The organism is Shewanella sp. M-Br, assembly GCF_036245925.1.
Classification (GTDB): Bacteria; Pseudomonadota; Gammaproteobacteria; order Enterobacterales; family Shewanellaceae; genus Shewanella; species Shewanella oncorhynchi.
The window spans coordinates 171,165-214,396 of sequence record NZ_BJBV01000007.1 but is presented as its reverse complement, the minus strand read 5'-3'; the positions used below and the strand labels follow the sequence as shown (position 1 = coordinate 214,396).

Below are 43,232 nucleotides of genomic sequence, written 5' to 3'. Positions count from 1 at the left end.
AGCAGCATCTGGCACATGAACTAAAAACCTACTGAATTCCGCTTTCATTTTAGTATTAGTTGCTTCGATAGTATTGCGATACTCTGATTCATCAAAAGGCATATTTAGTTCAGCACGTATACATGTAATCGCCTTTATCTCTAACTCAGACAAACTTATTGATGCCTCTATGCATTTAACAAAAAACTCCTTCATGGCTCTGTTCAATTCAGTATATTTTGAGTCACGATCCTGAATAAATAGATCGATTTGTTTCGAGTGATGGTCAAAGTTGTTTTGTAATACTTGCCATAACCTTGGGTCGCTGTCTCCTCTTATATTATATGCCGTCATTTCATTGAGCATTTGATTCTGCTTTTGAAAACTTCCGTCTAATTGAGTTGAGAGAATCTGAATGTCTGTTCTGAGGTTATCCAGGGGCAGCTTTTCAGGAAGTAGCGCAAGGAGTTTCTGTGCTATAGCTGCGGAAAGCTCTGTGACTGCTTGAACCGTTGCATTAGTTGCAACAACTGTCAATTTTGCAGTTGCAACTCCGTGAGCTGATGCTCGCTCCATTTCTTCTTGTGAGATATTAGGAAGTTTCATTAGCATCAACTTCGTAGTTACGAGTTGCTCAGCGGCTGCCATAAATATTTCCGACTTTAGCGCGTGTTCCCTATCTTCCTTTCTGGACTTGGATTGGTAGTAATTCGTTAACCATACACCAATAAGCGTGATGCAAGAGCCAATTACTGCGCCAACGACTGTATCTGTAATTAATTCCTGCACTTAATTCTCCTAGATGCTTAACATTTTATTAGTGCGCATGCGAGTTTACCTCATTAGACTAGTGAAAACGCGCACACTTAACTAACTGTATGCAAAGAATTTATCAGCTTTTTATCAAATACACCATCCGGAAAAACGCGCATGCGCGTTTTCCAAACCTATTAACTAATTTTGGAAAAGTATATACAAATGATTTTAAAGGGTTTTGTTAATTTTAGGCTGGATAAACGCGCAAACTCATGAGTGTAAAAACACTCAAAAGCATCTAAATTTAAATACGACTGTATACCCATACATTGTTAGTCGCTTTACGGTAGGGCCAAATATTAGGTAAATGGATGAGATTTTGTAGGGCAATTCATTCGTCAGTTTTCGATTCACTAAATAAATGCTAGCAAGCTTTGGGGCATAGGCTTTTTAGCTAAACGAACAGCGAAAGGGTCAGTGAGGATTGGCATTGTTGCAACAGTGACCGTTGGCGGCATGGATGCCGCCGTCGAGCCTATAGGGATACTTCTTATGAAATAAAAAGACGGCGAGTCACTGGGGAAACAATGACAATTCATGCTGCAAACTGACAACAAAGTTATCTTGCTTTGGGGCAGAAGTAAGTTAAACCAACCTATCGGATCTAATTGTATCCAGATGTGAATCTTGCAGGTTCAGTCCAGGCTAATTCACCTTTTGTCATCTGCATGTCATCTAAACTTCATCATTCGGTCAAAGCCCCCCACTAAGCTCATATTCGTTAACAGCCTAATGGGGTGAATACGAGATGACAGGATTTAATTTCAGGAAACTTGAGAGGTCTACGCGGGAAGAGATAAATGACCCCAGCCTTTCTCCTCCCATCTTTAATCGCTCAACACAAACGCCAACATTAGCACCAACATCCTCAAATCAATTCAATTGTGCCGCGATTACCCCATCCGCATTAACTTCAGCCCATACAGCAAGCATCACAGTTAACGCCCTCTGGTTGTCAGATATCCATTTAGGCTGTAAGGATTGCAAGGCTGACTACCTGCTCAGCTTGCTTGAAACCGTGCGTTGTCAGCACTTGTATCTGGTCGGTGACATAGTCGATTTATGGGCGTTGAAACGTAAGCTGCACTGGCCCGATAGCCACAATAAGGTGCTGCAAAAATTCATTGAACTGGCACAAAACGGCACCCAAGTGATTTATCTGCCGGGCAACCACGACGAATTGATTAAACCCTACGCCGAGCTAAGCCTGTGGAATATCAAAATTGCCCGCCAACATATTCACCACGGAATTGGCGGCCATAAACTCTTGATGCTCCACGGGGATCAGTTTGATGCCGATGTGTGTGTCGGCCGTTTCTACGCCATATTGGGCGACCATTTATATGACCTATTATTGTTCCTCAATCGCAATCTCCATAGCTTGCGGGAACGCTTAGGTTATCCCTATTGGTCACTGGCAAGTTATATCAAGTCCAAAGTGGGCAAGGCTCAAGCGGCTATTGGACATTACCGTCAAGCGGTACTCAACTATGCCCAGCACTTTGATGTTGACGGTGTGATCTGCGGTCATATCCATCAACCCGAACTCTCGACTCACTCCAGAGCCGCCCAATATTACTCACCACTCAGTCCCCCTGAAAAGAGGCAGATCATCTACGCCAACGACGGTGACTGGGTCGAAAACTGCAGTTTAATCACAGAAACCTTAAGTGGCGAATTACAACTTTGCCGCTGGAACGAGCAAACGCTCAAGCTCGATATTCTCAACAGTATAGCGCTGGTACAACAGCCGCCTAAGACGCACAAAGACAAGCAACAAAAAACGGCAGCGCAGCAAATGCCAAACACAAATACCGGCGAAACTCGCCCAAGGGATGTTGCCTAACACTATGAATCAATTACATAACGCTATGGAATACAATGAAAAAACGCTAAACAGCAACCTTAGCCATAACAAGCATACTGTGCCGTTTAAGGCGAATAACATGATTTTTACCGTTGATAATGTGGTTGAACAAAATCTACCAGCGATCAATGACAAACCTTGGCTCGCTAAACCTGCCAAGGCCATGCTGCGTTACCTGCTCAATGAAAAACAGTGCAACGATATCGCCAGTCAATATACCTATTTACAGGGCGTAGACTTTGTCGAACAAATGCTGGCGAGTTTTGACTTTAGTTTTACCGTGCCCGCCAACGAGATAGAAAACATTCCCTGTGAAGGCCGAGTGGTCATATTCGCGAACCATCCTATAGGTTCACTCGATGCATTAGCGCTCATCAAACTCATCAGTGAAGTTCGCCCTGATATTAAAGTCGTCGCGAATGAGCTCTTGATGGCGCTGGAACCGCTGCACTCAATCCTACTGCCAGTGCGCAATATGACCGGCGGCACACCGAAACAGCATTTAGAAAAAATCCACCAGCATCTGCGTAATGAAGGCGCAGTGCTGATTTTTCCGTCGGGCGAAGTCTCGCGTCTGCGCCCTAACGGCGTGCGTGATACCCAATGGCACTCAGGCTTTTTAAAGATGGCGATTTCCTGCAATGCGCCCCTACTGCCAATATTTTTAGATGCCAAAAACTCTGCCACTTTCTACGGCGCATCTATGATTTACAAGCCACTTGCGACACTGCTGCTAGTGAAGGAAATGTTCAAGCAGGCTAAACGTAATATGCCGATCCGCATTGGCGAGCTCATTCCTAATGAAGCCGTACGCTCAATGGACTTTCCACTCAAGACCAAGATAAAACTGCTTAAAAATCACTTGTATCGTATCGGCAAAGATAAAGATCCACTGTTTATCACCCAGAGCGCTATCGCCCACCCCGAATCGCGCCGTGAACTGCAAGCGGCACTGCAACAATGTGAACTTCTAGGGGAAACGCAAGATAACAAGTTGATTTATCTGTACCAACACAACGACAGTAATCCCATCATGCGGGAAATCGGCCGCCTGAGGGAAATCGCCTTTCGCGCCGTAGGCGAAGGTTCGGGCAAGCGCCGCGATATCGATAAATACGATTCCTACTACCAACACTTAGTGTTGTGGGATAAAGAGCAGTTTGAAATTATCGGCGCCTATCGTTTTGCCAGTGGTGAGCAAGTCTTAGCAAAATATGGCGACAACGCACTCTACAGCCAATCCCTATTCCAATACGCCGACAGCTTTATGCCCTTTGTGAAGCAAGGGTTAGAACTCGGTCGCAGCTTTGTGCAGCCTAAATATTGGGGTAAACGCAGTTTAGATTATCTGTGGTTTGGCATTGGGGCTTATCTCGCCAAGCATCCTGAATATCGTTATCTATTTGGCCCTGTGTCCATCAGTAATCAACTGCCTGGAAGTGCTAGGGAAATGCTAGTGCACTTTTATGCGCGGGAATTTGCACCTGCGCAGCAGATGGCAGTTTCCATGTCACCCTTTGGCTTATCTAAATCCCAAAAAGCTAAGTTAGATGACTTGTATTTCTCCGAGGATTATCAGAGTAACTTTAAGCAACTCAAACAAGTGCTCGCGAGTATGGGGGCGGCCGTACCTACGCTCTACAAACAATATGGTGAACTGTGTAAAGCGGATGGGGTTAAGTTTCTCGCCTTTGGTATCGACGCCGACTTTGGCGATTGTATCGATGGCTTAGTACTGGTGGACACCCACAAACTGAAAGGTAAAAAGTATCAACGCTACATAGGTGCACACTTGCCCGAATCGGAGCGGATGCCAATCACAGCGGATGATGAGCCAGAGGTCCAAGATCTTTGAGTTAAAACTTTGTAATGGGTGTTGGCTAAACTTGCACCACTCTGTTATAAGTAACTGTAATGCAGCGCATTAACAGAGCGCATCCTAGGATGCGCAAGCTTAACAGGGGATCATCATGCCGATCATTATCGCCGATATTATGAGTACCCGAGTCGTCACGGTTGAAATGGACGATCGATTAACTGTGGCGAAGGAAATCTTCGACCAAGCGAGCTTTCATCACTTGTTGGTCGTCGATGAGTATCAACTTGAAGGCGTGTTATCGGAGCGGGATCTGCTGCGCGCGATTAGCCCGAACTTAGGCAGTAGCGCGGAAACCGCAAGAGACTTAGAAACCCTACAAAAACGTGTGCATCAAGTGATGACGCGTAATCCGGTTACCGTCGCACCCCACATCAATTTAGACACGGCTACCCGCATGTTATTAGATAACGATATCGGCTGCTTACCCGTGTTAGAGGACGGTAAATTGGTTGGGATTGTTACTTGGAAAGACTTATTACGTGCCTATTGTGAGTACAGAGCACAAAATCAAAGCGAGTGCTAATCCTAAGACTGCACTCGCTTCTGTTCTCAATAACTCAGTTCAACTCACTCAGTTTGCCTAACTTAAATCGCCCAACCACCCATATAAAACACCACTAAACCTAAGGTGATGGCAAGCACGCCTAACTTCAGTTTACGCCATTCGCCACTGCAAATACGGCCTACCACCAGTGTCACAAAACCCAGCATAATACCGGTAACGATATTACAGCTTAAGATGATAAACACAGCGCAGGTTAAGCCCGACATGGCATCAACTTTATCGTCAAAGTCGAGTTTCGCCACATTACTCAGCATCAACAAACCCACATACATCAAAGCAGGTGCTGTCGCATAGGCTGGCACTAAATAGCTTAATGGCGCTAAAAACATCATCAATAAAAACAGTACGCCAACTATGGTAGCCGTTAAACCTGTCTTACCGCCCGCTGCAGTCCCCGCCGCCGACTCGATATACACAGCCGCTGGTGCACCGCCGACTAAACCTGCCACCATACTGCTTACTGAGTCTGAAGTTAAGGCTTTACCACCGCCGACAATATTGTCGTCTTTATCGAGTAAATTCGCTTGCCCAGCCACAGCACGAATAGTGCCGGTCGCATCAAAAATCGCCGTCATCACTAACGCTAATACGATAGGCAATACCACAGGATTAAAGGCACCCATAATATCGAGCTGACCAATCAGTGAATGCTCTGAGGTAAAATCAGGCAAGGCGAACAAACCTTGGTATTTAACGCTCGGATCGAACACTAAACCAAATACCGATAGCGCGATAATCACCAACAAAATACCGCCAGGTACACCGCGGCGCTCTAAACCAATTGTCGCCGCTAAACCTATAACGGTAGCGATAACAGGTAAGCTGTTAATGTCGCCTAACTTCACAGGTAAGCCTGCGCTATTGGCCACAATCAACTGCACACTGTTAGTCGCAATCAAAAGTAAAAACAAGCCGATACCTATGCCTGTACCGTGGGCTATGCCCTTTGGTAAATTCGCCAGCACCCACTGGCGAATACCTGTCACACTCACAAGCGTGAACGTCACGCCCATTAGGAAAATCGCGCCTAAGGTGACTGGAATCGACATTCCCTGACCTAGGACTAAGCTAAACGCAGTAAAGGCAGTGAGCGAAATCGCGCAGCCAATCGCCATAGGTAAGTTAGCCCATAAACCCATGAGCAAAGAACCAAATGATGCAATTAAACAGGTTGCAATAAACACAGCGCCGGGATCAAACCCCGCTTGGCCTAACATGTTTGGCACCACAATCACTGAGTAGACCATAGCGAGGAAAGTCGTTAATCCCGCAATCACTTCTTGGCGAACTGTGCTACCACGTTGTTGAATAGAAAAATAACGGTCCAGAAACGAACCAGAGGGTACGGCTGTTGAACTCAATTGCTCAGACATAATGTTGTTATACCTTGTGATCTCTTAAAATGGGGTCGGTACCAATTACCCTAAAACGCAATTGGCGACGCTGGCTGCGGCAGATTAGAGCCCCAAATCCATCAGACTTGGGTGAGAGATCCACATCATTTTCCTACTGTGGGAAAAATCCATGATCTGCAAGCAGTGATGCCTCGCGATGATTAACAAGCCATTAACCATGTAGACGCAGCCGTTGTTGGCCGCGGATGATACTGGAATCTCCCAAAGATAGCTAAGACATCGCCTACACTTCGATAAAAAATTAGCGGCAAAAACTGAAATCTGTTGTTTAAAAAAACGCCTAAACCTATGTAATAACTGCTACTTAATATCACATTAATCACGATAAGAGTCTGCCAGTGCCGCGTAAACGTACGCTAACTTCCCCCTCCTTCATCTCCCAATATTAGAATATGGCAAGTCAACCAAACCTTGATACTTAGTGTATTGATACTTGGTGTATTAATGTTACAGGGGTTGTTGTAAAAGGAGCCACACTTACGCTTTCTGTAACGAACACCTCGTCATTCACACCGCCTGCGTGAATATGCGATCTTGGTAGCTTTATTGAACAAAAAATTACTCTGCTTTTACAGTCACATCAATATGACTTATGCTTAGAGGCACTGATGGGACTACACTTAGCTGACTATGAAAGAAAAAGGATTGGGTATGGACGAAAGGCGTAAGTTTTCGCGGATTCTATTTGCCACGAGCGCACATCTACAACAAGGTGGTGCACAGTGGGAGACGACCATTCTCGATTTGAGTCTAAATGGTGCCTTGGTTGAAGAACCGCAAAATTTTATTAATTCGGGTGATGCTATTACCCTCAGTTTTGCCTTACCAGAATCTGACATTGAGATCCGTATGGAAACTGAGTTGGTCCATCAAAAAAATGCCCAATTAGGTTTGAAGTGTAACTTTATCGATGTTGATAGTATCAGCCACCTAAAACGTATGGTGGAACTGAACCTAGGTGATGCTTCTTTGCTAAATCGTGAACTCATGTTGTTTATCGAAAAACACAATATCACAGCTTAAAACACCAGCTCATAAACACAAACAGCGCCTCATGGCGCTGTTTGTGTTTATGAGCTGGTGTTAACTCACTCGCGAGCATTTGATGCTAAATCGCTTCTAGCGCTTCGGATAACTTAGAAACACCCACCACTTCCATCCCAGCTGGAGGCTTTTTCGGCACATTGGCCTTGGGCACGATTGCTCGCTTAAAACCATGCTTAGCGGCTTCGATTAATCGCTCTTGCCCATTAGGCACAGGACGAATTTCGCCGGACAGCCCGACCTCACCAAAGGCAACTAAATCGCTAGGCAAAATATCACCGCGAAAACTCGATACCATTGCCAAGAGTAACGTTAAGTCGGCACTGGTTTCCGTTACTTTCACGCCGCCCACCACGTTAACAAACACGTCCTGATCCGACATCTGCAAACCACCATGGCGGTGCATTACAGCAAGCAACATGGCCAAACGGTTTGCATCCATACCCACAGCCACGCGGCGCGGGTTAGACATGGCTGAGTTATCCACCAGCACTTGCAGCTCCACCAACAAGGGCCGGGTGCCTTCCCAAACCACCATGACAAGCGAGCCAGATGATTCTTCTTCACCACGAGAAAGGAAGATTGCCGAAGGATTGGCGACTTCCTTTAAGCCGCGCTCTGTCATGGCAAATACGCCTAATTCATTGATCGCGCCAAAACGATTTTTATGGGAGCGCAAAGTGCGGTAACGACTATCGCTATCCCCTTCAAACATCACAGAGCAGTCGATACAATGTTCCAATACCTTGGGCCCAGCCAAACTGCCATCTTTGGTCACATGGCCGACCATGATCACGGCAATGCCATTTTCTTTCGCAAAACGGGTTAAGTAAGAAGCGGATTCACGCACCTGCGACACACTGCCAGGGCTCGATGCCACATCACTCATGTGCATCACTTGAATCGAGTCAACAACGATGACTTTCGGCAATTCTTTAAGGGCAACTTCGCAAATTTGCTCGACGCTGGTTTCAGACAACATTCGCAATTTATTGGTTGGTAAACCAAGGCGATGGGCGCGCATCGCTACCTGCTGCAACGATTCTTCACCCGTGACATACAGTGCAGGCATTTGCTCGGCCAAATGACACAGAGTTTGCAATAAAAGCGTACTCTTACCTGCGCCTGGATGTCCGCCAATCAAAATGGCAGAACCTGGTACAATCCCACCACCGAGCACTCGATCTAATTCGCCAAAATGACTCAAGATCCGCGGTAAGGCATTAAGATCGATTTGATCTAATGTCTTCACTTCATTGCTGCTTGCTCCGGCATAACCGACAAACTTAGTGCTGCGCCCAGGCGACGCTGCACCGAGCCTCACCTCAGTGATCGTATTCCATTCCTGACAAGCGCTACACTGCCCTTGCCAACGGGGAAAGTCTTGTCCACACTCATTACATACGTACGCCGTTTTATTCTTTGCCATAACTCATTAAAATCTGTATAAAATCAATTTAAGTAACTGCGAATACTGCCGACATAAGACTAACAGCCCAATACAAAATAAGCATTAAAAAGAACCCTACATGAGTCTAGATAACCATAGTGCACTCATCGAACAGCTCAAGCCATTGCTCATGGAACCTAACTTCCATGAGATTTTCCAGCAGCTGACGATAGATGAAACCAATTCGACCCGTTTTCTAGTGAAAATGGAACTCAGTCGTTTGGCTTCACCATGCACGCGAATTATCGATCTCAGGGATAAATCTGAGCTTCCTTGTGTTGAAGTGATGTTAGGTCAACAGCGACATTTTTTAGATGAACCCGCCAAAAACAGTATGCATGAGGCCATGTCACTGTTTCGCAACCAATATACCTTGGGAGTATACGAGTATGTGCTCAATGCTCACCAACAACGTCGGTTAAAGTTGCGCCAAAATATCACGCAAGTGGAAGCCGCTGAGTCAGAGCCTTTTATGGTGCCCGGCGTGGTATTAGGCAGTTATTTCAACCGCACAGAAGAGCGAATGAATTACAGTATTCGCATCGCAGCATCGCAAACCGGCCGTGGTGAAGTACAAGGGATAACTGCAGATTTATCCGTAGGTGGTGCCCGTATTCGCCTTGCAGCTAACCATCCCTTCGATCTCGACCATCCTCTAAAAATAAAGTTACTGGAACTCAGTGAAGAGTTTTACTATCCCGATCTCCAGCTCGGTGTTGACTATGAGGTTGTCGATAGCCAAACCAATGGTGAATATATTTGGTTAAGACTCAAGCGTATTGGGGGCAGCGAAGCCTTAAGTGAAATGCTTGGCAATTTAATCCGCGGCTACAAACTGCGTTACAAAGTAGATGTGAATGATGTGATAGTCACAGCAACAGGGCTTGGATTTGAGCGTCATTATTTACCCCATTTGCCGCACTTACCTTTATATTTCAATACTCAAACGCAAGGTTTGAGCCACATGCTACTCAGCCGAGATAACCAGCATATAGTGCATTATTTTCAAGATGAAAATGATGTGAACCAGTTACCAGCTATGCTGACACCAAGCCGTTTATCTGCGCTACTTAATCATCCTGAAAATCCCGACCATGGGCTATTTTTTAGCTTTACCTATAATGCCCAAGGTTGCTTATATTTTTACTCTGCCACCTTAGCAGAGCTTAAAGCTAAGGGCATGATGCCTTTATTTTTAGGCTTTGCATCGACCAAGCCCAGCTGGCGGATCTTCAAAGTCACCCAAGATAAAATTTATCATGATAAGGGTTATCGACGTGCTACCCTCCCAGGAGATGAAGCAAAATTTAGCCCATTGGTCGAACAACAATTATCACAATTTAGCCATTTGCTTCAGCTCATCGAAATCAGCAACGAAGATACCAGAGGCCATTACAAAGCTTGGCAAGACGATAGTAATGCCAACGCCCTAAAAACCTTTGGTCAACAAAGACTGACCACCAATCAAATTAAGTTAGTTTCCATGCAGTTTAGCGAGCGACGCCAAGAAGCGCGTTTCGCCTTTAAAACCTTAGTCAATGTGACTCAAGACAAGCACAAAGCCACGGGCATTACTTTAGATATTTCAAGCCGAGGCATGCAATTAACCTTGGATAATCCTGCCGATTTTTCATCAAATAAACCACTACTGTTAAGCTTCCCAAAGCTCCAAACCATTGCAGGCAAAACACAGCTAGATAACCTCCCCTACCGCTTAGTGCGTACCCGCAAGAATGGTGTAACCTTGCATTTAACCGCCGTTATGGGCCATACGCCCCATGTTGGGGTCGAATTTTTAAATAAACTTATTGCCCATAACAAAGAAAAATTAGAGCAACTCACCGAAAACAATAGTGAAATCAAAGAACTTGCCGATGGTTTAAAAAATATTTTGATGCATGATTTACATTCTGTGCCCTATTTTGTTGAAAAAACGACAAAATCTGCCCAAGTCGCTTGTTTAGGCGTTGGTACACAACAGGATGAGATCAGCGATATTTTTGCCGCGGGCACCTCAGATACTCTGCAATATAATTTAGCGCCACTGCTAAAAGACGGGTTTTTTAAGCGAGATATTCTCGAACCTATCCGCCAAATGAAACCCCAACAGGACATGGATTTTATTGAAGTGTTTATTCAGTTAATTCGCCAATCTCGCGGAAAAATCTTTTTAAAGTGCACTCTTGCAACTGAAATCGGTGATGTCGAAGCACAGATAACCTTTATCAATCAGAGCAAAGCATTAGGCAGATTCCTCGCCCTACGGATTTATCGCGGCGCGACAGAGAAGCCTGACATGAACTACCTACGCCGTGAATTGGAATACATTAATATTCATGCAAACCATAAAGCTAAACAGTTAGAAGAACAGTTATGGCGTGTGATTGGTGTCGGCGAACTGTTAGATATTACCCAAGAAGTCGAATTAAGATACCCAGTACTTCATAAAAAGCAGTCTTAATTGTTCAATACCGCCAGATCAAAACTTAAATACCAATCCCTTATCTTAGGAAAATGATCACTGGTGGCATCTAAATGAGTCAGCATATCTGCATGGCCATAGTCATGCTTAAAGCCATTCTCCTTAGCGAGAAGCGTCGATTTAACCCGTTTAAAGCCACACTCTACGACCATATCCGCCACATCTTCTGGATGCCCCAACACAGTATCGTTTTGCCCTGAGATAAACCAAGCCGGTGGCCAATGAGCGCGCTTTGCCGCTTTAGCATAATCAAACCCATCATCGTGATCGATCCAATCACCCCGTACCCAATCGATACTTTGAACTAATGAAGCGCGGCTCTCATTATCCATACCAATGCGCAGCTTATCGGCGGCGAGGTAACCTTGGCCCATCGCTAAACCTGGCGCTAAACGATTCCAAAAAACATCAACCATTAACCACTTTTTGAAGGACTTAACCCGAATTGTCCGCTTGCTACCGAAAGTAAGCAGTGAACGAACGCTTTGCTGCAAATCAGGATATCGGGCCAAACTACTCGCCATCAACACGCCGCCCCATGAATGGGCACACCAATGCACCTGCGAAGGCGCCACGGCTTTATGAGTCGTCTGCTCTTGGCAGACTTTTTGATGTAAATCGAGAATAGCCTGCTGTACTAAAGGTAACTGCTCGCGGATCACTTCACCCTGCCCTAAGGTAAAATCACGATCAATTTTAGGCAAGCTGAGCCCTCTTCCTGCAGTATCCAGCACATACACCACAAATCCCGCCTTCGCTAAATAACAACCAAGACCACGACCACTCTGGCTATAAAACACCCGACCGTTAGACATAGCACCATGGAGCATGAGGATAGGCGTTTTAGAAAAATCAGGCGCAGCCGGTAATAACTGGCGTAGATGCAGTTGACCATCGCGGTACGGCAGGTAGATTGAAGACTGTGAAATGGTCGAAATTGAGCCTTGGGCGAGCTGAGTCAAAATAAGTCACTGGTAGTTTATCAATATCCCTAAACTACCAGCTCATCAATTAAAGACAAGAGTCCTTACTCTAACTCAGTCTATATCCAGACTTATATTTAAATAAATGAATAACCTAGATTTGTAGCAGGTAAGGTAGAACCCGCAGGTCGAGATGGCGAATATTGGCATCCGCCGCCGCAGCCAGCTTAGGTTTGGCATGGAAAGCGATACCAAAATCCGCTGCTATCACCATAGGTATATCATTCGCGCCATCGCCGATCGCGACTCTTTGGCCTTTTGGAATTTGCCACTGCTCACTGCAACGCTCAACCACATCCGCTTTAAACTGCGCATCCACAACTTTACCTGTTACTTCACCCGCAAGTTTACCGTCAGTGATCACTAACTCATTAGCAAAGGCCGCATCTAAGTTTAAAAGCTGCCTTAAATGGCCAACAAAAGGCGTAAAGCCGCCAGATGCCACCACTAAACGCCAGCCATGGGATTTAAGCTCTAAAAGCATGGGCTCAAGCCCTGGCATCAAAGGCAAGTTGTCGCACAAGGTCTTGATAATACTGGCATCAGCGCCCTTAAGCTGTGCCACGCGCTGGCGCAGACTCTGCTCAAAATCTAGCTCACCTTGCATAGCACGTTCAGTAATCGCCGCCACGTGCTCACCCACGCCCGCCATAGCCGCTAATTCATCAATACATTCAATCTGAATCGCCGTGGAATCCATATCCATCACTAATAAGCCGGGATGATTCAAGCAAGGCAAATCAGCATGAATGACATGCAGTTCAGCTAAAGACTGAGGGAATGCCACTAACTGCGCCTGAGAAGGCAAATTTACCAGTGCCAACTCGATACAATGTAAACCAACTTGTCGTTCGATATGGGCGATACCGATAACGTTAGACTGAGGTAATTGCGCTATCCAGGCCGATATTGTCGCCTCTACCGCGGCATCTTGATAAATAATTCGCACACGTGAAACACCAGCGGGGTTTGCTGACTCTTGATAACGTTCAAACACTTGCCCTTGGCGTTCAAACCTTGGGGAATGGTCAGAGACTAACCACAAAAAAAGCGCATCTTGGTTCAAGCTTTCCATCGGACTTAAATTCTCCAACTATCGGGCTCACACAGAATCAATTATGATTAGGCAAGCGCTCTACATTTTAAGGGTCAAAGTGTTATATCTTAAAGGGCTAAAGAAAAGCCATAAAATCAGTAGACTGATCCAAATTGCCGCCGCCTTCGCCTTAATATTCGGCTTAGTGCAATTGTGGCAGACAAGCCTACTACAAGGTCAGTTGCTTCTAAAGTCCCAAACTCAAAAGATGGCCAGATTACTGGTACAGCAAACCGCTTATGGTGCCGCACCCGCGCTACAACTGCAAAATGACGAACAGTTGCAATGGCTCGCCAGCGCTTTAGTAGAAGATCCTAAGGTAATGTCCGCCGCCATCTTCAGTGACCAAGGCATGCGGCTATCCTTCGCTCAAAGCATCACTAAGGATGTAGTTGATCCTGACTCGGAAGAAATGAATTTGCTGCTAAGCAAATATCCTCCCTATGTAGAGCCCGTGATCCAAGAAGGGAAAAATCTAGGTTATGTCGAAGTCAGGCTTGATACCAAGTTATTTTTCAACGAAATCAAAGAAGCCCATAATTTAAACATGGAGCAACAACAAATCATGCTGCTGGTTGCAGGCTTGATTGGTATGTTGCTTTCACGCTCTTTGTCTTTCAAACGTGCCGACTTCGACCGCCGCCGCTTTAGGGTTAAGTTGCGTCAAGCGCCGAAAAAACCTAAGAAACGATCCTCAGCTGAAGAGCCATCAGAAAGTGTTAATGATAGTTTGGCGCAAGTGCTAACCGAAGATCAACTGGTGTCGACCACTGATCATCCACAAGAAAAAGCGGCTAAACCCACTAAGGCGCCAAAAGCAGTGACAGAGACCCGTGTTGATAAGCTCGCGCAGGAAAGCGTGCAAACTAAGGCCGAAAAAACGTCAGAAAATTCATTGGAATTACAGGATAATACAACAGTTGAAAACGCGACAAACAATGCGGAACAAGCGGCACCTGTTAAGGTTAAACCTAAAGTGAAAAGTGTCCGCCGAGTAAAACACGCGACTAAAACAACAGCCGCTGCGGCCGAAACCTGTACGCCAAAAACGCTCAATGAGCCAAGCGATCTCGACACAGATTCAACAGGTTAATCTCGATCTCAATAGATAGGAAAATCACTACACTCTAGATAGCTAAGCTCTAGATAAGCCATAAACAACCAATTTCTAATAACCAAACCATTAATAACAAAGTCGAATAGAACAGCCGCTAAAAATTGGCATAAAAAAGGGTTCGCATTGCGAACCCTTTTTTTCAGTAGCACACTCTTACAGCGTAACAGTTACAGTGTAATCGCCGCTTCTAATGTCATGATGATCATATCATTGAATGTGGTTTGACGTTCTTCTGCAGAAGTCTTTTCACCGGTACGGATGTGGTCAGATACAGTCACAACGCACAGGGCACGCGCACCAAACTCATGGGCAACACCGTACAGGCCAGCCGCTTCCATTTCAACGCCTAACACGCCCATTTTCTCCATCACGTCAAACATTTGTGGATCAGGAGTGTAGAACAGGTCCGCAGAGAAAATGTTACCTACGCGAACTTTAGTGCCACGAGCTTTCGCAGATTCGATAACCGCATTCATCAGCTCATAGTTAGCGATAGCGGCAAAATCTTGGCCTTTAAAACGTAAACGGTTAACCGCTGAGTCAGTACATGCACCCATACCGATGATCACGTCACGTACTTTAACGTCAGTGCTGATCGCACCACAAGTACCCACACGGATCAGGTTCTTAACGCCGTAATCACGAATTAATTCAGTTGCATAGATAGAGCATGAAGGAATACCCATGCCAGAACCCATTACTGAAATACGCTTACCTTTGTAAGTACCAGTAAAACCTAGCATGTTTCGAACATCAGTCACTTGCTCAACATTTTCTAAGAATGTTTCAGCAATATATTTTGCACGTAATGGATCGCCTGGAAACAGCATTGTCTCAGCGAATGCGCCCTCTACAGCATTAATGTGTGGTGTTGCCATCGAAATAACCCCTGTTTATTTTATTAAGACTTAAGTCTTTGTTTACTGGCGGCAAATGTCAGCCGCCAAATCGAAATAAATGCTAATTTGCCTAAAGGAAAGATTCACCATAGGCCATAGGTTCAAGCTTAAAGTGGCTAGCAATAGATTGACCGATATCGGCAAAGCTCTTACGACGCCCCAAAGAACCTGCTTTCAATCCAGCGCCAAAGGCTAATACTGGCACATATTCACGAGTATGATCCGTACCTTGCCATGTTGGATCGCAACCGTGATCCGCCGTTAAAATCAGCAGATCGTCTTCACCTAATAATGCGAGCATTTCAGGCAAACGGGCATCAAAATATTCCAGCCCTTTGGCGTAGCCAGCAACATCACGGCGATGACCGTAGTGAGAGTCAAAATCAACGAAGTTAGTAAACACGATAGTGTTATCACCCGCAGATTTCACTTCGGCTAAGGTCGCATCGAAAAGTGCTTCTAAGCCGTTCGCCTTCACTTTTTTAGTGATACCACAGTAAGCATAAATGTCGGCAATCTTGCCTACACTCACCACTTCACCGCCAGCCTCTTTCAGCTTATCGAGTACAGTTTTTGCAGGGGGCGCGAGCGAATAATCCTTACGATTGCCGGTACGGGCAAAATCACTTGGACCAGTACCATCAAATGGACGGGCAATGACGCGACCTATGTTGTAAGGCTCTAACTCTTCACGGGTTATTTCGCAAAGACGATAGAGATTGTCTAAACCGAAGGTTTCTTCATGACAAGCGATTTGGAATACTGAATCAGCAGAGGTGTAGAAAATAGGCTTGCCAGAGCGCATGTGCTCTTCGCCTAACTCTTCTAAAATGGTTGTACCTGAGGCATGGCAATTACCTAAGAATCCATCCAGACCTGCACGGGCTAAGATCTTATCCGTCAGTTCTTTAGGGAAAGAATTTTGATGCTCGCTGAAATAACCCCACTCGAATAGTACGGGCACGCCCGCCATCTCCCAGTGACCGCTCGGCGTATCCTTACCCGAACTTAACTCTTGTGCATGACCATAAGCACCAATCAGCTCAACATTATCGCCAAAACCGGGTGCAAAGGCGCCAGTACTTTCCATCGCTGCATGGCCTAAACCTAAGCGCGCTAAGTTAGGTAATTTCAGCGGGCCTTCACGGCCAATATCGGCTTTGCCTTCGGCGCATGCTTTAGCAATATGACCAAAGGTATCGGAACCGACATCACCAAAGCTTGCTGCATCAGCAGAAGCACCGACTCCAAAGGAGTCCAACATCATAATAATGGTACGTTTCATAATTCTTCCTTAAAGATCCGATGCACGAATATAGGCATAGATCTCAGGTGTTTTTTCTGGAGCGGTTTCACCAATGTGAATCGCTTTTTTCACCGCAAGTTCAGCTTCCGCGAAGGCGGCTTCAGACTGTGCATGGATAACGGCAATCGGAGTCGATGAATCTACTTTATCGCCTAAAGCACACACTTGAGTTAAGCCAACACTATAGTCTAGTGCATCACCGGGCTTACGGCGGCCGCCACCTAAGGTCACAACCGCTAAACCTAATTCACGGGTATCCATGCTATAGGCATAACCTTGCATATCGGCAAAAACTGGACGAATAATTTGTGATTGCGGTAGGTATTTACTGTAGTTTTCAACAAAATCGACTGGACCACCAAGACCCGACACCATCTTGCCAAAAAGTTCTGCAGCGCGACCATTATCGAGCACACGATTCAGTTTAGCGCGAGCGTCGGCTTCATTGCTTGCAAGACCGCCCAGAAGCAACATCTCAGCGCAAAGACCCATAGTGACTTCATATAAACGCGGGTTACGGTAAGCACCCGTTAAAAAGTCGATGGCTTCTTTCACTTCAACCGCGTTACCGGCACAAGATGCAAGCACTTGATTCATATCGGTAAGCAAAGCTGTCGTTTTAGTGCCCGCGCCATTAGCAACAGCGGCAATACTGCGAGCTAATTCTTCCGATGCTTCATAGGTTGGCATGAAAGCACCACTACCGACTTTCACATCCATCGCTAGTGCATCTAAATTACAGGCTAATTTCTTAGACAGAATCGACGCTGTGATGAGGGAAATGGATTCAACGGTGGCGGTATTATCGCGGATAGAATAGAAACGTTTGTCGGCAGGAACGAGATCGCCTGTTTGACCAATAATCGCCACACCGACTTCTTTAACCACTTTGCGGAATAATTCACTTGATGGCTCAGTTTGATAACCCGGAATGGCATCAAACTTATCGAGCGTGCCGCCCGTATGACCTAGGCCACGCCCAGAAATCATAGGCACATAACCACCACAAGCAGCAGCCATAGGGCCAAGCATAAGGCTAATCACATCACCCACACCGCCAGTGCTGTGTTTGTCGATAACAGGGCCATTGAGTCCCAATGATTGCCAATTAAGTACAGTGCCAGAATCACGCATCGCTGTCGTTAAAGCGATTCTTTCATCCATATTCATGTCATTAAAGTACACGGCCATGCCTAATGCGGCAATCTGACCTTCGGACACTGCGTTAGTAGTGATACCTTGAACAAAAAACTGTATTTCTGCGGAACTTAGCGCTAAACCATTACGTTTTTTACGAATAATCTCTTGAGCTAGAAACATGATACTGCCTCCAAGATAGGCACTAACAACCCTGTCGCTAGTGCTTATCTTTGCAATGAAACATCAAAACTGTAGCAATATTACAAGTTCATACTATCGAAGTTTTGAGTTTGCCAAATAGATTTAGGTCACACTTAATTAGGCTCGCTATACGCTGATAGTATTAATCAGCGATAGTTTGCAATTAATAGCCTTGAGTCGGCTTAGGCGCATCAGCTAATTCTAGTGTGTGTAACAAGCTGTTTAGTAAACTTGAAGCACCAAATCTAAAGGTACGTGGTGAAACCCAGTCAGCACCTAAAATACGCTCCGCAACACCGAGGAATTCAGCCGCTTGTGCAGCATCACGCACACCACCGGCAGGCTTGAAGCCTACTTTGGTATTCTTCTCGCTGATCACAGTTAACATGATTTCAGCCGCTTCAAGTGTGGCGTTTACAGGCACTTTACCAGTAGATGTTTTAATAAAGTCAGCACCCGCATCGATTGAAAGCTCAGATGCACGGCGGATAAGCGCAGGATCAGCTAACACGCCAGATTCGATGATGACTTTTAACAAGACTTCACCACAGGCTTCTTTACAGGCTTTAACTAATTCAAAACCAATTGTTTCATTGCCTTCCATCAGTGCGCGGTATGGGAATACCACGTCCACTTCATCGGCACCATAGGCAACAGCTGCGCGAGTTTCTAGCACAGCAATGGCAATATCATCATTGCCATGGGGAAAGTTAGTCACAGTGGCGATTTGGATATCTTCAGCACCGATTTCATCTAACGTCTTGCGTGCAATCGGGATGAAACGTGGATAAATGCAGATGGCGGCAGTATTGCCCGCAACCGTTTTCGCTTTGTGGCACAGGTCGATCACTTTTTGATCTGTGTCGTCATCATTCAAAGTCGTTAAGTCCATTAACTCAATGGCGCGTTGTGCTGCTTTTTTTAAATCAGTCATAATAGCTCTCCAAAATAAAAATTAAATGAATAGAAATCAGTCGCATAAAAGCAACGCTTGAGAGGTGGCATTATTTTGATTATTTTTATATGGCCGGGCCTTCAGGCGGTGCCGAGTAATTTGCTTGTACAAACTACCTTGTTGTAGGTATTCAATCTTGCCTAAGTCATAAAGAGCAATAGGCATCCTGACACTTAAAATAACTTATAAGTGACCACGACTTGAATCCTTGAAGACCGGAAGAGAGGATACGAATAAAATCTTGCTCCTACTTTTCCGCGAAAAATCCATTTTAGCGCGAGAAAAACACAAACCTTTATATAAACCCACTTGTTAGCCTAATAGGCTTAGATAAAGACTTATAGTAAAACAAAGATGGAGCCGCATAATACGGCTCCAACAAGCAATGATTACAAGAGATTAGAACTTGTAAGTTGCTGACAGGTAGTGTGACCAACCTGTTGATTCTAGAGCTAGAGCACCAGCACCATCTTCTAACAGATAAACGTCTTTGAAGCCTTTCAAGCCATAGCCCAGAGCATAACGATCTGAATGCCAGTATAGGCCGAAGAAGATGTTACCACCGTTTGACGTTTTTGGTACGAAAGCAGCTTGGTCTTCATCTGCACCGAATTGATAATCGATGTAACCTTGGAATGACAGGAAGCTCTTGTTATCAAAGAAGTAGAAAGGTTTGAACCAGTTAGCAGAGAACTGATATCCGTTCCACTCTTTAGCATTCAGGTCGTAGAAACCATATAGGTTCATACCTGTTTTGCCTAACCAAGGCACGTTTACATCAGCACCAACACCCCAGAATGAAGAGTTAACGCCTTCACCATTCAGACCGTCCCAGTTGAACAGAGTAGAGAAGTAAACTTCTTGAACTGGACCAAAAGATAAGTCTTTACCAGTCAAAGCATCGATAGACACACGTGGAGCAAACTTCATGAAAATTTTGCTTGTGCCAGAACCAGGGTTCTTATCACCGTTGCTGCTTGATTGGTTTGCTAAGTTGAATACGTCAACATAACCGTATAGATCGAATACGCCAGAACGACCGCCGAATTCCATTTCTAAGTAGTTGTGTTGATCGCCTGTTGCTGGGTTATCTGGCTTTTCACCAATAGAGTACATAGCGTTGAACTGCATCCACTTGTAATCAGAACCGTGAAGATCTGTACGATCAGCAGCAAATGCGTTGCCAGAGATTGCTGCTACTGCAGTAGCGGCTAAAGCTAAAGTTTTAACGTTTTTCATCATCAACCCCATTTATCTTGTTTGCTACCATCGAGGGTAGCGTTCTTTTTGTGGCGTTCGCATTCTACCTAGATTAAAAAAAATCTCAATAATCTAGCGTAAAATCACAAACACAAAATTCTTAATTGTGAACAAAGTCGCGACTTCTGCATTACGATTAATTAACGTAACCGTAGACTCACGACATTTAAGACAGAATGACAGCTACACTTCAGTTGCATTCTGTGTCTTTCAATTGGAGAAACTATTCACTACAGGAATCACTACTGGAAAATGGTTGAATTAACTTAGGCCCTGCCCTGCATGGTCAGGACCCAGTTAGTGGGGTTTCCCCCAGCTGTTGCTACTTAGATAGCTAAGAACAAACCAGCAAGCGTTGCGCTCATTAAGTTAGCTAAAGAGCCGGCGATAACCGCACGAATACCCATTGTAGCTAAATCATGACGACGGTTAGGAGCCATAGCACCTAAACCACCAAGCAAAATCGCGATTGAAGACAAGTTAGCGAAACCACACAGAGCAAACGAAATAATCGCTTGTGTTCTATGAGTCATCACAGCTTGAGTTTCAGCAACGCATAACGGCAGGCCTTTAACAACTTCAGCAGCAACCGCTGTACAAGTAGTGGCAGCATCAGAGATATATGGAGCAAAGTTTAAGTAAGCAACGAATTCGTTAACAATGATCTTTTGACCGATGAAAGAACCTGCTACTAATGCTTCATTCCAAGGCACACCGATAAGGAATGCTAATGGCATAAACACATAGCCAAGGATCAGTTCAAGTGTTAAACCTTCAACGCCAAACCAACCACCCACACCACCAATAATGCCGTTGACCATAGCGATCAAACCAACGAAGGCTAACAACATAGCGCCTACGTTTAAGGCTAAATGCATACCAGATGAAGCACCTGCAGCAGCGGCGTCTAATACGTTAGCTGGTTTGTCAGGATCTTCTGGTAAATCGCTCATGTCATTTTTAGCAGCTTCAGTTTCAGGGTGCATCAGTTTAGCCATTAATAGACCACCTGGTGCTGCCATGAATGAAGCGGCAACTAAGTATTCGATAGGTACACCCATCTGCGCGTAACCAGCCAATACTGAACCCGCGATTGATGCCAAACCACCCACCATGATCGCAAACAGTTCAGACTGCGTCATAGTTGGAATGAATGGGCGAACCACTAATGGGGCTTCAGTCTGACCAACGAAGATGTTAGCAGTTGCTGACATAGATTCAGTACGGCTTGTGCCCAATGCCTTTTGTAAACCACCACCGATGATACGGATGATCCACTGCATAACGCCTAAGTAATATAGAACCGCAATCAGAGAAGAGAAGAACACAATAACGGGTAACACGTTAACTGCGAAGATAAAGCCAAGTTTGAAGTTAGCTAAATCACCAAACAGGAAACCGATACCGTTTTGTGCGTAACCAATAACGCTAGAAACCGCATCAGACATCCCTTTCAGAATGTCTTTACCAACTGGAACATACAGTACAAAACCACCGAAGGCAGCTTGGATAGCTAACGCGCCACCCACTGTACGTAAATTAATTGCTTTTTTGTTATTCGATAGGAGGAAACCTATCGCAAGTAGGGTGACCACCCCTACTAAACTCATTAATATATCCATTAACCATCACCCTATTGTTAACACTTTTTAATTATGTTGTTAATCAACCTATTTCCGAGTCAGATTATACCCGAGGCAAAGTCGAAAATCGTCGTTTTGATCATATTTTTGGAGTTTAATTTCAATCGCTTAGTGCAGAATGCTAGTGCGACCTACACCTGTTTATTTAAAAACAGCTAAAGGTCAAACAGTTGCATTGCATTCAACACCAAGTGTTCTGATATTAGAACACTTGATTTTTTTTTGCAAATTGGCAATTTTGTCTATAAAAAGAACAAGGTTAGCGGGTTGGTTACGTTTTTCAGTAACATTTATTGGTGTCATTGCAGGAGAGTCAGTCTCAAGTATGAAGTGCTGAAGCGGTAATTCGCAGACAGTTTTGAGCAATTTTTTGGCATTAGGGTTCATAATCAAACCGCCAATTCCCAGCTTAAAACCTAATTTAATATATTCCTGTGCAATTTCAGTACTGCCAGAAAAAGCATGTATCACACCGCCCCTAGGCAATTGATACTTTTTCAAACACCCTAAAACCTCTGAATGTGCTTTTACGCTATGAATAATAACTGGCAGATTAACGGACTTAGCTAAAGCTAATTGTGCCTCAAAAAATGCGAGCTGCTGAGGCCAAGTTGAGGAATAGAGCTTATCTAAGCCACATTCACCAATAGCAACAAAGCGAGGACATTCTAGTAACGCCGAAACTTGAGATGTTAATGCTAAGATCCCAGCATCAACATCCTCTGGACAAAACCAAGGATGAATACCAAGGGCAAAATAAGTTTGGTATTGTTCGGCAACAGCGAGCTGTTTGTGCCAGTGCTGCGGCGACACACCGGGAATAATCAGATTATCTACGCCAACACTGTGCATTCGTAACACCACATCGTCGCGGTCAACATCAAACTCGGCAAAATCCAAATGGGCGTGGGTATCAATCACAGTAAATGCCTCACTCTGCGGTCGATTTACCAATTGAATGAGGTTCAGGTGGTGATACCGTTTCGTCAACCACCAAAGCTTTGGCGCATTTTACCGCTAATGGAGGATCTTCAAGGCGTGGCATGCAACAGCGACGATTTTCAGGTGTCAGCCCCATTCGGTCGCACCAATGAATATAAGCCTGCCATGTTTTTGTGATCCAATTCGCCATCATTCACATCCAGAACCGATTTTTAATTTTCATTAGATACAAAAATGGCGGTGAATTCACCGCCATTTCAACCACTATTCTAGACCGAACCCTATTAATGTTCGCGGGTTTTCGCAAACTCAATATCAGGATATCTTTCCATCGAAAGATTAAGGTTAACCATAGTTGGTGCAATATAGGTTAAGTTATCGCCACCATCGAGAGCCAAGTTTTGGCTACACTTACGGCGGAACTCTTCAAGCTTACGCTCATCCTTACAATAAACCCAGCGAGCTGTCGACACGCTAATACCTTCGTAAATAGCTTCGACGTTATATTCACTCTTCAGACGACCAACAACCACTTCAAACTGCAGTACACCCACAGCGCCAACAATCAAATCGTTAGTATCAATTGGGCGGAATACTTGTACAGCACCTTCTTCAGATAACTGTACTAAGCCTTTTAAGAGTTGCTTCTGTTTAAGCGGATCACGCAGACGAATACGGCGGAACATTTCAGGGGCGAAGTTAGGTACGCCAGTGAAACGGAATTTTTCACCTTGGGTAAACGTATCGCCAATACGGATAGTGCCATGGTTATGTAAACCGATGATATCGCCTGGGTAAGCTTCTTCAGCACGCTCACGATCGCCCGCCATAAAGGTCAATGCATCGCTAACGTTAACATCTTTACCAATACGCACATGGTGCATTTTCATGCCCTGCTCGTAACAGCCAGAACACACACGCATAAAGGCGACACGGTCACGGTGTTTTGGATCCATGTTTGCTTGGATCTTAAATACAAAACCGGTGAATTTTTCTTCATCAGGCATGATAACGCGTGTATCGCTTTCGCGCGGTAATGGCTTAGGTGCCCACTCAACGATGCCATCAAGAATATGGTCCACACCAAAGTTACCTAAAGCAGTACCAAAAAATACTGGGGTCAACTCGCCTTTCAAGAAAGCTGCATGGTCAAATTCATGCGACGCGCCGCGCACTAATTCCATCTCATTGCGCAAATCAGCGGCATAACTGCCAATCGCTTTCTCAAGATCAGGATTATTAATGCCTTTAATTACACGACGCTCTTGGATCGTGTGTCCCATACCGCCTTGATACAAGACCACTTCATCACGCAGTATGTGGTAAATACCTTTGAACTCTTTACCGCTGCCAATAGGCCAAGTAATAGGTGCACAGGCAATATTCAGCACGCTTTCGACTTCATCCATTAGATCAATAGGATCACGGATATCGCGGTCGAGTTTATTCATAAAGGTCACAATCGGCGTATCACGCAGACGTGTCACTTCCATCAACTTGATCGTACGGTCTTCAACACCCTTAGCAGAGTCGATCACCATCAAACATGAGTCAACGGCTGTCAGAGTACGATAAGTATCTTCAGAGAAGTCTTCGTGACCAGGCGTATCGAGTAGGTTAACAAGGGCGCCACCATAGGGAAATTGCATGACAGACGTAGTAATAGAAATACCACGGTCTTTCTCCATTTCCATCCAGTCAGACTTAGCATGCTGACCCGATTTTTTGCCTTTAACCGTACCCGCTTTCTGCAAAGCATTTCCGAATAACAGCACTTTTTCGGTAATGGTTGTTTTACCCGCGTCGGGGTGCGATATGATCGCGAAGGTGCGACGTTTATCGACCTCTACTTTATTGCCTGACATGTTAACCTATGCACTTGTATCGCTAAAAAGGCGCAAATTATAGCGCCTCAGTTCGAGCTTGGCTAGGCAAAGCCCGAGATGAACTCGGGCTGAGAGAGGTTATTTTGTGGCTTCGAGCAAACCTTTTACTTTGGCGAGTTCAATACGCGCATATCTATGTTCGACAAAATCATAGATATTGGTTGCCAATGCTAAGCGAAAATAGTTTGCAGCATCTTGATATTGCTTAGTTTCTATCGCCATTTTTGCAAGATAAAAATAAGCTTCGCATAAACGTTCAGCATATTCTTTCGGATATGTTAAGCCTACTTTAGCGGCAGAAAACACCTCATCACGGCTTTTTTTACCTAAATAATAATCGACGATAACGGTCGCCCAAGCATCATTTTCTAAATTCTGACGATGCTGCGCTAACTGTTTTTTAGCTTCAACAGAGTCAGCTTTCAAATCAATCAAATACAGCCATAATGCCCGATAACCGTCTTTATTATCGCCTGCATAAAACGCCTGCATATCTTTAGTCGCTAAATCAATACGGTCGCCATAGTACAAAGCAATACCGCGATTCAAATAGGCATAATCATAATTAGGTGCTAACTCTAATACGCCATCGAAGGCTTCATAGGCGCTGTCGTATTCACCTTCTTGGGTGTAATAAATTCCAAGGAAATTATAGGCATCAGCGAGATCAGGCTGAAGTTTTAACGCCTGCATAAAATCAATCCGTGCGAGCAGTCTTAAGCCTACACTGTCGTAAATCACACCACGATCGTAATGAAATCTGGCTCTCTGTTCATTCGTCAGTTCGACCGTAGCCAAAATCTCGTTGAGTTTTGCCAGTGTCACTTCGACTTTATAATCAGGCATAACCGGCGCGACAACCAATTTACCTTCAACATCATTATGGTTATCTAAAGGAGACTGGGTGGTTGCGCATCCGGCTAACAACATACTGGCACTCGCCAGCACAGCAACGACAGCGGTTCTAATTTTAAGACTCATCCATTTCTACCTTTTTAGATTCCCAACATACGCAGAAGAATCTTCATGATAGCAATCCCACCACAGGACCGCTATTAGGGAATTAAGATTAATAGTGACTTTCTTAATGCCAAAACAAAAAAGGAGATCATTTGATCTCCTTTTGATGCAATCACTTAAAAAGTGTATGCCTATAAATTAAGTCAAAGACTCATTATTCAGCAGCAGCTTCTTTCGTTTGTGCTTCTTTAATTGACAGACGTACGCGGCCTTGACGATCCACTTCCATCACCTTAACGGCAACTTCTTGGTTCAGCTCAAGGTGATCAGACACGTTTGCAACACGTTCATCACTGATTTGTGAAATGTGTACCAAACCGTCTTTGCCCGGCAGAATGTTCACGAATGCGCCGAAATCAACGATACGGATAACTTTACCGTTGTAGATACGACCCACTTCAACTTCTGAAGTGATTTCTTCGATACGACGGATAGCTTCTTTGGTTGCTTCGCCGTTTGAAGAAGCGATCTTCACAGTACCATCATCTTCCAGTTCAATCGTAGTGCCGGTTTCTTCAGTAAGAGCACGGATAACTGCGCCACCTTTACCGATAACGTCACGGATTTTTTCTGGGTTGATCTTGATAACTGTGATACGTGGAGCGTGATCAGAAATATCATCACGGTGTGAACCAATCGCTTGGTCCATCACGTTTAGAATATGTACACGTGCACCATAGGCTTGTTGCAGTGCGATATCCATGATTTCTTTAGTGATACCTTCGATCTTGATATCCATCTGCAGTGCAGTAATACCATCACGCGTACCCGCAACTTTAAAGTCCATGTCACCTAAATGATCTTCATCACCTAAGATGTCAGAAAGAACAACGAAATCATCGCCTTCTTTCACTAGACCCATAGCGATACCCGCTACAGAAGTCTTGATAGGTACACCGGCATCCATCAGCGCGAGAGAAGTACCACATACTGACGCCATAGAGCTTGAACCGTTAGATTCAGTGATTTCAGATACAACGCGTACGCTGTATGGGAATTCAGCCGCTGAAGGCATAACAGCGTTAATACCGCGCCAAGCTAACTTACCATGACCGATTTCGCGGCGCTTAGGTGATCCCACCATGCCTGTTTCACCAACAGAGTATGGAGGGAAGTTATAGTGCAGCATAAAACGGTTAGTGCGCTCGCCCATGATGCTGTCGATCTTCTGTGCATCACGTTCAGTACCTAAAGTACAAGTGACTAACGCTTGAGTTTCGCCACGAGTGAACAATGCGCTACCGTGAGTACGTGGCAATACGCCCGCTAACACACTTAAGGCACGGATCATGTCTGGTTCACGACCATCGATACGTGGCTCGCCACGGATGATGCGACCACGAACCACTTTCTTCTCTAAGCTACCCAGTAAGTTGTCAACTTCACGTAAATCAACGCTTGGATTACTCGCTAACAAGGCTTCTTTTGCTGCTGCTTTAACTACAGAAACTTGAGCATAACGATCTTGTTTAACTTGGATTTTATACGCATCACCTAAACCAGCTTCAGCAAGCTCTTTGATTTGGGCAACTAAATCGGCATCTTGCGTTGGTGCAGTCCAATCCCAAGTTGGTTTACCGGCTTCTGCTTTAAATTCAGCAATCGCCTTGATAACCACTTGTTGTTGATCGTGACCGTAAACTACAGAACCTAACATCACTTCTTCTGGTAATGCTTGGGCTTCTGATTCCACCATTAATACTGCACCAGCAGTACCAGCAACCACTAAGTTCAGTTGACTGGTTGCAAGTTGTGCAACACTTGGGTTCAACACGTATTCGCCATCAATGTAACCCACACGTGCAGCACCTAAAGGACCGCTGAATGGAATACCAGAAATAGCCAGTGCCGCAGAAGTACCGATCATGGAGATGATATCTGGCTCGATTTGTGGATCGACAGATACTACGGTAATGATAACTTGAACTTCGTTTTTGAAACCATTAGGGAAAAGAGGGCGAATTGGACGGTCGATCAGACGAGCGATTAATGTCTCATCTTCTGAAGGACGGCCTTCACGCTTAAAGAAACCACCAGGAATTTTACCCGCTGCGTAGGTTTTTTCTTGATAGTTAACAGTCAGAGGGAAAAAGTCACGGCCTGCATCTGCATCTTTTTTACCGACAACAGTGACTAACACTGTCGTGTCACCCATACTCGCTAAAACGGCTGCATCAGCTTGACGCGCTATAACACCTGTTTCCAGGGTGACTGTATGTTGACCATACTCAAAACTCTTTACAATAGGATTCACGTGACCCATTCCTTAATTAATGACCTTGAATTACGCGCGTAAGTATACTGCAATTCGGATCAATAGATAAAGAGCAGATAATGATGACAAATACGTAACTTTTCACTAAAGTGGTTAAATCAACAAAGAGTTGCGGTTTATATTGATACGGAAAATCTCGCCGATGGTGAATAATTATCATGAAGGATGCGCCCGATGACAGGCCGTTTTAAGTCACTGACGTGGAAACAAACTAACCTAGTCGTATTTACTGCCCTATTTTTTGCCATTGCCATTTTTATTGTTGAAATCGCTTTAGTCGTCGTATCAACCAAACAACAACTCACGACCACTCAGCAAGAACTCCTTGATTCAGTTGAACAACCTGCAGCAAATGCTGTATGGGCATTAGATGATAATTTAGCCCGTCAAACTTTAGAGGGTGCCATCAAAGTCGAACATGTTGGCTCGGCGGTGATTGAGCTAGACGATGGCTCAATGTTTGTTTCTGTCAGTAATAATAAGCAGAATAACTCACAGACTTTTATCAGTTTAAGTAATAAATTATTTGATGATCTCAAAGAAATTTCTCGCCCTTTGTATAGGCCTTTTTATTTTGAAGGTACCCAACAACAGCAACTCATTGGTACATTAACGGTTTTCTACGATACCCAAGAACTAACAAACACTCTCTTCTCGCAGTTAAGATTTAGTTTTTTTGCCACTCTCGCTCGTGCACTCTTACTCACCTTAGTGCTTTCCGTGGTATTCCATCGCTTCCTGACTCAGCCTATCGCACGCATCAGTGAGGCCATCGATAAGATCGAACCCGACTCTCCAGATGAAAATCTCTTACCTATGTCCAACGCGCATAAGGATGATGAACTCGGCCTAGTGACCTCGAAATTCAACCAAATTCTTATCCAATTTAGCCAAACCCAATCCAAACTGCGCAAAATGGCGACCCGAGATCCGCTAACGGGTTTACCTAACCGCACATTATTGCTTGAAACCATCGCAGTCACTATCCAACGCTCGCGAGTACACAAACGCAGCTTTGCATTGATGTTTATCGACTTAGACCGTTTTAAGAATATCAACGATTCCCTTGGCCACGCATTAGGCGATCAATTCCTCGCTCGTATCGCCCGTATTCTCGAACGCTTCGTTGGTGATAAAGGCACAGTTTCCCGCTTAGGTGGCGATGAATTTGTTATTCTGGCCGATACAGTTCACACCCCAGACCAAGCAGCAGATTTTGTAGATAAGCTACTGCTCCAGCTCAATGTCCCGATTCAATTAAATGAACATGCAATTCATCCTGCGGCATCGATTGGGATTTCTATTTATCCCGAAGACGGTAACAGCGCTGAAGATTTGATCCGTCACGCTGACATTGCCATGTACAGCGCGAAAGCTGCAGGCTCGAATCAATGGGCCTTCTTCAAACAACAGATGACTGAGCGAGCAGCAGTTCGTTTACGCACTGAAGCATCTTTACATGATGCATTAAAAAACAATGAATTTTTACTGTATTTCCAACCGAAACTTGATCTGCAAACAGGCAAAGTCATCGCCTGTGAAGCCTTGATCCGTTGGCAAAAAGACGGACGACTCATCAGCCCCATTTCCTTTATTCCCGTGGCGGAAGAGACAGGTATCATCATTCCTATAGGTCGTTGGGTGATAGAGCAAAGCTGTAAAGTACTTAGGGAATGGCAGAAAAAATATAACTATGCCATCCCAATTGCAATTAATGTTGCCTCACAGCAATTTGCCGACGCTAGTTTAGTTCCCGATATCAAACAGATGGCATTACGCTATCAAATCCAACCCGAATTACTGGAAATTGAAATCACTGAAACCTCGTTGATGAACGACATTGAACTCGCTATCGCTAAGCTTGAACAATTGAAATCAGCCGGATTTGGTATTGCAGTCGATGACTTTGGCACAGGGTATTCTTCACTCTCTTACCTGCGCCATTTGCCTATCACTACCATGAAAATCGATCGTTGTTTCGTTTCTGATCTACCAGGGGATAGCGCAATTGCATCGACCATTTTAATGTTGGGAAAGCAGCTTAATTTGACCATTGTGGCCGAAGGCATTGAAAACGAACAGCAATTGGATTGGTTGAAAGAAAATCAGTGCCAAGTCGGCCAAGGTTTCTATTTTAGTCAACCTCTGCCCCAAGCAGAATTTGAAGCGCTGTATATAGCAACACAAACAGCAACAATAAGCAGTCTTGATGGTTTACGTGGGGCTTAGGATACTTACATTGGCACTTAAGTTTCGATTCGATGCTTAATCACATCAAGCTCAGCGTAACAGACCTAAACATTAGACTGATTTTGGCTGTAACTTCTGTATATCTCTCGTTTACACAATAAATATTCTGTTGAATTTTAGGCAATAAAAAAGGAGGCTAAGCCTCCTTTTTCACGTTAGTCGACGCGAAATTAACGACGTAGACCTAACTTTTGGATCAGAGCAGTGTAACGTGCTAAATCAGTACGTTTCAGGTAAGCAGTTAACTTACGACGTGAGCTAACCATACGTAACAGACCACGACGTGAGTGGTGATCATGAATGTGCTCTTTGAAGTGATCTTGCAAATGGTTGATTTGCGCAGTTAACAAAGCAACTTGAACTTCAGTTGAACCAGTGTCGTTTTCACAACGGCCAAAATCAGCCAAAATTTTTGCTTTTGCTTCAGGACTTAGTGACATGTATATCTCCAAATAAATAATATGAATCTCTAGCCGATCACTAACTCAGCCAGAGGGCGCGCTATTTTACCCATAAACCCACCCTAGCGCAATAAAAGGCGGGGACTAATGCATCAACTAATTTAATCATTTGTCGATGGATAACGGGCTAATGCGTTTCTGCAGGTTCGTCATGGATAACAATGAGTCGTTTCGGCGCTAATAAGCCATCTTCGTTCATTGTGCCAATCCCCACAAATCGGCGAATGTCACCTAAAGTGATACGTACCAACTCATCGGTTTTCAATTCTGCATTAACTGGTACCCGAACCGCTTGACCTTGCATTAAGTAAGGAGCTATCGCATCCGGCACATTCACCTCTGGGAAATCGGCCACGGCCGTGTCCATAGGCAATAACAGAGGGTCGAGTAATACGCTCGGATCTATCTGTTGTTCATGTGCTTGAGCAACTAGCGCTTCAAGTTGTTCTAAAGTGACCATTCTGGCATAGGGATACTGCGCAACTTGGGTGCGGCGCAGCATAATCACATGGGCGCCACAACCGAGCATCTCACCGAGATCGTCTATAATAGTGCGAATATAAGTGCCCTTAGAACAATGAATGTCTAAGGTCAGCTCATCGCCTTCAAGACCGATGAAATTTAGCTCAAATACCGTAATAGGGCGAGATTCACGCGGCACTTCTATGCCTTCACGGGCATATTTATACAGGGGCTGACCCTGATATTTCAGCGCGGAATACATAGAAGGCACTTGCTGAGTTTCACCACGGAAGAAATCAAGCGCGGTTAATAACTGCGCCTCGGTAAAATCAATGGCGCGGGTTTGCACCACTTCACCATCGGAATCACTGGTATCTGTCCGTTCGCCAAGCTTTGCAGTGACTAAATAGCGTTTATCGGCATCCAATAGATGCTGAGAAAACTTAGTCCCTTCGCCTAAGCATACAGGTAACATACCTGTCGCTAACGGATCGAGTGCGCCCGTATGCCCAGCTTTATTCGCATTAAAAAAGCGCTTTACCCTTTGCAATGCAAAGTTAGAACTCATGCCAGTGGATTTATCCAGCAGCACTATCCCATCGATAAAACGACCTTTTGGACGACGAGCCATTAATCTTTACCTTCTGTTTCATCTGCGTCATCAGCAATATCATCACCTAAGACTTCATCTTCAACCGATGCGTCTTCGCTGCCAAATTGCTGTTGCTTCGCTTTGTCTTGGTTGATCACTTGGCTAACTAAGTTAGACATGCGCATACCTTCAACTAGCGAGCTATCGTAGATAAAACGCAGTTCAGGCATGACACGCAGCTTCATACGACCCGCCACTAAAGTGCGGATATAAGGAGCTGCGCTGATCAAAGCGTTTAGCTTTTCTTGAACGACAGCTTTGTCTTCTTCGAAAAAAGTCACAAACACTTTGGCATAGCTGAGATCGCGAGAGACGTCGACGTCATTCACAGTCACAAAGCCAATACGAGGATCTTTCATGTCGCGCTGTAGCACTTGAGCAAGTTCTTGCTGAAGCTGCTGAGCGATTCGACGAGTACGACTGAATTCTTTTGCCATAATATTTCTTACCATAGCTTAAATTGATAAGGGCGGCTAAAGCCGCCCTTATTATCGTTACAGAGTACGAGCAATCTCGACGGTTTCGAATACTTCGATTTGGTCGCCTACGCGAACATCGTTGTAGTTCTTAACGCCAATACCACATTCCATACCATTGCGAACTTCAGCAACGTCGTCTTTAAAGCGACGTAGCGATTCGAGTTCACCTTCGTAGATAACAACGTTATCACGTAGTACGCGAATTGGCGCGCTACGCTTGATGGTACCTTCGGTCACCATACAGCCAGCAATTGCGCCCAGCTTAGGTGACTTGAACACATCACGAACTTCAGCCAGACCGATAATTTGTTGTTTGAACACAGGAGACAGCATACCTGTCATTGCTGCACGAACTTCATCAATCAAATTATAGATAACGCTGTAGTAACGTAAATCAACACTTTCACTTTCGATAGTCTTACGGGCTTGTGCATCGGCACGTACGTTAAAGCCAACCATGATAGCGTTAGAGGCAGCCGCTAAGGTTGCATCCGTTTCAGTCAGTGCACCCACACCGCGAGCGATGATGTTCACTTTCACTTCGTCGGTAGACAAACCTGTTAACGAATCAGTAATCGCTTCCAGTGAACCTTGTACGTCTGCTTTAAGAACGATGTTCAGTTCTTTCACTTCGCCGTCTGTCATGTTCGCAAACATGTTTTCTAGCTTAGATTTTTGCTGACGTGCCAGTTTCACATCACGGAACTTACCTTGACGATACAGGGCAACTTCGCGAGCTTTACGTTCGTCACGTACGACTGTTGCTTCATCACCTGCAGACGGAACGCCTGACAGACCTAGAATTTCAACAGGAATAGATGGACCCGCTTCAGTGATTGAACGACCGTTTTCGTCTTTCATTGCACGAATTTTGCCGTACTCAAGACCACACAGAACGATATCACCTTGGCGCAGCGTACCTTCTTGAACCAGAATCGTAGCCACAGGGCCGCGACCTTTGTCCAATTGTGATTCAATGACCACACCGGCAGCCATACCATCACGTACCGCTTTAAGCTCTAATACTTCAGCTTGCAGTAAAATACCTTCTAACAGTTCATCAACGCCTTCACCTGTCTTAGCTGAAACGAAGGCAAACATGTTGTCTCCCCCCCAATCTTCAGACATAACACCGTGTTGCGACAATTCGCTCTTAACGCGATCGATATCCGCTTCCGGTTTATCCATCTTGTTCACAGCCACGATTAATGGCACGTTACCGGCTTTAGCATGTTGAATTGCTTCGATAGTTTGCGGCATTACACCGTCATCGGCAGCAACAACTAGCACAACAATATCCGTTGCCTTGGCACCGCGGGCACGCATTGCGGTAAACGCGGCGTGACCAGGAGTATCAAGGAAAGTGATCATGCCATTTTCAGTTTCAACATGGTATGCACCGATATGCTGAGTAATACCACCGGCTTCGCCAGCAGCCACTTTAGCGCGGCGAATGTAGTCGAGTAACGAAGTCTTACCGTGGTCAACGTGACCCATGATAGTCACAACTGGTGCACGAGATTCTAGCTTAATGCCATCTTCATCATCACGGTCTTGTAGCACTTGGTGCTCAAGCTCGTTTTCACGGATAAGCACAACTTTGTGACCCATTTCTTCAGCAACTAGCTGGGCAGTCTCTTGATCTAACACTTGGTTGATCGTGACCATAGAACCCATTTTCATCATCTGTTTGATGATTTCAGTCGCTTTCACTGCCATTAAATGCGCAAGTTCAGAAACAGTAACAGTTTCACCGATACGCACATCACGGCTCACGGCTGCCACAGGCTTATTGAAGCCATGCGCCATAGACTCAGGTGCAGTACTGCGGTTACGCATGTGTTTTTCACGGCCGTCACGGGCATCTTTGCCGCCACGTTTTTTCGCGTTGCTCTTGTTACGAGCACGACGTCCGCGTTTTTCTTCATCCAGATCAGAAGTATCTTCAGCAGCACGAGCTACTTTAGATGTCGTGATGTGATGATCACCATTTTTCTCAGCTTCTAAACGTTGGCGCTCTTCTTCGGCCCAGCGCTTAGAATGTTCTTCAGCGAGTAAGCGAGCAGTTTCTGCCGCTTTAGCCGCTTCTTCGTCTTGCTTACGTTTAGTTGCCGCTTCTTGCGCCGCTTTTAAACGTTCAGCTTCTAGACGAGCCGCTTCTGCTTCTGGTGACATATCTTTAACCACTTTCACTTCGGCTGCTGCTTTAGCTTTCGCCTTGGCTTCTGCTTCCACTTTTGCCTTAGCATCTGCTTCAGCTTTCACTTTTGCTGCCGCAGCAGCTTCTGCTTCGGCCTTTGCTTTTGCCAAAGCTTCTGCTTCGGCCTTCGCTTCTTCTTCAGCCTTCAGAGTAGCCTCATTAGCATCACGCTTAACGAAAGTTCGTGTTTTACGAACTTCAACTTTAACATCTTTAGATTGACCACCATTACCGGCCACACTTAGGGTCGATACGGTTTTACGCTGCAGCGTCATTTTCGTTGGCGCATTTTCGCCACCGTGCTGCTTTTTCAGATAATCCAGTAACTGCTGCTTTTCAGATTCAGTCACTTTATCAGCTTGGCCTTTCTTAATTCCAGCCTGAGAGAATTGCTCAATCAGACGTTCAACACTTTTACCCACTTCCGTGGCCAATTTCTCTACGGTAGTATCTGCCATCAGTTAAATCCCCCTGTTGATCGACTTATGCTTCTTCGCCAAACCAACAGATATTGCGGGCTGCCATGATGAGCTCACCTGCTTTTTCTTCTGTTAATTCTTCAATTTCGATCAAATCATCAATGCCTTGTTCAGCCAAGTCTTCAAGAGTCACAATACCTTTGCTAGCGAAAACATAGGCTAAGTGTCTTTCAACACCTTCAAGTGCTAGCAACTCTTCACTTGGCTCCACACCATCCAGTGCTTCTTCAGTAGCGAGAGCTCGAGTTGAGATCGCCGCTTTTGCACGTTCACGTAAAGCTTCGACGAGATCTTCGTCAAAACCGTCAATCGCCAATAGTTCAGACACAGGCACATAGGCAACTTCTTCGAGCGACGTAAAGCCCTCATCTGCCAGTACTTGTGCAAAATCTTCATCGACATCCAGTGAGTTAACAAATAAATCAACCACCTTGGCACTTTCTGCCTGATGTTTCTTATTCATATCTTCCACTGTCATAACGTTCAGAACCCAACCAGTCAGTTGTGTTGCTAAACGTACGTTCTGGCCATTACGTCCAATGGCTTGTGCCAAACTATCGGCTTCAACAGCGATATCCATAGAATGGTTATCTTCGTCGACTATGATAGAGGCAACATCGGCTGGCGCCATGGCATTGATCACGTATTGTGCTGGATTATCATCCCACAACACGATATCAACACGTTCGCCACCCAGTTCATTCGAAACGGCTTGTACACGCGCACCGCGCATACCCACACACGCACCGATAGGATCGATACGGCGATCATTCGACTTAACGGCGATCTTAGCGCGAGCGCCTGGATCACGAGCAGCGCCCATGATTTCAATCAGTTCGTCAGCGATTTCAGGCACTTCAACACGGAAAAGCTCGATCAGCATTTCAGGTTTAGTACGGCTTAAGAATAACTGTGCACCACGAGCTTCTGGACGTACTGAGTACAATAATGCACGCACACGGTCACCAGGACGGAAAGATTCGCGTGAAATTAAGTCTTCACGGAACAATACGCCATCAGCGTTATTACCTAAGTCAACCACTACGCTCTCGCGAGTCGCTTTTTTGACCACGCCAGTGATTAACTCACCTTCTTGATCTTGGAACTGCTCAACCACTTGTGCACGTTCAGCTTCACGCACTTTCTGTACGATCACTTGCTTAGCGGTTTGAGTGGTAATACGGTCAAACACCACTGACTCGATATCGTCTTCGATAAACTCGCCAGGTTGGATGTCCGGATTTTCGTAACGTGCCGCTTCTAACGTGATTTCACGATAAGGGTTTTCTAACGCTTCACCGTGATCATCAACTACCATCCAACGACGGAAAGTATCATAACCACCGGTTTTACGGTCGATAGCAACACGAACGTCAATATCACCTTCGTACTTTTTCTTGGTTGCTGTGGCCAGAGCAATCTCTAGCGCTTCAAAAATTTTCTCGCGTGGAACGGCCTTTTCATTTGAAACCGCCTCAGCGACTAGCAGAATCTCTTTATTCATCTCGTCTTGCCTCGTTCACCTTGAAACCATCAAAACTTAGCGATTAAGTTGCCTTTGCGGATATTATCCAATGCGACAACTAACTCTTTACCATTCACTTTCAGCGAGAGCATTTGCCCGTCGACCGCAGTGATGGCGCCTTTTAAATTACGACTGCCGTCAACCGGCATAGTCAATTGAAGCTTTACATCCTCGCCTACATAGCCCGCGTACTGCTCAGCAGTAAATAAGGGTCTATCTACGCCTGGCGAAGAAACCTCTAGGGTATATTCTGTAGAAATAGGATCTTCAACATCGAGTACAGCACTGACTTGGCGACTTGCATTGGCACAATCTTCAATATTGATACCATTCTCACCATCAATGAACACTCGCAGTGTGGAATGCTTACCCGCTTGAACATATTCAATGCCCCACAGCTGAAAGCCTAATGCTTCCACAGGTACTTTGAGCATTTCTGCCAGTCTGAATTCTAACGTTGCCAAGATTGACCCCCGAAAAAACAAAAAAGGGCTTAATAGCCCTAGTACAACGCCACATACGAAGCATGCGACAAATTTAAAAGTCCCAGATAACAAAAAACCCCGTAATCACGAGGTCATTAATTTCAAGAACCTGTAAACCATAACGAATTCAAACACTATTCGTTACTAGGAGCTGGTTGCGGGGGCCGGATTTGAACCGACGACCTTCGGGTTATGAGCCCGACGAGCTACCATGCTGCTCCACCCCGCGTCAACTGTGTGCAAGTATATTGACTATCGTCATTTCTTGCAATAACTAAGAGAGAACTTATCTCGTCTATCTTAGTTATATTTGGTGCCGAGAGCGGGACTTGAACCCGCACGACCGTTAGGTCACAGCCACCTCAAGGCTGCGCGTCTACCAATTTCGCCACCTCGGCGACACCTTTTACTAGTCAGGAATTTTCGTTTCTGACTTTTGGGTTCCTTGCTCAACAGGTTTGGTAACCTGTTCAGTGTCTGAACCTAAATCTTTCCATGAATCTTCATTTTTTGCGTGGTTTGCACTTAAGTTACCAATAAGCAGACTTAAAGTGAAAAACGCAATGGCAAGAATCGCCGTACTGCGTGTCAAGAAGTTACCGGAACCGCTTGAACCAAAAAGAGTACCTGATGCACCGGCGCCAAAAGAGGCCCCCATGTCAGCTCCCTTACCTTGCTGAATTAATACTAAGCCGATTAGACCTAATGCAACCAACAAGTAAATAACTACTAGAACTTCATACATATTATGCGCTCATCGCTATGGTACACAGACTTAAAAACTCGCTAGAGTTTAAGCTAGCACCGCCAATCAGTCCACCATCAACATCAGGTTGGGCAAATAAATCTGCAGCATTACTAGGTGTCACACTACCACCGTAGAGAATCCTGATATTTTCTCCGATAAACGGAGACACTTCAGAGAGGCGTTTGCGAATAAACGCATGAACTTCTTGTGCCTGCTCTGGTGTAGCACTTTTACCTGTTCCTACAGCCCAAAGCGGCTCGTAGGCGATAATAGCGTTATCAAAAGCCATAGTGCCATTTTTCTGGATCACTATATCCAACTCTTCAGCAATCACCTCAAAGGTGCGTCTTGCTTCACGTGCTGGACCTGACTCACCCACACATAAAATTGGGGTTAAGCCATGCTTTTGTGCAGCGGCGAATTTCTCCGCTACGATATTACTCGTCTCTCCGTACATACGGCGACGTTCTGAATGCCCGATAATTACATATCGACATCCTGAATCTTTGAGCATCTGACCTGAAACTTCTCCGGTATAAGCGCCAAAGTCATGTTGACTTAGGTTTTGTGCGCCCATCCTAACAAGTGAACCGTCTAACGCTTCCTTGTTTGCTTCTAGCAGTTGCCTAACGCTCTCTAGATAGATAGAAGGCGGGCATAAAACCACTTCAGCTGAATCATTTTGGAGCTTAGAGGCAAATTTCTTGAACAACTCTTGGGCTAATGCCGCACTGCCGTTCATCTTCCAATTGCCAGCTACCATAGGACGTCTGAGTGCCATCACTGTCTCCTCTGAAAGCGGCGTGAATAATAGCGAACCACTTATTAAGTTACAATAGCTAAATTCGAATTTTTTCAGATATCAGGTTGGAATGCTTATTTTTTACACGCCAAAGCTGTTTTCTGTTCATTTGTGCAGCTAACACCTTAATTTTAAATTGGTATCAGCCGCACTCATTACAAAATTAGCAAATATTAGCTTGCCGATTTTACCGCATCCGCAATCAAATTTGCGTGCGCCAATACTGCACTATGATCGTCACCTTCAACCATGACACGGATCAAAGGTTCAGTACCTGACTTACGTAATAATACTCGGCCACGCACGCCCAGTTGAGATTCAACCTGTGCCTGCGCCGCTTTAACTTTATCTGACTTAAGAGGGTCATGTTCGCCTTCAAAGCGCACATTGACTAACACCTGCGGCAACATTTCCATCGCAGAAGTCAGTTCTTCTAGCGTGGCATCCTGACGACGCATAGCCGCTAACACTAAAATCCCCGCAACTATGCCATCACCAGTTGTGCCGTGATCAAGATTGAGGATATGCCCTGAATTTTCACCGCCAATGCGCCAATCGAGTTCTTTAAGTAGTTCCATCACATAACGGTCGCCCACTTTCGAACGCGCAAAGGGGATGTCTAATGCTTGCAAGGCGAGATCAAGCCCAAGGTTTGACATTAACGTACCAACTACACCACCGCGTAATACGCCACGGGATTTCGCATCACAGGCCAGAATATATAAAATTTGATCGCCGTCGATCACTTCGCCTTTGCTGTTGACCATCATAATACGGTCACCGTCACCGTCGAGTGCAATACCTAAATCGGCACTTTCGGCTAGAACGGTTTCACAAATTTTACCCATGGACGTCGCGCCCACTTTATCATTGATGTTCATCCCGTTGGGTTTATCACCAATGGCAATCACCTCGGCGCCTAACTCACGAAACACAGCTGGCGCTATGTGATAAGTTGCGCCATGGGCACAATCAACCACAATTTTTAGCCCAGTTAACGTGTGTTCTGCAGGAAAATTACCTTTGCAATACTCAATATAACGGCCACGGGCATCTTCAATACGCGATACCTTCCCCAATAGATGCGACTCAACACAAACGAGGGGCTTTTCAAGCTCGGCTTCAATTTCTAGCTCTAGGTTATCATCTAACTTACTGCCGTCGGTGGAGAAAAACTTAATACCGTTATCGTAATACGGATTGTGTGACGCGCTGATCACCACCCCAGCTTCGGCGCGAAACGTGCGCGTCAAATAGGCTACTGCTGGCGTTGGCATAGGTCCCATTAACATCACATTAAGGCCTGCAGCAGATAGGCCAGCTTCTAATGCTGACTCAAACATATAGCCCGAAATACGGGTATCTTTCCCTATAATCACCTTTTTGGTACCACTGCGGGATAACACGCGCCCCGCCGCCCAACCTAACTTAAGCGCAAGCTCAGGCGTCATTTGACCTGAACCGACTTTTCCCCGAATACCGTCAGTTCCAAAAAATTTACGTTCTTTCATATCGCTCCACAAACTCAAATGTGTCCCAATGATTTGGGATCATAATATTAATTAAATGCTTAACGAGAGCATAACGATGCTTAAAAATACGCTTGTGTCGCTTGTAACACCTTGAGCATATCCACAGTTTCAGTAACATCATGCACACGAATGATATGAGCGCCCTTTTGGGCCGCCATCATAGCGCCAGCAAGGCTCCCAGCAAGACGTTCTGAGGTCGGTTTTGCTAAGAGGTTTCCTATCATGCTCTTACGAGACAATCCTATCAATATCGGTAAATCAAACTGGGCAAAACAGTCGAGCTTCGCCAGTAATTCATAGTTATGCTCTAAGCTTTTACCAAAACCAAATCCCGGATCGAGTATTAATAATTCACGGGGGATCCCTGCTCGCAAGCAAGCTTCAATCCGCTCAGTTAAAAAGGCAGAAACTTCTTCAATAACATTATGGTAAGTCGGTGCAAATTGCATGCTTTTGGGTTCACCTTGCATATGCATTAAGCATATGGGGACTTGCAACTCTGCAGCAGCTTGAAGCGCACCAGGCTCCATCAGGGCACGCACATCGTTAATCAAATGTGCGCCCGCAGCAACAGCTTGACGCATGACTTCAGGTTTACTGGTATCGACCGAAATCCACACATCATGGTGCGCCGCAACATATTTCACCAACGGGATCACCCGTGCAAGTTCATCGGCTAAGCTCACCTCGGCGGCGCCAGGTCTTGTCGACTCACCGCCAATGTCTATCATTCCCGCGCCTTGAGCCACCATGTCATCGGCATGCTGACAGGCAAGCTCATAGGAAGAATATTGACCACCGTCGGAAAAAGAATCGGGAGTGACATTAAGAATCCCCATCACAATGGGCGAAGATAACGCGAGGCGTTTAGTGCCAGCAATCAGTTCAAACACGCATTTACTCCTGTAATACGAACACTTACGATTTTACTCACTGGCATAACTTGCGTCATTAATTTCAAGCCTTCATTTTCTATCCGAAAAGACCAATGTCAGAAGATAAATATCAATGGTGGCAGAGAGTATCAATGACAGCGCAGTCAAATTGCTAACAAGGTAAAACAAGAAAACCCCTTTACGGGGTTTTCTTTGGTTTCACAACACATTACTTAGCTGGAGATTCATCAGGATCTTTCAGTTCTGGCTCAGCAGGTGCAGTCACACTGTCTTCAGCTTTCGCTGCTGGTTCACCATGACCATTGCCTTTATCGTTAGAACCATTGTCATCCACTTGCCAATCAGCAGGCTGACGCACTTCACGACGTTTCATTAAATCGTCAATTTGAAGTGAATCAATGGTTTCATACTTCATTAAGGCTTCTTTCATCGAGTGCAGAATATCGAGGTTATCGGTCAATATCTGTCTCGCTCTCGCGTAGTTCTTGTCGATAAAGACTTTCACTTCAGCGTCGATGATAGTTGCAGTTTCATCGGACATGGCTTTAGCTTTACCCATGCTGCGACCTAAGAAGACTTCACCATCTTCTTCTGCATACAGCAATGGACCTAACTTGTCCGAGAAGCCCCACTGAGTCACCATGTTACGTGCAATAGATGTCGCGTATTTGATGTCCTGTGATGCGCCAGTCGACACTTTCTCAGTACCGTAGATAAGCTCTTCTGCTAAACGACCACCGTAGGCGACCGAAATTTGGCTTTCTAACTTACGACGGCTCTGGCTCACTGAGTCAGCTTCAGGTAAGAAGAAAGTGACACCCAGCGCACGGCCGCGAGGAATGATAGTCACCTTGTGCACAGGATCGTGCTCTGGCACTAAACACCCCACAATCGCATGGCCCGCTTCATGGTAAGCAGTCATTTCTTTTTCGGCTTCAGACATCACCATAGAGCGGCGCTCAGCACCCATCATGATTTTATCTTTTGCACGCTCAAATTCTTCCATGCCTACAACTCGGCGATTTCCGCGAGCCGCAAACAGGGCAGCTTCGTTCACTAAGTTAGCTAAATCAGCACCCGAGAAACCTGGCGTACCACGGGCAATCACACTTGCCTTCACATCTTCAGAAAGCGGTACTTTACGCATATGCACTTTCAAAATCTGCTCACGACCACGAACGTCTGGTAAGCCAACGACCACTTGACGGTCAAAACGACCCGGACGTAATAACGCAGAATCGAGTACGTCTGGACGGTTAGTTGCCGCGATAACAATAACGCCTTCATTACCTTCGAAGCCATCCATCTCAACCAGCATTTGGTTCAGTGTTTGCTCACGTTCATCATGACCACCACCTAAACCCGCGCCGCGCTGACGACCGACCGCATCGATTTCATCGATAAAGATGATACAAGGTGCAGACTTTTTCGCCTGTTCGAACATGTCACGCACACGGGATGCACCAACACCAACGAACATTTCAACGAAATCAGAACCCGAGATAGTGAAGAAAGGTACTTTAGATTCACCCGCAATGGCTTTCGCCAGCAAGGTTTTACCTGTACCTGGAGGACCCACCATCAGCACGCCCGTTGGAATACGGCCGCCCAATTTTTGGAATTTAGTTGGGTCACGCAGATAATCAACTAACTCTTTCACTTCTTCTTTTGCTTCGTCACAACCAGCAACATCGGCAAACGTGGTTTTAATCTGGTCTTCGCTCATCAGCTTGGCTTTGCTCTTACCAAAGGACATCGCGCCTTTGCCACCGCCGCCTTGCATCTGGCGCATGAAGAAAATCCATACCCCGATAAGCAATAACATCGGGAACCAAGAGATGAAGATTTGGGTAAGGAACCCTGACTCTTCGGCTTCTTGGCCCTTCATAGTGATGCCTTTACGATCAAGATCATTAATTAAATCTTGGTCATATAACGGCATGATAGTAGTGAATTTTTCACCAGTTCGTTTAGCACCTTCAATAGTACGTTGGTCGCTCTTAACTTCAACAGTTGCGACCTGTCCATCACGGACATTATC

At 45.3% G+C, this 43,232-nt stretch carries 33 protein-coding genes, 2 tRNA genes and 1 pseudogene (1 of these 36 only partly in view); 7 read left to right on the top strand and 29 right to left on the bottom strand.

Annotation, left to right across the window (positions count from 1 at the left end; all coding sequences use genetic code 11):
• The coding region (locus tag AAA952_RS08225; RefSeq protein ID WP_338255971.1) for a hypothetical protein at window positions 1-768 on the bottom strand (768 nt) is incomplete at its 3' end.
• A 775-nt stretch (window positions 769-1,543) separates the two neighbouring features.
• On the opposite strand from AAA952_RS08225, the gene AAA952_RS08220 reads away from it, so the two are divergent.
• The 3 genes from AAA952_RS08220 to AAA952_RS08210 all read left to right on the top strand — a co-directional run bounded on the left by AAA952_RS08220 (window position 1,544) and on the right by AAA952_RS08210 (window position 5,064).
• Entirely contained in the window at window positions 1,544-2,641 is a 1,098-nt protein-coding gene (locus tag AAA952_RS08220; RefSeq protein WP_338255969.1) for a UDP-2,3-diacylglucosamine diphosphatase, read from the top strand.
• Complete coding sequence (locus AAA952_RS08215; RefSeq protein ID WP_338255968.1) at window positions 2,631-4,517, top strand: lysophospholipid acyltransferase family protein; 1,887 nt, start codon at window positions 2,631-2,633, stop codon at window positions 4,515-4,517. The genes AAA952_RS08220 and AAA952_RS08215 overlap by 11 nt, the downstream gene beginning before the upstream one ends.
• Window positions 4,518-4,632: 115 nt before the next feature.
• Complete coding sequence (locus AAA952_RS08210; RefSeq protein WP_263140136.1) at window positions 4,633-5,064, top strand: CBS domain-containing protein; 432 nt, start codon at window positions 4,633-4,635, stop codon at window positions 5,062-5,064.
• 62 nt (window positions 5,065-5,126) lie between these two features.
• On the opposite strand, the gene AAA952_RS08205 is transcribed toward AAA952_RS08210, so the two are convergent.
• A complete protein-coding gene (locus AAA952_RS08205) occupies window positions 5,127-6,479 on the bottom strand; it encodes an NCS2 family permease (RefSeq protein ID WP_263195680.1) in 1,353 nt (450 codons plus the stop codon).
• Window positions 6,480-7,172: 693 nt separating this feature from the next.
• Between AAA952_RS08205 and AAA952_RS08200 the strand changes: the two genes are divergently transcribed.
• Window positions 7,173-7,544: a PilZ domain-containing protein gene (locus AAA952_RS08200; RefSeq protein ID WP_105251715.1), complete on the top strand. Its 372-nt coding sequence runs from the start codon at window positions 7,173-7,175 to the stop codon at window positions 7,542-7,544.
• Window positions 7,545-7,629: 85 nt separating this feature from the next.
• On the opposite strand, the gene radA is transcribed toward AAA952_RS08200, so the two are convergent.
• Entirely contained in the window at window positions 7,630-8,994 is a 1,365-nt protein-coding gene (gene radA, locus AAA952_RS08195) for a DNA repair protein RadA (RefSeq protein WP_006082696.1), read from the bottom strand.
• Window positions 8,995-9,094: 100 nt separating this feature from the next.
• Between radA and AAA952_RS08190 the strand changes: the two genes are divergently transcribed.
• Window positions 9,095-11,476, top strand: a complete 2,382-nt coding sequence (locus tag AAA952_RS08190; RefSeq protein ID WP_338255961.1) for a PilZ domain-containing protein — start codon at window positions 9,095-9,097, stop codon at window positions 11,474-11,476.
• On the opposite strand, the gene AAA952_RS08185 is transcribed toward AAA952_RS08190, so the two are convergent.
• The gene (locus AAA952_RS08185; RefSeq protein ID WP_219251208.1) at window positions 11,473-12,459 is read right to left on the bottom strand and encodes an alpha/beta fold hydrolase; all 987 of its coding nucleotides are present in this window, start codon (window positions 12,457-12,459) and stop codon (window positions 11,473-11,475) included. The two genes, AAA952_RS08190 and AAA952_RS08185, sit on opposite strands and share 4 nt — an antisense overlap.
• Window positions 12,460-12,574: 115 nt before the next feature.
• Window positions 12,575-13,555 (bottom strand): phosphoserine phosphatase SerB, encoded by a 981-nt coding sequence (gene serB, locus AAA952_RS08180; protein ID WP_338255956.1) that lies wholly within the window; start codon window positions 13,553-13,555, stop codon window positions 12,575-12,577.
• Between the two features lie 79 nt (window positions 13,556-13,634).
• On the opposite strand from serB, the gene AAA952_RS08175 reads away from it, so the two are divergent.
• A complete protein-coding gene (locus AAA952_RS08175; protein ID WP_445190373.1) occupies window positions 13,635-14,669 on the top strand; it encodes a YtjB family periplasmic protein in 1,035 nt (344 codons plus the stop codon).
• A gap of 191 nt (window positions 14,670-14,860) precedes the next feature.
• Here the strand turns inward: AAA952_RS08175 and deoD are convergent, their stop codons facing one another.
• From deoD to pnp, 11 genes and pseudogenes are all read right to left on the bottom strand, one after another.
• Window positions 14,861-15,571 carry a purine-nucleoside phosphorylase gene (deoD, locus tag AAA952_RS08170; RefSeq protein WP_113939310.1) on the bottom strand — a complete coding sequence of 237 codons (711 nt, stop codon included), beginning with the start codon at window positions 15,569-15,571 and terminating at the stop codon, window positions 14,861-14,863.
• A 91-nt stretch (window positions 15,572-15,662) separates the two neighbouring features.
• The gene (locus tag AAA952_RS08165; RefSeq protein WP_212599321.1) at window positions 15,663-16,877 is read right to left on the bottom strand and encodes a phosphopentomutase; all 1,215 of its coding nucleotides are present in this window, start codon (window positions 16,875-16,877) and stop codon (window positions 15,663-15,665) included.
• Between the two features lie 9 nt (window positions 16,878-16,886).
• Window positions 16,887-18,218: a thymidine phosphorylase gene (gene deoA, locus AAA952_RS08160; protein ID WP_173243376.1), complete on the bottom strand. Its 1,332-nt coding sequence runs from the start codon at window positions 18,216-18,218 to the stop codon at window positions 16,887-16,889.
• A gap of 184 nt (window positions 18,219-18,402) precedes the next feature.
• Entirely contained in the window at window positions 18,403-19,173 is a 771-nt protein-coding gene (deoC, locus tag AAA952_RS08155; protein ID WP_338255947.1) for a deoxyribose-phosphate aldolase, read from the bottom strand.
• Window positions 19,174-19,593: 420 nt separating this feature from the next.
• Window positions 19,594-20,433, bottom strand: a complete 840-nt coding sequence (locus tag AAA952_RS08150; RefSeq protein ID WP_263195674.1) for a nucleoside-specific channel-forming Tsx family protein — start codon at window positions 20,431-20,433, stop codon at window positions 19,594-19,596.
• A 347-nt stretch (window positions 20,434-20,780) separates the two neighbouring features.
• Entirely contained in the window at window positions 20,781-22,076 is a 1,296-nt protein-coding gene (locus tag AAA952_RS08145) for a NupC/NupG family nucleoside CNT transporter (protein WP_131523244.1), read from the bottom strand.
• A gap of 176 nt (window positions 22,077-22,252) precedes the next feature.
• Window positions 22,253-23,018 (bottom strand): annotated as a pseudogene (locus AAA952_RS08140) (TatD family hydrolase).
• Window positions 23,019-23,028: 10 nt separating this feature from the next.
• Window positions 23,029-23,232, bottom strand: coding sequence for a hypothetical protein (locus tag AAA952_RS08135; RefSeq protein ID WP_105251705.1), 204 nt, complete (start codon window positions 23,230-23,232; stop codon window positions 23,029-23,031).
• A 91-nt stretch (window positions 23,233-23,323) separates the two neighbouring features.
• On the bottom strand, window positions 23,324-24,904 hold the full coding sequence (gene prfC, locus AAA952_RS08130; protein WP_338255941.1) for a peptide chain release factor 3: 1,581 nt from the start codon (window positions 24,902-24,904) through the stop codon (window positions 23,324-23,326).
• A gap of 99 nt (window positions 24,905-25,003) precedes the next feature.
• A complete protein-coding gene (gene nlpI / locus AAA952_RS08125) occupies window positions 25,004-25,906 on the bottom strand; it encodes a lipoprotein NlpI (protein ID WP_113939304.1) in 903 nt (300 codons plus the stop codon).
• A gap of 193 nt (window positions 25,907-26,099) precedes the next feature.
• Window positions 26,100-28,199 carry a polyribonucleotide nucleotidyltransferase gene (gene pnp, locus AAA952_RS08120; protein ID WP_105251702.1) on the bottom strand — a complete coding sequence of 700 codons (2,100 nt, stop codon included), beginning with the start codon at window positions 28,197-28,199 and terminating at the stop codon, window positions 26,100-26,102.
• Window positions 28,200-28,394: 195 nt separating this feature from the next.
• Between pnp and AAA952_RS08115 the strand changes: the two genes are divergently transcribed.
• Entirely contained in the window at window positions 28,395-30,449 is a 2,055-nt protein-coding gene (locus AAA952_RS08115) for a putative bifunctional diguanylate cyclase/phosphodiesterase (protein WP_168822815.1), read from the top strand.
• A gap of 191 nt (window positions 30,450-30,640) precedes the next feature.
• On the opposite strand, the gene rpsO is transcribed toward AAA952_RS08115, so the two are convergent.
• The 13 genes from rpsO to ftsH all read right to left on the bottom strand — a co-directional run.
• On the bottom strand, window positions 30,641-30,910 hold the full coding sequence (rpsO, locus tag AAA952_RS08110; RefSeq protein WP_028761447.1) for a 30S ribosomal protein S15: 270 nt from the start codon (window positions 30,908-30,910) through the stop codon (window positions 30,641-30,643).
• Window positions 30,911-31,058: 148 nt separating this feature from the next.
• A complete protein-coding gene (gene truB, locus AAA952_RS08105; protein ID WP_028761448.1) occupies window positions 31,059-32,024 on the bottom strand; it encodes a tRNA pseudouridine(55) synthase TruB in 966 nt (321 codons plus the stop codon).
• Window positions 32,024-32,482, bottom strand: coding sequence for a 30S ribosome-binding factor RbfA (gene rbfA / locus AAA952_RS08100; RefSeq protein ID WP_105251700.1), 459 nt, complete (start codon window positions 32,480-32,482; stop codon window positions 32,024-32,026). Before rbfA ends, truB begins: the two co-directional genes overlap by 1 nt.
• Before the next feature lie 57 nt (window positions 32,483-32,539).
• Window positions 32,540-35,182, bottom strand: a complete 2,643-nt coding sequence (gene infB / locus AAA952_RS08095) for a translation initiation factor IF-2 (RefSeq protein ID WP_338255932.1) — start codon at window positions 35,180-35,182, stop codon at window positions 32,540-32,542.
• A 25-nt stretch (window positions 35,183-35,207) separates the two neighbouring features.
• A complete protein-coding gene (gene nusA / locus AAA952_RS08090; RefSeq protein ID WP_028761452.1) occupies window positions 35,208-36,707 on the bottom strand; it encodes a transcription termination factor NusA in 1,500 nt (499 codons plus the stop codon).
• A 29-nt stretch (window positions 36,708-36,736) separates the two neighbouring features.
• Complete coding sequence (rimP, locus tag AAA952_RS08085; protein ID WP_006082718.1) at window positions 36,737-37,192, bottom strand: ribosome maturation factor RimP; 456 nt, start codon at window positions 37,190-37,192, stop codon at window positions 36,737-36,739.
• Window positions 37,193-37,365: 173 nt separating this feature from the next.
• Window positions 37,366-37,442, bottom strand: a tRNA-Met gene (locus AAA952_RS08080).
• Between the two features lie 82 nt (window positions 37,443-37,524).
• Window positions 37,525-37,611: transfer RNA gene (locus AAA952_RS08075), tRNA-Leu, on the bottom strand.
• A gap of 11 nt (window positions 37,612-37,622) precedes the next feature.
• Window positions 37,623-37,958 carry a preprotein translocase subunit SecG gene (secG, locus tag AAA952_RS08070; RefSeq protein WP_338255928.1) on the bottom strand — a complete coding sequence of 112 codons (336 nt, stop codon included), beginning with the start codon at window positions 37,956-37,958 and terminating at the stop codon, window positions 37,623-37,625.
• A 1-nt stretch (window position 37,959) separates the two neighbouring features.
• Window positions 37,960-38,742 (bottom strand): triose-phosphate isomerase, encoded by a 783-nt coding sequence (gene tpiA / locus AAA952_RS08065; RefSeq protein ID WP_006082720.1) that lies wholly within the window; start codon window positions 38,740-38,742, stop codon window positions 37,960-37,962.
• Window positions 38,743-38,936: 194 nt separating this feature from the next.
• Entirely contained in the window at window positions 38,937-40,274 is a 1,338-nt protein-coding gene (glmM, locus tag AAA952_RS08060; RefSeq protein ID WP_263172660.1) for a phosphoglucosamine mutase, read from the bottom strand.
• Between the two features lie 80 nt (window positions 40,275-40,354).
• Window positions 40,355-41,188 carry a dihydropteroate synthase gene (folP, locus tag AAA952_RS08055; RefSeq protein WP_338255923.1) on the bottom strand — a complete coding sequence of 278 codons (834 nt, stop codon included), beginning with the start codon at window positions 41,186-41,188 and terminating at the stop codon, window positions 40,355-40,357.
• A gap of 211 nt (window positions 41,189-41,399) precedes the next feature.
• Window positions 41,400-43,232, bottom strand: partial view of an ATP-dependent zinc metalloprotease FtsH gene (gene ftsH, locus AAA952_RS08050; RefSeq protein WP_168822810.1) — the 3' portion only. 138 nt of this gene lie beyond the right edge of the window; 1,833 of the gene's 1,971 nt are visible here — the last part of the coding sequence; the start codon falls outside the window, past its right edge — the gene reads right to left on this strand; it ends in the stop codon at window positions 41,400-41,402.

What these genes read in the sequence shown, in the direction of transcription:
- AAA952_RS08205 (WP_263195680.1), bottom strand. Translation starts at nt 6,479, where the DNA reads ATGTCTGAGCAATTGAGTTCAACAGCCGTACCCTCTGGTTCGTTTCTG.
- AAA952_RS08115 (WP_168822815.1), top strand. Translation starts at nt 28,395, where the DNA reads ATGACAGGCCGTTTTAAGTCACTGACGTGGAAACAAACTAACCTAGTC.
- prfC (WP_338255941.1), bottom strand. Translation starts at nt 24,904, where the DNA reads ATGTCAGGCAATAAAGTAGAGGTCGATAAACGTCGCACCTTCGCGATC.
- nlpI (WP_113939304.1), bottom strand. Translation starts at nt 25,906, where the DNA reads ATGAGTCTTAAAATTAGAACCGCTGTCGTTGCTGTGCTGGCGAGTGCC.
- AAA952_RS08220 (WP_338255969.1), top strand. Translation starts at nt 1,544, where the DNA reads ATGACAGGATTTAATTTCAGGAAACTTGAGAGGTCTACGCGGGAAGAG.
- deoD (WP_113939310.1), bottom strand. Translation starts at nt 15,571, where the DNA reads ATGGCAACACCACACATTAATGCTGTAGAGGGCGCATTCGCTGAGACA.
- glmM (WP_263172660.1), bottom strand. Translation starts at nt 40,274, where the DNA reads ATGAAAGAACGTAAATTTTTTGGAACTGACGGTATTCGGGGAAAAGTC.
- AAA952_RS08210 (WP_263140136.1), top strand. Translation starts at nt 4,633, where the DNA reads ATGCCGATCATTATCGCCGATATTATGAGTACCCGAGTCGTCACGGTT.
- infB (WP_338255932.1), bottom strand. Translation starts at nt 35,182, where the DNA reads ATGGCAGATACTACCGTAGAGAAATTGGCCACGGAAGTGGGTAAAAGT.
- AAA952_RS08135 (WP_105251705.1), bottom strand. Translation starts at nt 23,232, where the DNA reads ATGATGGCGAATTGGATCACAAAAACATGGCAGGCTTATATTCATTGG.
- serB (WP_338255956.1), bottom strand. Translation starts at nt 13,555, where the DNA reads ATGGAAAGCTTGAACCAAGATGCGCTTTTTTTGTGGTTAGTCTCTGAC.
- AAA952_RS08215 (WP_338255968.1), top strand. Translation starts at nt 2,631, where the DNA reads ATGTTGCCTAACACTATGAATCAATTACATAACGCTATGGAATACAAT.
- nusA (WP_028761452.1), bottom strand. Translation starts at nt 36,707, where the DNA reads ATGAATAAAGAGATTCTGCTAGTCGCTGAGGCGGTTTCAAATGAAAAG.
- tpiA (WP_006082720.1), bottom strand. Translation starts at nt 38,742, where the DNA reads ATGGCACTCAGACGTCCTATGGTAGCTGGCAATTGGAAGATGAACGGC.
- secG (WP_338255928.1), bottom strand. Translation starts at nt 37,958, where the DNA reads ATGTATGAAGTTCTAGTAGTTATTTACTTGTTGGTTGCATTAGGTCTA.
- deoA (WP_173243376.1), bottom strand. Translation starts at nt 18,218, where the DNA reads ATGTTTCTAGCTCAAGAGATTATTCGTAAAAAACGTAATGGTTTAGCG.
- AAA952_RS08200 (WP_105251715.1), top strand. Translation starts at nt 7,173, where the DNA reads ATGGACGAAAGGCGTAAGTTTTCGCGGATTCTATTTGCCACGAGCGCA.
- truB (WP_028761448.1), bottom strand. Translation starts at nt 32,024, where the DNA reads ATGGCTCGTCGTCCAAAAGGTCGTTTTATCGATGGGATAGTGCTGCTG.
- AAA952_RS08145 (WP_131523244.1), bottom strand. Translation starts at nt 22,076, where the DNA reads ATGGATATATTAATGAGTTTAGTAGGGGTGGTCACCCTACTTGCGATA.
- rbfA (WP_105251700.1), bottom strand. Translation starts at nt 32,482, where the DNA reads ATGGCAAAAGAATTCAGTCGTACTCGTCGAATCGCTCAGCAGCTTCAG.
- AAA952_RS08165 (WP_212599321.1), bottom strand. Translation starts at nt 16,877, where the DNA reads ATGAAACGTACCATTATTATGATGTTGGACTCCTTTGGAGTCGGTGCT.
- deoC (WP_338255947.1), bottom strand. Translation starts at nt 19,173, where the DNA reads ATGACTGATTTAAAAAAAGCAGCACAACGCGCCATTGAGTTAATGGAC.
- rpsO (WP_028761447.1), bottom strand. Translation starts at nt 30,910, where the DNA reads ATGTCACTAAGTCCTGAAGCAAAAGCAAAAATTTTGGCTGATTTTGGC.
- AAA952_RS08190 (WP_338255961.1), top strand. Translation starts at nt 9,095, where the DNA reads ATGAGTCTAGATAACCATAGTGCACTCATCGAACAGCTCAAGCCATTG.
- radA (WP_006082696.1), bottom strand. Translation starts at nt 8,994, where the DNA reads ATGGCAAAGAATAAAACGGCGTACGTATGTAATGAGTGTGGACAAGAC.
- AAA952_RS08150 (WP_263195674.1), bottom strand. Translation starts at nt 20,433, where the DNA reads ATGAAAAACGTTAAAACTTTAGCTTTAGCCGCTACTGCAGTAGCAGCA.